The 56585-nt window shown below is 63.5% G+C and carries 52 protein-coding genes (1 of these 52 running past the window's edge); 19 read left to right on the top strand and 33 right to left on the bottom strand.

The annotated features are described in order from the left end of the window. Positions 1–10 carry the start of an OsmC family protein gene (locus G542_RS0111075; protein WP_012697836.1) on the bottom strand. 395 nt of this gene lie to the left of the window's left edge, so only the first 10 of its 405 coding nucleotides appear in the window; it begins with the start codon at positions 8–10; its stop codon lies off the left edge, out of view. Between the two features lie 181 nt (positions 11–191). On the opposite strand from G542_RS0111075, the gene tsaD reads away from it, so the two are divergent. The 3 genes from tsaD (at position 192) to G542_RS16690 (ending at position 4428) form a co-directional block, all read left to right on the top strand. After that, a complete protein-coding gene (tsaD, locus tag G542_RS0111070; RefSeq protein ID WP_012697837.1) occupies positions 192–1229 on the top strand; it encodes a tRNA (adenosine(37)-N6)-threonylcarbamoyltransferase complex transferase subunit TsaD in 1038 nt (345 codons plus the stop codon). After that, on the top strand, positions 1230–2558 hold the full coding sequence (locus G542_RS0111065) for a replication-associated recombination protein A (protein WP_027824140.1): 1329 nt from the start codon (positions 1230–1232) through the stop codon (positions 2556–2558). 715 nt (positions 2559–3273) lie between these two features. Then, a complete protein-coding gene (locus G542_RS16690) occupies positions 3274–4428 on the top strand; it encodes an acyltransferase family protein (RefSeq protein ID WP_051190028.1) in 1155 nt (384 codons plus the stop codon). On the opposite strand, the gene G542_RS0111050 is transcribed toward G542_RS16690, so the two are convergent. The 3 genes from G542_RS0111050 to G542_RS0111040 are packed head-to-tail and all read right to left on the bottom strand — an operon-like array spanning position 4388 to position 6942. Further along, a complete protein-coding gene (locus G542_RS0111050; RefSeq protein WP_027824139.1) occupies positions 4388–5077 on the bottom strand; it encodes a hypothetical protein in 690 nt (229 codons plus the stop codon). The two genes, G542_RS16690 and G542_RS0111050, sit on opposite strands and share 41 nt — an antisense overlap. Before the next feature lie 22 nt (positions 5078–5099). Continuing rightward, on the bottom strand, positions 5100–5798 hold the full coding sequence (locus G542_RS0111045) for a C39 family peptidase (RefSeq protein WP_012697843.1): 699 nt from the start codon (positions 5796–5798) through the stop codon (positions 5100–5102). A 58-nt stretch (positions 5799–5856) separates the two neighbouring features. Continuing rightward, a complete protein-coding gene (locus tag G542_RS0111040; RefSeq protein ID WP_027824138.1) occupies positions 5857–6942 on the bottom strand; it encodes a FapB/FapC family functional amyloid domain-containing protein in 1086 nt (361 codons plus the stop codon). Positions 6943–7468: 526 nt separating this feature from the next. Here G542_RS0111040 and G542_RS0111035 point away from each other — a divergent pair. After that, positions 7469–8584, top strand: coding sequence for an S-(hydroxymethyl)glutathione dehydrogenase/class III alcohol dehydrogenase (locus G542_RS0111035; RefSeq protein ID WP_027824137.1), 1116 nt, complete (start codon positions 7469–7471; stop codon positions 8582–8584). Between the two features lie 48 nt (positions 8585–8632). Continuing rightward, positions 8633–9484 (top strand): S-formylglutathione hydrolase, encoded by an 852-nt coding sequence (gene fghA / locus G542_RS0111030; protein ID WP_012697848.1) that lies wholly within the window; start codon positions 8633–8635, stop codon positions 9482–9484. Positions 9485–9947: 463 nt separating this feature from the next. Here fghA and hemG read toward each other — a convergent pair whose 3' ends face one another. The 9 genes from hemG to G542_RS0110975 form a co-directional block, all read right to left on the bottom strand. Further along, positions 9948–11270, bottom strand: coding sequence for a protoporphyrinogen oxidase (gene hemG / locus G542_RS0111020; protein ID WP_034985665.1), 1323 nt, complete (start codon positions 11268–11270; stop codon positions 9948–9950). Between the two features lie 157 nt (positions 11271–11427). Next, on the bottom strand, positions 11428–11688 hold the full coding sequence (locus G542_RS0111015) for an acyl-CoA-binding protein (RefSeq protein WP_012697852.1): 261 nt from the start codon (positions 11686–11688) through the stop codon (positions 11428–11430). Between the two features lie 328 nt (positions 11689–12016). Next, complete coding sequence (locus tag G542_RS0111005; RefSeq protein WP_027824134.1) at positions 12017–12526, bottom strand: phosphatidylglycerophosphatase A family protein; 510 nt, start codon at positions 12524–12526, stop codon at positions 12017–12019. Beyond that, positions 12510–13457, bottom strand: a complete 948-nt coding sequence (gene thiL / locus G542_RS0111000) for a thiamine-phosphate kinase (protein ID WP_027824133.1) — start codon at positions 13455–13457, stop codon at positions 12510–12512. The genes G542_RS0111005 and thiL overlap by 17 nt, the downstream gene beginning before the upstream one ends. 397 nt (positions 13458–13854) lie before the next feature. Further along, positions 13855–14352 (bottom strand): transcription antitermination factor NusB, encoded by a 498-nt coding sequence (nusB, locus tag G542_RS0110995; protein ID WP_012697856.1) that lies wholly within the window; start codon positions 14350–14352, stop codon positions 13855–13857. Then, positions 14352–14825 (bottom strand): 6,7-dimethyl-8-ribityllumazine synthase, encoded by a 474-nt coding sequence (ribH, locus tag G542_RS0110990; protein ID WP_012697857.1) that lies wholly within the window; start codon positions 14823–14825, stop codon positions 14352–14354. The genes nusB and ribH overlap by 1 nt, the downstream gene beginning before the upstream one ends. A 138-nt stretch (positions 14826–14963) precedes the next feature. Further along, positions 14964–16067 carry a bifunctional 3,4-dihydroxy-2-butanone-4-phosphate synthase/GTP cyclohydrolase II gene (gene ribBA, locus G542_RS0110985; protein WP_027824132.1) on the bottom strand — a complete coding sequence of 368 codons (1104 nt, stop codon included), beginning with the start codon at positions 16065–16067 and terminating at the stop codon, positions 14964–14966. A 5-nt stretch (positions 16068–16072) separates the two neighbouring features. Next, entirely contained in the window at positions 16073–16726 is a 654-nt protein-coding gene (locus G542_RS0110980) for a Dph6-related ATP pyrophosphatase (RefSeq protein WP_012697859.1), read from the bottom strand. Next, positions 16723–17340, bottom strand: coding sequence for a riboflavin synthase (locus G542_RS0110975; RefSeq protein ID WP_012697860.1), 618 nt, complete (start codon positions 17338–17340; stop codon positions 16723–16725). Before G542_RS0110975 ends, G542_RS0110980 begins: the two co-directional genes overlap by 4 nt. A gap of 155 nt (positions 17341–17495) precedes the next feature. Between G542_RS0110975 and G542_RS0110970 the strand changes: the two genes are divergently transcribed. From G542_RS0110970 to bluB, 4 genes are read left to right on the top strand one after another with little or no spacing between them, the layout of a single operon-like run. Next, entirely contained in the window at positions 17496–19094 is a 1599-nt protein-coding gene (locus G542_RS0110970) for a peptide chain release factor 3 (RefSeq protein ID WP_012697861.1), read from the top strand. A 2-nt stretch (positions 19095–19096) separates the two neighbouring features. Further along, positions 19097–19957, top strand: a complete 861-nt coding sequence (locus G542_RS0110965; RefSeq protein ID WP_012697862.1) for a mechanosensitive ion channel family protein — start codon at positions 19097–19099, stop codon at positions 19955–19957. An 18-nt stretch (positions 19958–19975) separates the two neighbouring features. Beyond that, positions 19976–20617, top strand: coding sequence for a TetR/AcrR family transcriptional regulator (locus G542_RS0110960; protein ID WP_012697863.1), 642 nt, complete (start codon positions 19976–19978; stop codon positions 20615–20617). Further along, the gene (gene bluB, locus G542_RS16685; protein WP_051190027.1) at positions 20614–21285 is read left to right on the top strand and encodes a 5,6-dimethylbenzimidazole synthase; all 672 of its coding nucleotides are present in this window, start codon (positions 20614–20616) and stop codon (positions 21283–21285) included. Before G542_RS0110960 ends, bluB begins: the two co-directional genes overlap by 4 nt. Positions 21286–21300: 15 nt before the next feature. Here the strand turns inward: bluB and recJ are convergent, their stop codons facing one another. From recJ to G542_RS0110940, 3 genes are read right to left on the bottom strand one after another with little or no spacing between them, the layout of a single operon-like run. Continuing rightward, positions 21301–22992 carry a single-stranded-DNA-specific exonuclease RecJ gene (gene recJ, locus G542_RS0110950; protein WP_027824131.1) on the bottom strand — a complete coding sequence of 564 codons (1692 nt, stop codon included), beginning with the start codon at positions 22990–22992 and terminating at the stop codon, positions 21301–21303. Positions 22993–23021: 29 nt separating this feature from the next. Next, positions 23022–24029 carry a hypothetical protein gene (locus G542_RS0110945; protein ID WP_027824130.1) on the bottom strand — a complete coding sequence of 336 codons (1008 nt, stop codon included), beginning with the start codon at positions 24027–24029 and terminating at the stop codon, positions 23022–23024. Next, the gene (locus G542_RS0110940) at positions 24026–24433 is read right to left on the bottom strand and encodes a vWA domain-containing protein (protein WP_027824129.1); all 408 of its coding nucleotides are present in this window, start codon (positions 24431–24433) and stop codon (positions 24026–24028) included. Before G542_RS0110940 ends, G542_RS0110945 begins: the two co-directional genes overlap by 4 nt. A 222-nt stretch (positions 24434–24655) precedes the next feature. On the opposite strand from G542_RS0110940, the gene G542_RS0110935 reads away from it, so the two are divergent. From G542_RS0110935 to hemH, 4 genes are all read left to right on the top strand, one after another. After that, positions 24656–25990 carry a peptidoglycan DD-metalloendopeptidase family protein gene (locus G542_RS0110935; RefSeq protein WP_027824128.1) on the top strand — a complete coding sequence of 445 codons (1335 nt, stop codon included), beginning with the start codon at positions 24656–24658 and terminating at the stop codon, positions 25988–25990. 54 nt (positions 25991–26044) lie between these two features. Continuing rightward, positions 26045–27163, top strand: coding sequence for an anhydro-N-acetylmuramic acid kinase (locus G542_RS0110930; RefSeq protein ID WP_051190026.1), 1119 nt, complete (start codon positions 26045–26047; stop codon positions 27161–27163). Positions 27164–27272: 109 nt separating this feature from the next. Then, entirely contained in the window at positions 27273–29654 is a 2382-nt protein-coding gene (locus tag G542_RS0110925) for a DNA translocase FtsK (RefSeq protein ID WP_027824126.1), read from the top strand. A 13-nt stretch (positions 29655–29667) separates the two neighbouring features. Next, the gene (gene hemH / locus G542_RS0110920; protein ID WP_027824125.1) at positions 29668–30783 is read left to right on the top strand and encodes a ferrochelatase; all 1116 of its coding nucleotides are present in this window, start codon (positions 29668–29670) and stop codon (positions 30781–30783) included. Between the two features lie 265 nt (positions 30784–31048). Here hemH and G542_RS0110915 read toward each other — a convergent pair whose 3' ends face one another. Then, entirely contained in the window at positions 31049–31309 is a 261-nt protein-coding gene (locus G542_RS0110915; protein WP_034985656.1) for a hypothetical protein, read from the bottom strand. 329 nt (positions 31310–31638) lie between these two features. Here G542_RS0110915 and pepN point away from each other — a divergent pair, with 329 nt between their 5' ends. Beyond that, the gene (gene pepN, locus G542_RS0110910) at positions 31639–34269 is read left to right on the top strand and encodes an aminopeptidase N (RefSeq protein WP_027824123.1); all 2631 of its coding nucleotides are present in this window, start codon (positions 31639–31641) and stop codon (positions 34267–34269) included. Positions 34270–34345: 76 nt separating this feature from the next. On the opposite strand, the gene G542_RS0110905 is transcribed toward pepN, so the two are convergent. Further along, on the bottom strand, positions 34346–34681 hold the full coding sequence (locus tag G542_RS0110905) for an SCP2 sterol-binding domain-containing protein (protein ID WP_012697874.1): 336 nt from the start codon (positions 34679–34681) through the stop codon (positions 34346–34348). Between the two features lie 178 nt (positions 34682–34859). Here G542_RS0110905 and G542_RS0110900 point away from each other — a divergent pair, with 178 nt between their 5' ends. Further along, positions 34860–35510 (top strand): GntR family transcriptional regulator, encoded by a 651-nt coding sequence (locus G542_RS0110900; RefSeq protein WP_027824121.1) that lies wholly within the window; start codon positions 34860–34862, stop codon positions 35508–35510. A 63-nt stretch (positions 35511–35573) separates the two neighbouring features. Continuing rightward, positions 35574–36236, top strand: a complete 663-nt coding sequence (locus G542_RS0110895; protein WP_027824120.1) for a Crp/Fnr family transcriptional regulator — start codon at positions 35574–35576, stop codon at positions 36234–36236. 54 nt (positions 36237–36290) lie between these two features. Here the strand turns inward: G542_RS0110895 and rlmM are convergent, their stop codons facing one another. From rlmM to G542_RS0110820, 15 genes are all read right to left on the bottom strand, one after another. After that, a complete protein-coding gene (rlmM, locus tag G542_RS0110890; protein ID WP_027824119.1) occupies positions 36291–37352 on the bottom strand; it encodes a 23S rRNA (cytidine(2498)-2'-O)-methyltransferase RlmM in 1062 nt (353 codons plus the stop codon). Between the two features lie 58 nt (positions 37353–37410). Next, positions 37411–37962, bottom strand: a complete 552-nt coding sequence (locus tag G542_RS0110885) for a type II secretion system protein (protein ID WP_012697878.1) — start codon at positions 37960–37962, stop codon at positions 37411–37413. A gap of 133 nt (positions 37963–38095) precedes the next feature. Further along, positions 38096–38980: a succinate--CoA ligase subunit alpha gene (gene sucD / locus G542_RS0110880; RefSeq protein WP_012697879.1), complete on the bottom strand. Its 885-nt coding sequence runs from the start codon at positions 38978–38980 to the stop codon at positions 38096–38098. A 27-nt stretch (positions 38981–39007) separates the two neighbouring features. Further along, positions 39008–40174, bottom strand: a complete 1167-nt coding sequence (gene sucC, locus G542_RS0110875) for an ADP-forming succinate--CoA ligase subunit beta (protein ID WP_012697880.1) — start codon at positions 40172–40174, stop codon at positions 39008–39010. An 89-nt stretch (positions 40175–40263) separates the two neighbouring features. Next, positions 40264–41697, bottom strand: coding sequence for a dihydrolipoyl dehydrogenase (lpdA, locus tag G542_RS0110870; protein WP_012697881.1), 1434 nt, complete (start codon positions 41695–41697; stop codon positions 40264–40266). A 20-nt stretch (positions 41698–41717) separates the two neighbouring features. Then, complete coding sequence (locus tag G542_RS0110865) at positions 41718–41903, bottom strand: hypothetical protein (RefSeq protein ID WP_012697882.1); 186 nt, start codon at positions 41901–41903, stop codon at positions 41718–41720. A gap of 62 nt (positions 41904–41965) precedes the next feature. Beyond that, the gene (gene odhB, locus G542_RS0110860; protein WP_027824118.1) at positions 41966–43174 is read right to left on the bottom strand and encodes a 2-oxoglutarate dehydrogenase complex dihydrolipoyllysine-residue succinyltransferase; all 1209 of its coding nucleotides are present in this window, start codon (positions 43172–43174) and stop codon (positions 41966–41968) included. A gap of 96 nt (positions 43175–43270) precedes the next feature. Then, positions 43271–46090, bottom strand: coding sequence for a 2-oxoglutarate dehydrogenase E1 component (locus G542_RS0110855; protein ID WP_027824117.1), 2820 nt, complete (start codon positions 46088–46090; stop codon positions 43271–43273). Between the two features lie 150 nt (positions 46091–46240). Continuing rightward, complete coding sequence (gene gltA, locus G542_RS0110850) at positions 46241–47530, bottom strand: citrate synthase (RefSeq protein ID WP_012697885.1); 1290 nt, start codon at positions 47528–47530, stop codon at positions 46241–46243. A gap of 67 nt (positions 47531–47597) precedes the next feature. Next, a complete protein-coding gene (locus tag G542_RS0110845; protein ID WP_027824116.1) occupies positions 47598–47852 on the bottom strand; it encodes an FAD assembly factor SdhE in 255 nt (84 codons plus the stop codon). Continuing rightward, positions 47852–48556, bottom strand: a complete 705-nt coding sequence (locus G542_RS0110840; RefSeq protein WP_027824115.1) for a succinate dehydrogenase iron-sulfur subunit — start codon at positions 48554–48556, stop codon at positions 47852–47854. Before G542_RS0110840 ends, G542_RS0110845 begins: the two co-directional genes overlap by 1 nt. Before the next feature lie 11 nt (positions 48557–48567). Further along, complete coding sequence (gene sdhA, locus G542_RS0110835) at positions 48568–50334, bottom strand: succinate dehydrogenase flavoprotein subunit (RefSeq protein ID WP_012697887.1); 1767 nt, start codon at positions 50332–50334, stop codon at positions 48568–48570. Further along, on the bottom strand, positions 50334–50684 hold the full coding sequence (gene sdhD / locus G542_RS0110830) for a succinate dehydrogenase, hydrophobic membrane anchor protein (RefSeq protein ID WP_012697888.1): 351 nt from the start codon (positions 50682–50684) through the stop codon (positions 50334–50336). The genes sdhA and sdhD overlap by 1 nt, the downstream gene beginning before the upstream one ends. Beyond that, the gene (gene sdhC, locus G542_RS0110825) at positions 50681–51055 is read right to left on the bottom strand and encodes a succinate dehydrogenase, cytochrome b556 subunit (RefSeq protein ID WP_012697889.1); all 375 of its coding nucleotides are present in this window, start codon (positions 51053–51055) and stop codon (positions 50681–50683) included. Before sdhC ends, sdhD begins: the two co-directional genes overlap by 4 nt. Before the next feature lie 204 nt (positions 51056–51259). Next, positions 51260–51991 (bottom strand): GntR family transcriptional regulator, encoded by a 732-nt coding sequence (locus tag G542_RS0110820; RefSeq protein ID WP_012697890.1) that lies wholly within the window; start codon positions 51989–51991, stop codon positions 51260–51262. A 225-nt stretch (positions 51992–52216) separates the two neighbouring features. On the opposite strand from G542_RS0110820, the gene G542_RS0110815 reads away from it, so the two are divergent. The 3 genes from G542_RS0110815 (at position 52217) to lysS (ending at position 56097) form a co-directional block, all read left to right on the top strand. Next, positions 52217–53206 carry a malate dehydrogenase gene (locus G542_RS0110815; protein WP_012697891.1) on the top strand — a complete coding sequence of 330 codons (990 nt, stop codon included), beginning with the start codon at positions 52217–52219 and terminating at the stop codon, positions 53204–53206. A 158-nt stretch (positions 53207–53364) separates the two neighbouring features. Further along, on the top strand, positions 53365–54471 hold the full coding sequence (gene prfB, locus G542_RS0110810; RefSeq protein WP_012697892.1) for a peptide chain release factor 2: 1107 nt from the start codon (positions 53365–53367) through the stop codon (positions 54469–54471). Between the two features lie 114 nt (positions 54472–54585). Beyond that, a complete protein-coding gene (gene lysS, locus G542_RS0110805) occupies positions 54586–56097 on the top strand; it encodes a lysine--tRNA ligase (protein ID WP_012697893.1) in 1512 nt (503 codons plus the stop codon). The last annotated feature ends 488 nt before the right edge of the window (positions 56098–56585 follow it).

Below are 56585 nucleotides of genomic sequence, written 5' to 3'. Positions count from 1 at the left end.
TTGCCTTCATGGCGCCATTCACCTCGTGTCAGGATCTAAAGCACACAGAATACCCCAAGCCACCGCCCGTCACCCTGCCACCCGGCACTATGCTTATGCAGGTGCCGGCGACCGGCCCCGTCGTCCCGCAACGGCGAGGGGACGGGTAGAATGGCCGTTTTCCGAACGGTGCCCGGCTTGCGGGCTTTGTCATGCTTGTTCTTGGTTTTGAATCCTCCTGCGACGAAACCGGCGTCGCACTGTACGACACCGAACGCGGCCTGGTTGCACACGCCCTGCACACCCAGATGGCCATGCACGCCGAATACGGCGGTGTCGTGCCGGAACTGGCGAGCCGCGACCATATCCGCCGCATCATTCCGCTGACCCAGGCCTGTCTTGCCGAAGGCGGCAAAACCCTGGCCGACCTGGATGCCATCGCCTTTACCCAGGGCCCCGGACTGGGCGGCGCCCTGCTGGTCGGCGCCTCGGTCGCCAACGCCCTGGCGTTCGGACTGGACATTCCGGTCATCGACGTGCATCACCTTGAAGGCCATCTGCTGTCGCCCATGCTGGCCGATCCGGCTCCGGCCTTTCCGTTTGTCGCCCTGCTGGTCTCCGGCGGACACACGCAGCTGATGGCCGTGCATGGCGTGGGGCAGTACGAAACCCTGGGCGAAACGCTGGACGACGCTGCCGGCGAAGCCTTCGACAAGACTGCCAAACTGCTGGGCCTGCCCTACCCCGGTGGTCCGCTGCTGTCCCGGCTGGCCGAATCCGGTGATCCGGCCCGCTTCACCCTGCCGCGCCCCATGCTCAATTCCGCCGACCTCGACATGAGCTTTTCCGGGCTGAAAACCGCCGTGCTGACGCTCAAGACCCGCGTCGAAGCCGATCTTGGCCCCATCGACGAACAGACCCGCGCCGACATCTGCCGCGCCTTCCAGGAGTCGATCGTCGAAGTGCTGGTCAAAAAATCGCTGGGCGCGCTCAAGCGCACCGGCCTCAAGCGGCTGGTGGTCGCCGGTGGCGTGGGTGCCAACCGCCAGCTGCGCGCGGCACTGGATGCCGCCTGCGCCAGACGCCGGGTAGAGGTGTTCTATCCGCCACTGTCGCTCTGCACCGACAACGGCGCCATGATTGCGCTGGCCGGCGCCATGCGCCTGAAGCAGGCCCATGCAGCCGGCAGCTTTTCCATCAAGCCGCGCTGGGATCTTTCCAGCCTGCCGCCGGTCAACGGGGCCGCCTGAATGGCCGACCTGTTTGGCGATACGGGCAACCGGACGGTCCCGCTGGCAGAAACCCTGCGCCCCACCACGCTGGATGACGTGGTGGGCCAGCAGCACCTCATCGGCACCGGCAAGCCCCTGCGGCTGGCGATCGAATCGCGCACGCCGCACTCGATGATCCTCTGGGGGCCGCCCGGCGTGGGCAAGACCACGCTGGCGCGCATCCTGGCCCATGCCTTTGATGCCGAATTCACCCCGTTGTCGGCGGTGTTTTCCGGGGTCAAGGACATCCGCGAGGCAGTCGAGCGCGCCCAGATGGCGGCTGCCCGCGGCCGCCATACCATCCTGTTCGTTGACGAGGTGCATCGCTTCAACAAAAGCCAGCAGGACGCCTTCCTGCCTTTTGTCGAAGCTGGCCTGTTCACCTTCATCGGCGCCACGACCGAAAACCCGTCTTTCGAGGTCAATGCCGCCCTGCTGTCGCGCGCTCAGGTGTACGTGCTCAAGCCACTGACAGATGCAGACCTGGAAGCCCTGTTTGTCCGGGCCCACGCAGCCGGCGTACTGGAAGGGCTGGAACTGGATGCCGCTGCCCGCGCCGTACTGGCCGGCTACGCCGACGGCGACGCCCGGCGTTTCCTCAACCTGCTGGAGCAGACCCGCACCGCCGCCCGCGCCCAGCAGGTACAGCGTGTCGACACCGCCTTCCTCGAAAACGTGCTGACGCTCAACGCCCGCCGCTTCGACAAAGGGGGCGATGCCTTCTATGACCAGATTTCCGCCCTGCACAAATCGGTGCGGGGTTCGCACCCGGACGCCGCGCTGTACTGGCTGACCCGCATGCTGGACGGTGGCGCCGACCCGCATTACCTCGCCCGCCGCCTCGTGCGCATGGCGTGGGAAGACATCGGTCTGGCCGACCCGCGTGCAGCCGAGGTGGCACTGAATGCCGCCCGGACCTATGACATGCTCGGCAGTCCCGAGGGCGAACTGGCGCTGGCGCAGGCGGTCATCTATCTGGCAGTCGCCGCCAAAAGCAATGCCGGTTACAACGCCTACAACCAGGCCCGTGCCTTCGTCAAGCAGGGCAAAAGCCGCGAAGTGCCGGTACACCTGCGCAATGCCCCGACCAGGCTGATGAAAGAACTGGGCTACGGTCACGCCTACCGCTACGCCCACGACGAGCCGCATGCCTACGCCGCCGGGGAAACCTACCTGCCCGAAGGCATGGATGAACCCGGCTGGTACCAGCCGGTGCCGCGCGGTCTGGAGCAGAAAATCAGAGACAAGCTGGCATTCCTGCGCCAGCTGGACGCCGGTGCACGCCCGGTCGGGCAGAAAAAGCCCTAGCAACGGCATTGCCGGAGCTGCGTACCTGCCGCGGACCAGGTTTCTGGCAGCCATGCGTCATGCAGCCCATCCTGCGCCAGCGGAAAACCCTTGTGCCGGCCCATACCCGACACTGCATCTGGTCACACGTCCCCGCAATCCGGATGCAGAGGTATCAATCGCTTCGGCGCCAGACCGGCCGGACAATCCGTTGCCGGCAGGCCCAACGGAGACCCGGACAGCAAACCGGCCGGGCCCGGCTTGTTGAAGGGCCGTCGCCGGCTATCCGCCACCAACCGGACATGACGGCAGCAACACCAGCCGCGGCGCCATCCGGCAAATTTCCCCCGCACACCGCATCAGCGCTGGCTGCCGGCAGCCACTCCCGCCAGGCGATCCCGGAACCGGCCGGCAGAAGCGGCCAGCCAGACATCCGTCTCGATCGGCCGTCTTCCGGGACAACACCCCGGATTCCTCCCGCCATGCCAGCCGGTGACAAGTCCCCGTACCCGGATCATGCAGCCCCGGCCGGCATCTGTTCCAGGACCGCCAGACGGGTAATATCCCCCCCTTTTGTCCGTGCTACATGACCATGACTGCATTCGGGCCGCGTCCCCCGTACCGGTGACGACCCTGCCGCCGTCACAATTCGTAAAGTACCGACGATTGACCTGTTTCCAATTTGGTCATAAACATTGCCCTGTTTTGTGTTCTGCGTTCCGAGGCGCGTCCGCGCATGGCTACCTCGCCCTCATCCCCGCACTGGCCGGCCGTTGACCTGCTCAAGGCTGCGGCCTGCCAGCTTATCGTGCTGCATCACCTGTGCTTTTACGGGCCGATGGCCGACCACGCCCGCCCGCTGGCACCGGCGCTGATCGACTGGCTGGCAGACCCGGCCCGCATGGCAGTCCAGGTCTTCCTTGTCGTGGCAGGCTTTCTGGCGGCGCAAAGCCTCAGCCGCCCGCAGGCACTGGCGCACCCGGTAGAGCGGCTGTTCAACCGTTACCTGCGTCTGGTGGTGCCATATGCGGCTGCCCTGCTGTTTGCCGTACTGGCCAATGCACTGGCCGGCCAATGGATGACGCATGATTCGCTGTCGGCCCCTCCCACGCTCGGACAAGGACTGGCGCACCTGCTGCTGGTGCAGGACGTGCTGGGTGTGGATGCCTTGTCCGCCGGTGTCTGGTACGTCGCCATCGACCTCCAGCTGTACGCCCTGGTGATGCTGTGCCTGTGGCTGCCGCATACGCCTGATCCGCAACGACGGCAGCAGCTGGGCATCATCCTGTTGGTTGCCGTGGGTCTGGCATCGCTGCTGGTATTCAACCGCATGCCGCAGTGGGACAGCTGGGCGGTCTATTTTGCCGGCAGCTACGTCACGGGCATGGCGGTATGGTGGCTGGTACAGCCGGGGCAGCCGCGCTGGGGCATCGCCGTGCTGGCAGCCATCGTGGCGCTGGCCCTGTGGATGGAATTCCGCCACCGCATTGCGCTGGCCGGCGGCGTGGCCCTGCTGCTGTGGATTGCGGCCCGCCATCCGTCACCGTGGCGCTGGCTGGATCGTGCGCCGGTCCGCTGGCTGGCGGAGATTTCCTACAGCGTGTTCCTGATCCATTTCCCGGTCACGCTGCTGGTCAATGCCGGTTTTGAACGCTGGTTTGCCAGAGAAGCCCTGCCCAGTCTCGCAGGCATGCTGCTGGCGTGGGGGCTCAGCCTGCTGGCAGGCTGGGCACTGCACTGCATTCTGGAAGTACGGGTACGCCCGGTTCATCTGCCGCAATGGCAGCATGCGCTGCCGGCCATCCGTCAGACCTGGCTGAAATCCCGCCGGCAGCCGGCTTCGCCCGCCGTCAGGCCGGCCGGCGCAGGTCAAGCCCCAGTGCGCGGCTGATGGCCGGCATGAGTGCGGGTGCCGTACCGGCCGGATTGATGCTGATCTGCAACTGCAAGGCATTCTGGGCGGTATAGCCGTTGCCGTTGATCTGCGTCTGTTGCAGCAGTTGTCCGCCGCCGATCTGCTGGGTCAGCCTGGCGGCATTGCCAAGACTCAGGTTCAGGCTCAGGGCACCGTTGCTGACGGCCGAACCTCCGGTCGTGGCGACACTCCAGCCACTGCCGGGCGTCGTGCCTGCCGTACTGCCGTCGACACTGATCTGCACGCTGGCCTGGTTACCGACCGCATTCGCCTGTCCGGCCACCTGGTTGACCTGTGCCACGCCCTGGATGCTGCTGATGCCTCCGGTGGTACTGGCTCCGGTCGTGCCGGCATTGCCGCTGCTGTTGTCGAGCGTATAGCGCGTCACCGTGGGCAGATTGCCCGGTACGCCTTGCAGGACCACGGCCGAACCGACCGAATTGCCGGTGCTGTCACGCAGGATCGACACCAGCTGCACGCCAAAATGGGTGATCTGCCCGGCATCGATATAGCGGCCACGCAGTGAATCCAGTGCCTGGTCAGACACCAGCATCAGCGGATCAGCCGCTGCCAGAGGTCCGCCCAGTGCGGCAGTCAGGCCAAGGACGGCAAAGAACGGTTTCATGGCCGTACTCCTTCCTGCAGAATCAGAAAAAGTCGCTGTGCTGGAACCCGAACTCTAGGAGTTCGGCGATCGGCACAGGCTGGCTGTTGTTGATTGATGTGCGGGCCGAAAACACCCGTCGCGGTTGCAGCAAGGGGGTATCGCGCAGGTAGCCGGGACCGGCCACGGCCAGCAGGACACCGTTCCACTGGCGGGCAAAATCCTCCAGCGGCATCGAACGGTTGCCCATGGCCGGATCAGCCAGATGCACCTCGTCATTCTGTACCCGCCGGATCACCACGAAATGCTTGTAACCACCCGAATCGATCAGGGTGATCACCGGAATCCGCAACTGTGCCAGCCGGGTCTTGTCGGCCAGGAAACCACTGGCCCGCAGTCCCTGGTTTTGCACGAAGCGCTTCATGTCGAGCATGGAAAAGCCGTATTGCTGCACGGTTGCCGGATCGGCTCCCACCAGCATGCCTTTCATCACGTCCAGCTCGCCTAGCGGCCGGCCAAAGGCATAGCGCAGGACGGTTGCCAGCGCCGCAGCGCCGCAGCTGTAGTCGGTTTTCTGCTCGATGACCGAGTCGAACCGGGCCTCGCGCAGGCTGGTGACATGCTTGGTCAGCCCTTCGTTGAGACCGGTATAGGCCGGCACCGGCAGCGAGTTTTCGGCCAGTGCCGAAAACGACACCACCAGCGACAGGCCCAGCGGCAGAAGACGTGACAGGATCGGCATGATGGTTACCCGGCACCTTGCGATGCCGGGCCTTGTTCCGTTTCAGGCCAGCCGCGGATCAGCGGACTGCCAGCGACACGTTGTTGACTTGCTGGTTGCCGATACCGGCGCTCAGGTTGACGCCCACGTTGCCGACGTTGCCCTTCACCGAATCGGTCAGAGTGGAGCTGTTGACCAGCGGCAGGAAGGTGCTGACGGTTTCGTTGCTGTGGACCTGCATGCCGCCGGCCGAAGCCACCACCAGCGTGGCGTTGTCAGCCTTGGCGATCGCCAGACCGTTGGCCTGCTGGTTGCCGATGCCGGCCGACACGTTGAGCGCGGTGTTGCCGACGTTGTCCTTCACCGAGTCATTGATGCTGGCGGTGTTGCTCAGGGGCACGTTGCCGGCGCTGACGTTGTAGGTGTTGAACTGTCCCACCTGTGCGCCGCCTGCATCGGCATAAGCCAGCCGGGCGTTGCTGTCGATGGCCATCGCCAGGTCGTTCTTCTGCTGGTTGCCGATACCGGAAGTGGCGTTCACACCCACGTTGCCGACGTTGTTCTTGACCGAATCATTCACGCTGACGGTGGTGGCACTGGTATCGGACGGATACGGCGTACCCAGGTTGACGCTCAGGTGATCAACCAGCTGTTCGTAACCGGTGACCGCAGCGGCAGCGGTATCGCCGCGATGATCGTCGCCTCCCGATTCTCGCTTGTCGGAGGAATGTCCGCTCTGGTTGACAGCCATCGCCACATCGTTGGCCTGCTGGTTGAAGATGCCGGTAGCGGCGTTCACGCCGACGTTGCCGACGTTGCCTTTGACGCTGTTGCCGAGGGTGGTGGTGGACGGATCCGGCACGTTCACGTTCAGGTTCAGCAGTTTTTGCGTGTCATGGGCCGAAGCCAGCGTGCCCTTGCTGACATTCGGATCGAACACGAAGTTGACGTCAATGTCCTGCTTGATGTTGTCGTCGTTGGTGTAGCTGCTGGTATCGGTATTGTTGTACTGGGTGGTGTTGCTGATCGACAGCTTGTTCTGGCCGGTCAGGGTGGTGGTCAGCGAGGTGGGGGACGGCGGCGGGTTGTTCGGCCCGTCGGCCAGGGCAACGCCGGCAGCGGCAAAGAGAGCGGTAAAGACCAGGGTGTGCTTGATGGCTTTCATGATGAATCTCCTGTGTGTCATGTGCTGAAACATCCGGTTCAGTTCCGGTATGGGATTTGCCGGCCTTGTATGTTCCGCGCCGAAGTGCCGGTTATCTGCGCGGTTTCTGCTGGTCCAGACCCCGTTGCTTCTAGGCTGGAAATCGCGTTTCTGCCAGCGATGCCCTGTTATTGCACCGACCGTGCCACACTCATAACAACATGATTTTTATCGTTATTTTTTCAGCCATCGAAGATTGGCCGGCGGTTTGTTTCAGCCACGAGACAAGAGCACCGCCCTGCCTGCCCGGGTTACCGGCAAAACAGCTCCTTGTCCGGCCTTTGTCGGACACAGCGCCACGGCAAATTCCGTCCGGGTTTAACCGTTTTTGCGACAGGGGTTAGCTTGCCGCTCAGGCAGGACTCCAAATCTGAGACACCACCGTTCAGGGAACCGTCCGTACCGGAGAATCCCTGGTAACGAGTCAATTTTTCTGTCTTTTCAAACCGCTATACTGGGGCGTTTATCAAGACAAGGAGTGGGCACCATGACGATCAAATCACGCGCAGCCGTCGCCTTTGCTGCCGGCCAGCCGCTGGAAATTGTCGAAGTTGACGTCGCACCGCCGCAAAAAGGCGAAGTGCTGGTACGCATTGTGGCGACCGGCGTCTGTCACACCGATGCCTTCACCCTGTCCGGCGACGACCCGGAAGGCGTGTTCCCGGCGATTCTCGGCCATGAAGGCGGCGGCATCGTCGAAGCTGTCGGCGAAGGCGTGACGTCGCTGGCTGTGGGCGACCACGTGATCCCGCTCTACACCGCCGAATGCCGCGAGTGCAAATTCTGCAAGTCCGGCAAGACCAACCTGTGCCAGGCGGTACGCGCCACCCAGGGCAAGGGCCTGATGCCGGACGGCACCACCCGCTTTTCTTACAAAGGGCAGCCGATCTACCACTACATGGGCACCTCAACCTTCTCCGAGTACACCGTGGTGCCGGAGATCTCGCTGGCCAAGATTCCCAAGGACGCGCCGCTGGAGAAGGTGTGCCTGCTCGGCTGCGGCGTCACCACCGGCATCGGCGCGGTGCTCAACACCGCCAAAGTGACGGCCGGTTCGACCGTGGCCGTGTTCGGTCTGGGCGGCATTGGCCTCGCGGCCATCATCGGCGCCAGCATGGCCAAGGCCGGGCGCATCATCGCGATCGACATCAACCCGGACAAGTTCGCCAAGGCGCGCGAGCTGGGCGCTACCGACTGCATCAACCCGAACGACTACGACAAGCCGATCCAGGACGTGATCGTCGAACTGACCGATGGCGGGGTGGACTACTCGTTCGAGTGCGTCGGCAACGTCAAGCTGATGCGCGCAGCGCTTGAGTGCTGCCACAAGGGCTGGGGCGAATCCACCATCATCGGCGTGGCCGGTGCCGGGCAGGAAATCAGCACCCGCCCGTTCCAGCTGGTGACCGGCCGTGTCTGGCGCGGCAGCGCCTTTGGCGGCGTACGCGGGCGCACCGAACTGCCGGCTTACGTGGAAAAGGCGCAAAAGGGCGAGATCCCGCTCGACACCTTCATCACCCACACGCTGCCGCTGGAAGAGATCAACCAGGCGTTCGAGCTGATGCACGAAGGCAAGAGCATCCGCACCGTCATCCACTTCTAACGCACGCAAGCCGGGCCGCCCATCGCGCGGCCCGCGCAAGGGGGCTTCATGAATCCGGAAAAACTGGCCGACAGCCTGTGTTTTGGCGGGCGGCAGCAGCGCTGGCGTCATCGCTCGGCCACGCTCGGCTGCGAGATGACCTTCAGCGTCTACCTGCCGCCGCAGGCCGCAACCGGCACGCCGCTGCCAGTGCTGTACTGGCTGTCGGGGCTGACCTGCACCGACGAGAACTTCGTGCAGAAAGCCGGCGCCCAGCGCACGGCAGCAGAACTCGGGCTGATCCTCGTCTGCCCGGACACCAGCCCGCGCGGAGCGGAGGTCGCCTGCGCACCGGACGGCGCGTGGGACCTTGGGCTGGGCGCCGGGTTTTACCTGAACGCCAGCGAAGCGCCGTGGGCGGCGCACTACCGCATGCACGACTACGTCGCCGACGAATTGCCAGCACTGGTCGAAGCGCATTTTCCGGCCAGCGACCGGCGCGCGATCAGCGGCCACTCGATGGGCGGCCACGGCGCACTCACTCTCGCCTTTCGCCACCCCGGACGCTACCGATCGGTGTCGGCATTTGCGCCGATCTGCCATCCCTGCGATTGCCCCTGGGGACAAAAGGCGTTCCGCCACTACCTGGGTGACGACGAAAGCCGCTGGCAGGAATGGGACGCCAGCGTGCTGATCGGTCAGGCGCAGGAGCGGCTGCCGCTGCTGATCGACCAGGGCGAGGCCGACACCTTCCTCGCCACCCAGTTGCGTCCGGAAGCACTGGAAGCCGCGGCCAGCGCGGCCGGCTACCCGCTGACGCTGCGCCGGCATGCCGGTTACGACCATAGCTACTTCTTCATCGCCAGCCTGATCGACGAGCACCTGCATCATCATGCGCAGGCGCTGTACCCAGGCGCCTGAACCAGGTCAGCCCCCGGCTGGTAACCGGAGGGCCAGGCTGCGTCTGCCACCGGCGACGCAGCCTCCTCACGGGCCGGAAACAGCCGGGACGGCATCAAGGGAAAATGGCCGCCACCGTCACAACCGGCCGGCGCCGGGGCTCCGGCCCAAAAAGCGCCCGGCTGGCGAGGCCGGGCCGGATGCCATTCCAGCGGCCGGCACACACATCCGTACGCACAGCGGGGTTACACCAGCCAACCTGGCCCCACCCCGCAAAATGCCGCCGTTACAGGTCAGACACCGGCGCGACAGGCGACCGGCCGGCATCCGGGATGCTGCGGTGCCTCATGCCGGCGAGCCCCGCCAGCCTGGCAACAGGTGGCTGAAACCGCGCAACCGCCAGGCCGGGCACCGCCCCGTGTGACAGGGCAAAGCCACCGGCCGGGCGATCCGCCGCAGCCCGCCCCATATGCCATCGTGCCCTTCAGCTGGCCGGCGGGTAGTCCAGCAAGCACTGGACAGCCACCTGCTGCCCCTTGTCGAGACAGTCGACGACCGATACCCCGCCATGCCAGTTGGCACACACGCGGATACCGTGTTCATGCAGGTCACTGACCGCGCTGGCCAGCGGCAGGGCATGGCTGTCGTACTGCGGAATGGCCTGCTCCTGACGGGTCAGCCGGCAAAGGGTCGGCTCGCCCTGGATGCGGTAGAGCCGCCGCAGTTCTTCCAGCGCCAGCGCCACCAGCGTGGCGTCATCGTGCCGGTAACGGTCAAGGAACTGCATGCCGCCGACAAAGGTGGTCAGCAGGGTTTCGCCTGCCGGCGTGCGGTCGGGAAACAGCGAGCCGGACCAGATGGAGCCGGCAGCAAACGGTTTTTCGACTTTGGGGTTCAGCCCGCCAAAACCGTCGAGGTCATGCCCGACCGTGCTGCGTGGCCAGGCCGTATGCAGGACGGCCACCGGGGCGTAGGTTACGTTGGCAAGGTTCGCTGCAATGGCCGGAAAATGGCTGGCCAGCAGTTGCCCGGCCACGTCGGCCGGCACGGCCAGCACCACTTCGTCGGCGTCCAGTTCACCTGCCGGGGTGCTGACCCGCCAGCCGGTTTCCAGCCGCTCCAGTGCCTGCACCGGCGTATCCAGCCGTACGTCCAGCCCCTGCGCCAGTGCTTCGGGCAGCTGCTGCAAACCCTCGTTCAGGGTGAAGGTGGCCTTGCGCCGGAAGGTTTTGCGGCGGGCAAACATGCCGCGCACGATGGAGCCTGACTGGCGCTCGGCTTCGTGGATGACCGGCAGCGTCAGTCCGGCCACCAGCTCTTCGGGATCACCGGCAAAAATGCCGCCGACAAACGGCGAAATGGCCCGCTCGACAAATTCGTCGCCCAGACGACGCCGGAAAAAGGCAGCCACGGTTTCCGGCTCACGCACCGGCCGGTTGCGCCGGAAAGGCTCGGTCAGCGCCAGCCATTTGCTCCGGGCACCGAACTGCGATCCGGTCAGGAACGACAGCGGTCCGGACGGCAGGGCCTCGTAGCGATCGCCGCGCAGCACGAAACGGTGCCGGACCACGGCCGCCGCCGGCCGGATGGCTGCCGTGAGGCCCAGCCGTTCCAGAAGGTCCAGATGCCCGGCATGGCCGTAAAGGGTATTGGGGCCGAGTTCCAGCCGGTAACCGTCGGCCGCTACCGTCCCGATCTTGCCGCCGACCCGGCTGCCGGCCTCCAGCACCACGACGGGGATGCCCCGCTGTTGCAGGTGCCAGGCACACGACAGGCCGGAAATGCCGGCACCGATCACCACCACCATGACATCAATCCATTAATTATAAGTAATTGATTATACGTGCAGATTAACCATCACACGCTTGATGGCGATCAATACCGCTCCGGTACTTCACCTGATTGCAGGCAAGAAAAAAGGACAGCCTGTGCACAGGCTGTCCGGTCAGGTACGGCGGCAGGGATCAGCCGGCGCGCAGGCGCTCCACCAGATCAATGTAGGCCTGCTGGGCCGCTTCCTGCTGCGTGCCGCGCAGCTTGTCCCAGGCATCGAACTTCATGCGGTTGACGAAATCCATCATGCCGGGGCGCTCGCCGGTGGCATCACCTTCGGCACCCTGCTTGTAGAGCGCATACAGCTCCAGCAACGTTGCGTTGTCCGGGCGTTCTGCCAGCGCCTGGACATCCTGGCGGGCAGCGGCAAAACGGGTGGCAATGTCGGACATGGCGGTTTCTCCTGATCATTCATTGTGCGGGTGGCATTTGCACGCCACTTTACCATGCCGGCACCACAAATAAAACGATCGTTTGAACCATGCTGCCGGGTGGCGGTTGCAGGCAAACCGCCCCGGTCGTCACCCCCGTCAGGATTGCCTGCAGGCCCGGCTTGACCCGGCTTTCGGGCATCTGCGGCCAGCCTGTCAGGATGAACCGGCCAACCAGGAAACCAGGCAGCGCTCCGCCCGTTCGCCGGTCGAATCCGTCAGGCATCATCCCTGCGCGGCCATGCTTCGAGGCCCGGCCGGTCTCGCCGGCAAAGCCGGTTGCCAGCCGTCAGTCCGCCAGGGTCAGCACCCCGAGCCAGGCAAAAAACCAGAGTCCGACAATGGCAAAGCCGGCCGCCCACAGATCGTCCAGCATCACGCCCAGCCCGCCTTCCACGCGCCGGTCGAACCAGCGGATCGGCCACGGCTTGAGGATGTCGAAAAACCGGAACAGCACAAAGCCCATCACCCAACCCGCCAGCGTCATCGGCGCCACGGCCAGCACCAGCAGCATGGCCACGATTTCGTCCCAGACCACCCCGCCAAAATCCGGCACTCCCAGATCACGGCAGGTCAGTCCGCAGGCATGGCAGCCATAGAGGAACAACGGCACGCACAGCAGCGCCACCATCAGGGGCGACAGGCCCAGCCAGTACAGCAGGCCGTACAGCGGCAACGCCACCAGCGATCCCCAGGTACCGGGTGCCGGGCGGATCAGTCCGCTGCCAAAACCAAAAGCCACCACGCGATAGACGCGGGCGAACACAAACCGGGCATTCGCCTCAGGCAAAGTGGTCAAAACCGTTCCTTTCCAGCACAACCGGCTCTCCGTTCTCTCCCAGCACCGACAGGCCGTGCCCTGAGCGGATCATGCCGATCCGGGTCACGTCCACACCGGCGGCTGCGGCCCGGCCGGCCACTTCGGCCCGTACGGCCTGCGGGGCCGTAAAGCACAGTTCATAATCGTCACCACCGGCCAGCAGGCAGTCACGCATTTCGTTCCGTCGCCCGGCCAGCCAGGCATCCGTGGGGATCGCCGCCAGCCAGAGTTCGGCCGCCACGCCGGAGCGCTCCAGAATGTGCCCCAGATCGCCCGCCAGTCCGTCCGACACATCCAGCATGGCCGAGGCCAACCCGCGCAGGGCCTGTCCCAGTCCGGTGCGCGGCTCCGGCCACTCCAGCCGGAGCAGACAGGCATCCGCCACGTCTGCCGGTAGCACCAGCCTGCCCAGCCGGGCCTGCAAGGCCGCAGCAGCCAGTCCCAGCTGGCCGCTCACCCAGATGTCGTCGCCCGGACGGGCGCCGTCCCGACGGATGGCAGTGCCGGCCGGCACTTCCCCCATGACGGTCACCGACAGGGTCAGCGGGCCGCGGGTGGTATCCCCGCCCAGCAACTCCACCCCCGTCCGCTCCGCCAGTGCGTAAAAACCTTCGGCAAATCCCGCCACCCATGCCGGATCAATCTGCGGCAGGGCCGCGCCCAGCCATGTCCAGCGCGGCACGCCCCCCATGGCCGCGATGTCGGACAGGTTGACCGCCAGCGTCTTGTGCCCCAGCGCCACCGGATCGACATCGGCAAAGAAATGGCGGTGCTCGACCAGGAGGTCCTTGCTGACCAGCAATTCGCAGCCGGGTGTCGGCGCCAGGATGGCACAATCGTCACCGACGCCCAGCGGGGCCGTACGCACCGGACGGCTGAAGTAACGGGCAATCAGGTCAAATTCGTTCATGCGGCAACGGTTCCCGGAAACAAAAAGCGGCACAGGTGGCGGCCAGGCCAGCTGATGACACGACGGCAGACACCCTCCGCCACGGCGATGCTGACACGGAACCCGGCACCAGGCCAGCCGGTGCTGCCTGGCCGGCAGCCAGTCCCGCGCGGCCGGGTGTGACGCAACACGCAGGCACACCTGACTGCCTTCATCACCTCGCCAGCCGGCCATTCCCGGCCATCCCCTGTGACCTGCGGGGCGAGGGGCGCCGTGTTTTTCCTGACCATGCGGCAACGGCTGCCGGGCCAGCACCGGCCTCCGGCACTAGACAGAGGCACTTGCGGATACGCCGGTACCGCAGCCGGACAAACAAAAACACCCGCGCCGGGCGGGTGTCGGATCTGACCGCAGGCGCTTATTCGGCAGCAGCCGGCTTGTCGGTAGCAACCGGCTTGTCGGCAGCCGGACGCTTGTTGCGGCGGTGTGAACGCACGGCTTCGAATTCTTCCGGGCGCACTTCGGCGGCGTACTTGTCGAGCACGCCGTTGACGAAGCGGTGCCCTTCGGCGCCGCCGAAGGTCTTGGCGATCTCAATGGCTTCGTTGATGATCACGGCCAGCGGAGTTTCCGCCTGCTGGGTCAGCTCGAAAGCCGCCATCAGCAGCACGGCACGTTCGACCGGGCTGACATCTTCCGGAGCACGCTCGAAGTGGCTGGCAATCGCGGACTCGATCCGGACCGGGTCGTTGAGCACGCCGTACAGCAGCGTGCGGAACAGGGCTTCGTCAGCCTTGGCGAACTGCTCGTTGTCGCGCAGGTTCTTTTCGATGGTAGCGGGCGTCAGGGCATTGAGCTGCCACTGGTAGATGCCCTGCACCGCGAATTCGCGGGCGCGTCGTCTCGGGGTCTTCATCAGTCGTAAAACGCTTTCTGCAGATTGGCCATCTCGACCGCGCAACGGGCGCAGTCGCGGCCCTTTTCGGCCATGCGGGCTTCGGCCTGCTCGTCGGTATCGCACGTCAGCACGCCGTTGGCCACGGGAATGTCAAAGTCCAGCCCGACCCGGGTCAGCGCTGCGCCGGCTTCGTTGGAAACCAGTTCGAAATGGTAGGTTTCCCCGCGGATCACGGCTCCCAGCGCCACCAGCGCGTCGTAGCTGTCGTCCTCGTTCTGGGCCATGGCCTGCAAGGCCAGCGGGATCTCCAGCGCGCCGGGCACGGTCACGAAGGTGATGTCGGTCGGCTCGACGCCCAGCGCCAGGAGTTCGTCAAGGCAGGCGTCGCGCAGCCCTTCGCAAACAGGCAGGTTGAAGCGGGCCATCACCACGCCAATGCGCAGTCCTTCACCGTTGAGGTTGGATTCGAGATTGACGATGTCAGGGTTCATGGCGGCTCCTGGAGCGAAGGGAATGGGTCGGAGATGTCCTGAAAAAGGGCGGCATTTTAGAGCGTGTTGGCCCGGCTTGGCGAGAACAAATCTCTGATCGGCCAGACAAAGACGGATTCCCGCCGCCAGGCATGCGGCTCAGGACTGGCGCGAGGCTGCCTCGAGGTAACCGCAGACCTCCAGCGAAAAACCGGTCATGCTGGGAATCTTCAGCGGCTTGGACATCAGCCGCATGCGGCCCACGCCAAGGCGCTTGAGGATCTGTGCCCCGATGCCGTAGATCTTCGGGTCCCATTTGCGTGCCGGTTCGCTGACCACACCGGGGAAGGCCCGCGCCAGCAGGGCATCGGCGGTTTCATCGCGGTGCAGCAGGATCAGCACGCCGCTGCCGGCGCGCTCGAATTCGGCCATCACTTTCGGCACCGACCAGCTGTGGCCGGTGTCGCGGGTATCCAGCCAGTCCATCACCGACAGCGGCTCGTGCACGCGCACCAGCGTTTCGGCGGCCGCATCGATGCGGCCCTTGACCAGCGCCAGGTGGGCGGCTCCGGTAGTGGTGTCGCGGAAGGCATGCAGGCGCAGCAGGCCGTACGGCGTATCGACGTCACGCTCGGCGACATGCTCGATCAGGCTTTCGGTCTGGCTGCGGTAGGCGATCAGGTCGGCAATGGTGCCGACCTTGAGGCCGTGCTGCTCGGCAAACACCAGAAGCTCCGGCAGGCGGGCCATGGTGCCGTCGTCATTCATGATTTCGCAGATCACGGCCGACGGGGTCAGGCCGGCAAGGCCGGTGAGGTCGCAGCCGGCTTCGGTATGGCCGGCACGCACCAGCACGCCGCCAGGCTGGGCCATCAGCGGAAAAATGTGTCCCGGCTGCACGATGTCTTCAGGCCGGGCATGCCGGGACACGGCGGCCTGCACCGTGCGGGCACGGTCGGCAGCGGAAATGCCGGTCGACACGCCTTCGGCGGCTTCGATCGACAGGGTGAAATTGGTGCCGTGCGACGAGCCGTTGTGCTGCACCATCAAGGGCAGGTTGAGCTGGCGGCAGCGGTCTTCGGTCAGCGTCAGGCAGATCAGGCCACGGCCGTGCTTGGCCATGAAGTTGATGTGCTCGGGAGAAACGAAATCGGCGGCCAGGATCAGGTCGCCTTCGTTTTCGCGGTCTTCGTCATCGATCAGGATGACCTGCTTGCCGGCGCGGATGTCGGCCAGAATGTCTTGGATCGGGGAAATGCTCATGATGCTCAGGCCAGTGAAAAATCGATAAAAGTACAGCCGCCGTGTGAATGGGTATGACCAGTGCGTAATTCAAGCGGCGCGGCAAATCCGGGACCGTCCACCACCAGCGTGTGGAATTCTCCGGCCTCGCCGCAGGGATCAACCCCCAGTGCCTCCAGCTCGCGCACGCAACCGTCGTCCAGCACCCGCCCGAGGAATGCGGCCGGCAGCACGCCGTCGCGCACGGTGCAGATGCGCGCGACGAAACCGGCGGCAATCATCTCGTCCACCAGCGCCCGGCGCGGCTGCTGCCACAGCGGCAGCACGGCTTCCAGACCAGCGGCATGACAGACCTTTTCCTCCCACTCCCGGTGCGCGTCAAGGTCAATGTCGCCAAACACCACCGCTTCTGCCCGGCGGGATTCGTCACGCAGGGTGGCGATGAACACGGCTTCGTAGTCGGACCAGTCGGCCCGGGCCGTCACCAGCGGCAGCCCCAGTGCCTGCGCCTGCGCGGCCAGCACGGCCGGCGCCAGCCCGTGCGAGCGGCTGCGCTCTTCCCGGGCCGCCAGCATGTTGAACAGCGCCACCGGCTCCCAGCCCTGCCGGCGCGCGCGCCACATGGCCAGAGCCGAATCCTTGCCGCCACTCCATGAAACCAGTGCCGGACGGGCACTCACCGGCCGTCACCCCGGCCGGCCAGCACCCGTTCGACCGTCTCGACGATCACCTGCGTCTGCGGATCGATTTCGATGTTGACGCGCTCGCCGGCCTGCCGCCAGCCGAGGTTGGTACGGGCCAGCGTTTCCGGAATCAGGTGCACGCAGAATCCGGCATGCTCGACCGCACCGATGGTCAGGCTGCAACCATCGATGCCGATGTAGCCCTTGGTGAACACGAACTTCGCCAGTTCGTCGGGCAGGCGGAACCATACGGTCCGGTTGTCCGGCGTATCGATGACGCGGGTGATGACGGCAGTGGCCATCACGTGGCCGCTCATGGCATGGCCGCCGATATCGTCGCCGAAGCGGGCGGCCCGCTCCACGTTCACCCGGTCACCCACCTGCAACTCGCCCAGGTTGGTCACGCGCAGGGTTTCCTGCATCAGGTCAAAGCTGACGAGATCGCCATCAACGGACGTCACCGTCAGGCACACGCCGTTGTGCGCCACCGACGCCCCGGTGGCCAGTCCGGGCAGCAGGCCGGCCGGCAAGCGGACGACATGGGTGCGGAAAGCAGTCTTCTCAGTCAGGGCAACCACCTCGGCCGTGCCCGCAACGATGCCGGTAAACATGACGCCTATCCTCTGGATTCTTTAACGCGCAAGGCGGCCATTCTACGCTGAACGCATGGCGGTGCGAGACCACAGCTGACCGGGCGCTTCGCCCGACCGGCAAAATCCGCTAGAATCCGCTGTTTTTTCAGCCGTTTTCCACCGCCGAACCTGCCATGTCCGAATTCATTGCCCGCGAAGCACAGCGCCGCCGTACCTTCGCCATCATCTCCCACCCTGACGCGGGTAAAACCACCCTGACCGAAAAGCTCCTGCTGTTCTCGGGTGCCATTCAGGAAGCCGGCACCGTCAAGGGCAAAAAGGGCGGCAAGTTCGCCACCTCGGACTGGATGGAAATCGAAAAGCAGCGCGGCATCTCGGTCGCCAGCTCGGTGATGCAGTTCGACTACTACGACAACGTGGTCAACCTGCTCGACACCCCGGGGCACCAGGACTTCTCCGAAGACACCTACCGCGTGCTGACCGCCGTCGACAGCGCCCTGATGGTGATCGACGCCGCCAAGGGCGTGGAAGCACAGACCATCAAGCTGCTGAACGTCTGCCGCCTGCGCGACACCCCGATCGTCACCTTCATGAACAAGTACGACCGGGAAGTGCGCGACTCGCTGGAGCTGCTCGACGAAGTCGAAAACATCCTCGAGATCCGCTGCGCGCCGGTCACGTGGCCGATCGGCATGGGCAAGACCTTCCGTGGCGTCTACCACCTGCTCAACGACCAGGTGCTGCTGTTCGATGCCGGCGGCGAACGCCTGCCACACGAATTCGATGTCATCGACGGCATCGACAACCCGCGGCTGGACGAACTCTTCCCGCTGGAAATCGGGCAGCTGCGCAACGAGATCGAACTCGTGAAAGCGGCCAGCAACGAATTCGACCTTGAGGATTTCCTCGCCGGCAAGCTCACCCCGGTGTTCTTCGGCTCGGCCATCAACAACTTCGGCGTCAAGGAAATCCTCGACGCCCTGATCGGCTGGGCTCCGCCGCCGCGTCCGCGTGACGCCACCGTGCGCGTGGTCAGCCCGGACGAAGAGCGCTTCTCCGGTTTCGTGTTCAAGATCCAGGCCAACATGGACCCGAAGCACCGCGACCGCATCGCCTTCCTGCGCGTGTGCTCGGGCAAGTTCGAGCGCGGCATGAAGATGAAGCACCTGCGCCTGAACCGTGACGTGGCCGCCAGCTCGGTGGTGACATTCATGGCGCACAGCCGCGAAATCGTCGAAGAGGCCTTTGCCGGTGACATCATCGGTATCCCCAACCACGGCAACATCCAGATCGGCGACAGCTTCAGCGAAGGCGAACAGCTGGCCTTTACCGGCATCCCGTTCTTTGCGCCGGAAATCTTCAAGGCCGTGCGCATCCGCAACCCGCTCAAGATCAAGCAGTTGCAGAAAGGCCTGCAACAGCTGGGCGAAGAAGGTGCCGTGCAGGTGTTCAAACCGGAAAACGGCGCCGACCTGATCCTGGGCGCGGTGGGCGTGCTCCAGTTCGAAGTGGTGGCTCACCGGTTGCAGACCGAGTACGGCGTCGAGGCGGTGTTCGAATCCTGCCCGATCTGGACCGCCCGCTGGGTCAGCTGCGAAGACCGGACCAAGCTCGCCGAATTCCAGCGCGCCGCCATCAACAACCTCGCCGTCGACGCGGCCGGCAGCCTCGCCTACCTGGCGCCGAACCGGGTCAACCTCGAGTTGGCCAGCGAGCGTCATCCGGCGATTGTCTTCCACGCCACCCGCGAACACGCGGTCAAGCTGTCGTAACCATGGAAAGCCTCGGCGAACTCTGGCGTGCGCTGCCGGCCAACGACCTGCTGCGCACCGGCATCCTGCTGGCGTGCCTGGTGGCCGTGCGCGTGCTGGCAGTCCGCGCGCTGGCGCGCCAGCCGCAGATTTCGATCGAGATGCGCCGGCGCTGGTCGGTCAACCTGCGCAATGCGCTGCTGATCGCCGGCCTGATCGGCATCGTGGCCATCTGGTCACGCGAGCTGCAAACGGTAGCGGTATCGCTGGTGGTGATCGCTTCGGCGATCGCCATTGCCTTCAAGGAGGTGATCCTGTGCCTGTCGGGCAGCTTCTACCGCACCATGAGCAAGGCCTACAACATCGGTGACCGCATCGAGCTTGGCGAACTGCGCGGACGGGTGGTGGACATCAGCGTGCTGACCACCACCATCGTCGAGATCGGCCCGCAGCACGACGCACACCAGCAGACCGGCCGCCTGATCACCTTCCCCAACAGCCTGCTGCTGGGACACGCGCTGGCCCGCGAGGACTACACCGGCAACTTCATCGTCCACGTCATCACCGTGCCGGTCAGCCTTGAAGCCGACGTGCTGGAAGCCGAGCACATCCTGATCAATGCGGCACGCGAAGTCTGTGCACCGTTCCTTGAAGAGGCGCAGGCCCACATGAAGGCACTGGAATCCATGCACCTCATCGACACGCCCTCGGTTGCGCCACGCGTGTCACTGAAGATCGTCGATGATGAAATCGTCCGCCTCAACCTGCGCATCGCCGTGCCGCGCATCCGCAAGCAGACGGTCGAGCAGGACATCCTGCACCGCTTCCTGGCAGCGTTCCATCCTGCCCGGCCCCCGTCTGCCGACCAGACCGACCCGTCCTGACCGAACTGCCGCCTCCGCATGAAAAAGCCGCGCCTCAAAACCTACGACCGCATCATTGCCGAGAGCCTGGTCCTGTTCAACGAACAGGGCGAGCGGTCGACCACCACCAACCACATTGCCGCACACCTGGGCATCAGCCCCGGTAACCTGTACTACCACTTCCGCAACAAGGAAGAGATCGTTTACCAGATCTTCCTGCGCTACAAAGCCTTCCTGTCCGAACGGCTGGCCGCGCCGACCGACCGCGACATCTCGGTGGCCGACCTCGAGCCGTACCTCGACACGGTGTTCCAGGCCATGTGGCAGTTCCGCTTCATGTTCTACGACCTGCCGGGCCTGCTGGCCCGCAATCCGCAAATGCAGTCGGAATACCACCAGTTCATCCACACCGACCTCGAAGAACGCCTGATCGGCCTGTTCCGCGAATTCACCCGCATCGGGCTCGTGCACATCGACGAGGAAGACATCGAACCACTGGTCACCAACATCTGGCTGGTGGCGAAATTCTGGTTTGCCTTCGAAGAAACCGCCCGCCCCAGGGAGCCGATCACCGAAGCGGCCGGCCGGCGGGGAGCCGTCCAGGTACTGGCGCTGTTCAAGCCCTATATTGCAGAAAGCTACCTGCCCACTTTCCGCAGCCTGATTGCCCGCTACCAATGAACTCCGCAGCCTTTGACCCGGCCGAACAGCAAGGCCTGTGGCGCGCCATCCGCGAACGGCGCGACATGCGCCACTTCAACGGCACCCCGCTTGAGGCCGGCCAGCTCGAACGCCTGCTCGAAGCCGCCCGGCTCGCGCCGTCGGTCGGCTACATGCAGCCGTGGCGCTTCATCCGCATCACCGACCCGGCCCTGCGGCTGGCCATCCATGCCGAAGTGGAGGTCGAACGCCAGCAGACTGCGGCCACGCTGCCCAGCCGGCAGGCCGAATTCCTGCGCCTCAAGATCGAGGGCATCCGCGAATGCTCGGAACTGCTGGTCTCGGTGCTGATGCCGGACGACGGCCGCCACATCATCGGCCGCCGCACCATGCCGGACATGGCGCTGGCCTCGGCCGCCTGCGCCATCCAGAACCTGTGGCTGGCAGCCCGTGCCGAAGGCATCGGCATGGGCTGGGTGTCGTTTTTCGAGCCGGCGCGGCTCGCGGCACGGCTGGCACTGCCCACCGGCGCCCGGCCGATTGCCGTCCTGTGCCTCGGGCCGGTGGATGCCTTTTACCCGCGCCCGCAGTTCGAGGATGCCGGCTTCGGCGCCCGGCTGCCGCTGGACGACATCCTGTTCGAAAACGGCTGGCCCGACGGCGCCGGCCCCACCCCCAGCGCCTACTGACCTCCCGCCGGCGGCTCAGGCCGCCGCGCGCCAGTGGTCGATGTAGAGCTGCATCAGCTCGACCCCGCGCCATTCGTTGACATTGAGGCGGAACACCGCGTCGATGCGCTCGGGCAGGAATTCGCTGTGGTTGAACAGCATGGCCTCGAATTCACCGCCGTCCTTGCCCAGCGTCAGCTTCAGGTGCTTGCCGCCGACAATGCGCTGCTCCAGCACCCGGAACACGTCGCTAAAACTCGGCGGCGGAAAGCCCTGCCCCCACACGGTCAGCGCCAGCTCGCGCGCAGTGTCGAGCGCCAGTTCGGTCACGGCCAGCGCACCGTCGGTTTCGATGCGCCGGGTCAGGGCCGCTTCGTCCAGCCACTCGCGCGCCACCTGCTCGAATGCCGCCGAAAATCGCGGCAGGTCGGCTTCCAGCACCGTCAGGCCGGCGGCCATGGCGTGCCCGCCGAACTTGCGGATCAGGCCCGGCTCGCGCTTGCTGACCAAGTCCAGCGCATCGCGCAGGTGAAAACCGGCGATCGAGCGCCCCGAGCCCTTGATCTCGCCGGCATCGCCCGGTGCAAACACGATGGCCGGCCGGTGAAAGCGGTCCTTGAGGCGCGAGGCGACAATCCCGACCACGCCCTGGTGCCAGTCATCGCGGTAAAGCGACAGGGTAAAGCGCTCGGCCGGATCAAAGCCGGCCAGTTGCAGCGTGGCCTCGTCCTGCATGCCGTGCTCGATCTCGCGCCGGGTACGGTTCATGCGGTCCAGCTCGCGCGCCATCTCCAGGGCGCTGTCCTCGCGCTCGGCCAGCAGCATTTCGATGCCGAAGGTCATGTCGTCCAGCCGGCCGGCAGCATTCAGGCGCGGCCCGAGCATGAAGCCAAGGTCAAAGCTTGAGGCCTTGGCGATCGGGCGGCCGCTGGCGGCAAACAGTGCCGCGATGCCCGGAGATGCCCGTCCGCCGCGCATGCGCCGCAGCCCCTGCTCGACCAGGATGCGGTTGTTGTCGTCCAGCCGCACCACGTCGGCCACCGTCCCCAGTGCCACCAGGTCCAGCCATTGCGCCAGGTTCGGCTCGCCTCCGGCCGCAAAGGCACCGCGGGCGCGCAGCTCGGCACGCAGGGCCATCAGCACGTAGAACATCACGCCGCAGCCGGCCAGATGCTTGGAAGGAAAGTCGCAGCCGGGCTGGTTGGGGTTGACGATCAGCGCCTCGGGCAACTCGTCGCCCGGCAGGTGGTGGTCGGTCACCAGCACTTCCATGCCGAGCGCGCGCGCGGCGTTGACGCCGGCCACGCTGGCAATGCCGTTGTCGACCGTCAGCAGGATGTCAGGGGCACGTTCGGCCGCCAGCCCGACAATCTCCGGCGTCAGGCCGTAGCCGTACTCGAAGCGGTTGGGAACGATGAAATCCACCGTGGCGCCAAAGGCCCGCAGGCCCTTGACCGCCAGGGCGCAGGCAGTGGCGCCGTCGGCATCGTAGTCAGCCACCACCAGCAGGCGCTCGCGCCGGGCGATGGCGTCGGCCAGTCGCCGGGCCATGGCCTCGGCATTGCGGAGCCGGGAAAACGGGATCAGCCGGGCCAGCCCGGCATCCAGCTGGCTGGCGTGTTCGATGCCACGGGCGGCAAACAGGCGCGCCATCAGGGGCGACACGCCGTCGCCGGTCAGGGCGGCAACCACGCCGTCAGGGGCACTGCGGGAAACAATCAGAGTCATGGACAACCATCTGCGGCCACAGGGCCGGACTACAACAAGGTGGACAGCGCGGGCCGGCCGCGCCAGAAACGCCAGTACGCCGAAGGCCGCACGGTGGCGGCAAAGCCGCGGCGTCCCGGCGCCAGCAGGGTCAGCTCTTCGAGACCATCGGCGGTCAGCATCAGCCGCAGCGGGGCAAACCAGTCGGTCTCCAGTGCCTCGAGGTGCTCGCGCCAGCCAAAGGCATCGCGGTATTGCGATGCACCGACCAGACGGTCAAGCTGGACCAGCACCCGCCGGCCGGGCACGTCGCGCATGCCGTCAAAGGCATGCGGCGCCGCCTCCAGCCGGGCACCGGACAGCCGGGCCAGACCGCAGGCAAAAGCATCGTCGGCCAGCACGGTGTCAAAGCGGTGAGCCAGCTTGTTGGGCCAGTCGCCGTCACCCCACGGCCAGACGCTGTTGATCGGCAGCTCACCGGCGCCTTCGCGCTCGGCATTGACTGCCTGCGAAAACAGCAGCATTTGCAGCTCGTTGAGCCAGCGGTGCCACAGCAGGGCGGTTTCGCCACGCGGCAGGTGGGTATCGACATTTTCGCCGATCACGGCTTCCAGCCGGGTGAATTCGGCCCGCCATGGCTGGCGGCCTTCGAGATACCAGCGGTCCGGCACCGGCGCATGAAAGCGCAGGCCGTCTTCGGCAAAAAACCGGTTGAGCGAATCCACCAGCCGGTCGGCCTCCTGCTGCGAGATGCTCATCACCCCGCTGTCGGCCAGCACCAGCGCCTCGCGCTCGGCACGCAGGTAGACCGGGTCGATGCGCAGCCAGTAGCCCTGACGGGTTTCCAGCCCATCGGCCAGCCCGGCCACCCGTGCAACCGGCGTGTAGCCCAGTCCGAACTGCTGGGCCAGAACCTGGTCGGCGTCCTGTTCCAGTGGCGTGCGCGCGGCCCGCGCCAGGAGCCACGACAGCTCGGGCAGGACCAGACCGTCGGTAGCCGCCTCCAGCGTGTCGGCATCCGGCCAGGCCAGGCCCGGCAGCAGGACGGTCAGTTTCAACGCTCGGCTCCCATGTCGGCATGCGGCGCGATGGCGCTGAAGTGGAACACCACGCCCAGCGCGGCCAGAGGCGCATCGGTGCGCTGCCAGCGCAATACGTAACGCGGCACGCCACCGGCGTACTGCGGCGGAACCTGTTCGACTTCAGGCGGCGCCACCGGCGACTTCTTGCCGTCGGGCGCCGGCACGAAGCGGGCCTGCAAGGCCGGCAGGTCGGCGCCGGCCACCACGGCCTGCTCGAACGCCTGGCGCATGTCACGCGCCTCGTCGTAGTGCGGTTTGACATAGGTGAAGTACATCCAGCCCAGTCCGAACAGCAGTACCCAGCCCGATACCATCACGAAGATCCAGACGATCCGGCCCAGAAACAGCAAGAGTTCCCGCATGTTTTTGCGCTCTTCCACCTTGTTTTTCCTCTCTTCCACCTGCCGGATAAGCTCCGGTTAAGCGACTGATTTACTGGCAATAGTGTGACAAATGCGGGTTTCCGCCCCAAGGCGATTTCGCTACAATTGCCGCCGTCTATTGCCTCCATTGCCAGTGTGGCTGCCTTGCCAGGACAGCCACATTTGTCTGTTAAGCCCCGCCGGCACTGCCTTTGCGCTGCCGGCGCACTTCGCAAAAAAATGAATTATCGCAAACTGCTTGACCTCCCGCAAAAAGCCCTTGCCAGCCTGCATGTATCCCATGCCGGATGGTTTGCCCTGGCGGCCCTGTTGCCGCTGACCGGCGCGGCTACCGCTTTTGCCGTTTCCACCGATGCCTCGACCCCCCTGCCCCCGGTGGAAACCCTGACCGAAACACTGGCCCTGCCGGCGTTTACCATCCCGGCACCAAGCGGCGCGCGCTACTGGCGGGCCGACACCATCCAGCGCGGCGACACGCTCTCCAGCGTCATGCAGCGTCAGGGTGTCAGTGTCGGCGAAACCATGCGCTTTCTGGCCAAGGGCAAGATCGGCCGCGAGCTCCTGAGCCTGCCGGCCGGCGCCACCCTGCACATCGAAACCAACGACAGCGGCGAGCTTTTTGCCATCCGCTACCTGCGCGACGACCGCAACGGCGAACAGAACCTCGTCAGCATCCGCAAGAACGGCCAGGGCGACTGGGGCATCAGCGCCGACGCCGTGGAAACCGCCGCCATCGAAACCCCGCGCGCCATCCGCATCAGCGACAGCTTTGCCGCTTCCAGCCGTCGCGCCGGCCTGCCCGGCGACGTGCGTACCCAGTTGCAGGAAATCTTCGGCGACCAGGTGAACCTCAACACGCTCAAGTCCGGCGACAGCGTGGACGTGGTGTACGAGACCCTGTATTTCGACGGGGAAGACATGGGCGCCGGCCGGGTGCTCGGCGCCGAAGTCCGCCGTGGCGACCAGCGCTGGAGCGCCTTTTACTTTGCGCATGACGCTGAATCCGGCAGCTACTACGATGCCGCCGGCAAGGCGCTGAAAAAGGGCTTTGACGCCCGCCCGGTCGACGGGGCCCGCGTCAGCTCCGGCTTCGGCTTCCGCCGCCATCCGATCCTGCGCAGCATCCGCAAGCACGCCGGCATTGATTACGCTGCCAGCAGCGGCACGCCGATCCGCGCCGCCGCCGACGGCAAGGTGCTGGACGTGCGCCGTGACGGTGGCTACGGCAACGTGATCACCCTGCGCCACGCCAACCGCTACGACACCGTGTATGCGCACATGAGCCGTTTCGGCAAGTTCAAGGCCGGCCAGACCGTCAAGGCCGGCGACATCATCGGCTACGTCGGTTCCACCGGCCGTTCCACCGGTCCGCACCTGCACTTCGAACTGCGCGTGGCCGGCACGCCGGTCGATCCGACCGTGCACGCCCTGCCGACGCCGTCGCTGTCGGTGGCGCAGCTGGGCAAGTTCCGCACGCAGAACGTCGCCTTCCAGCGGCAGATGAATGTCGTGGCCAAGCTGCCCGAAGGCAGCGTGCTGGCACGCATCGACTGACCCGGCCAGCGGCTCCCGCTACAATCGCCCCGTCTTGACCCACGGGGCGTTTGCATGTCCAGCGTTATCGAGTCCGCAGCCAGCGGCTATTACATCGGCCTGATGTCCGGCACCAGCATGGATGGTGTGGACGCCGTGCTGGCCGGTTTCTCCGGAGCCACGCCACAGGCACTGGCGCATGCCGCCTGCCCTTACCCGGCGACCTTGCGGACCGCCCTGCTGGCCCTGCAAACACCGGGACACGACGAAATCACCCGCAGCCAGCTGCTGGCACTCGAACTGGCACAGCTGTACGCCGAAGCGGTGGAGGCGGTCCTGCGCAAGGCCGGCCTGGCCGCCGGGCAGATTGCCGCGGTCGGCTGCCACGGCCAGACCGTCCGCCATGCCCCGCATGCCGGCTATACCGTGCAGCTCAATGCGCCGGCGCGGCTGGCCGAGCTGTGCGGCATCGACGTGGTGGCCGATTTCCGCAGCCGCGACATCGCCGCCGGCGGCCAGGGCGCACCATTGGTGCCCGCATTCCATCAGGCGGTGTTTGCCAGCGCCACCGAAGCCCGGGTGGTGCTGAACATCGGCGGCATCGCCAACCTGACGCGCCTTGTACCCGGTCAGCCGGTGTGCGGATTCGACACCGGCCCCGGCAACATGCTGCTGGACGCCTGGTGCCAGCACCACCTGCATCGCCCGTTTGATGAAAACGGTGCCTGGGCGGCGCAAGGACAGCCGTTGCCGGCCCTGCTCGAACGCCTGCTGGCCGAGCCTTACCTGGCCCTGCCGGCACCCAAAAGCACCGGACGCGACCTGTTTTCCCTCGACTGGCTGGCGCAGCATCTCGATGGCAGCGAGCGGCCGGCCGACGTGGCACGCACGCTGACGCTGCTGACAGCCCGCAGTGCCGCCGACGCCATTCTCGCCTGCACGCCTGGCGTGGCCGCCGTGTACGTCTGCGGTGGCGGTGCGTTCAACCCGCTGCTGCTGGCCGATCTGGCCCAGGCACTGGGACCGGCCGTGCGTCTTGCCGGTACCGATGAACTGGGAGTGCCGGCGCAGTGGGTGGAGGGGCTGGCGTTTGCGTGGCTGGCACGCGCCTGCCTGTGCCGCGAGGCCGGCAACCTGCCCGCCGTCACCGGCGCAGCCGGCCTGCGGGTGCTGGGCGCCGTTCATCCCCGTTGATGCGTTTGCCATGCCGATACCACCCAATCCGGGTAAAGTCGCCCCGGCAAACTGATTTACCCGGATTCCCGCTTATATAATCGTCGCATCAAGGCTAACCACGAACACAATGCGCCTGTTCAAACGCAAACCGGTCGTCAAGAATTCGTCCACCCCGCTGCCGCCCCGGCTCGCCAACCTGCTGCAAGAAGCCTGGTGGCTGGTCATGGTGGCCGCGGCGGTATACTTCGTCCTGATCCTGGCCAGCTACTCGCCCGCCGATCCGTCGTGGTCGCACAGCATCGGCGGCCACCCGGCCATCGGCAACTGGGGCGGCACCCTCGGTGCCTACCTGTCAGACATGCTGCTTTACCTGTTCGGCCTGTCGGCCTGGTGGCTGGTGGTGTTCTGCGGTGCGATCGTGCTCTGGGGCTACCGCAACATCCGCCGGGTGTCCCCGGCACTCGACAAGGTCACGGCCATTGCCTCGACCGGCTTTGTCATGATCCTCGTTGCTTCCAGCGGTTTCGAAGCCATCCGCTTTTACAGCCTCGACATCAACCTGCCGCTGGCTCCCGGCGGGCTGCTCGGACGCTTTGTCGGGCTGGGACTACAGCAGTTCATCGGCTTTGCCGGCGCCACCATGCTGTTGCTGCTGGTCTGGGCCATCGGCATTTCCCTGTTTACCGGCCTGTCGTGGCTGGACCTGATGGAAAAGATCGGCACCCGTATCGAAGAAGGGCTGCTGTGGGCCAAGAACAGCTGGGAAGCCCGCGAAGACCGCAAGATCGGCCGCCAGCAGGCACGCGAGCGCGATGCCAGCGTCAAGGAAGAAAAGCGCAAGCAGGATGACAAGCCGCCGGTCCGCATCGAGCCGCCGTTGCTGGAAATCCCGTTGTCACCCAAGGTGGCGAAGCAGGAAGAAAAGCGCCGCGAGCCGCAACAGCACACATTGTTCGAGCCGGCACCCAAACCGGTTGCCTGCGCCAGCAATACGGCCGCCGAAGCCGAGCTGCCGACCCTGTCGCTGCTGACCGCTCCGCCGGCTTCGCAGGAAGGCGTCAGTGCCGACACCATCGAATACACCTCGCGCCTGATCGAGCGCAAGCTGGCCGATTTTGGCGTGGAAGTGAAGGTGATTGCCGCCTATCCGGGGCCGGTGATCACCCGCTACGAAATCGAGCCGGCCGTGGGCGTGAAAGGCGCGCAGATCGTCAACCTGATGAAGGACCTGGCCCGTGCGCTGGGCCTGGTCAGCATCCGGGTGGTGGAAACCATCCCCGGCAAGACCTACATGGGACTGGAGCTGCCCAATGCCAAACGCCAGATCGTGCGCCTGTCGGAAATCATCGGTGCCGACACCTACCAGAATGCGGCCAGCAAGCTGACCGTGGTGCTGGGCAAGGACATTGCCGGCAAGCCGGTGGTGGCGGATCTGGCCAAGATGCCGCATGTACTGGTGGCCGGTACCACCGGTTCGGGCAAGTCGGTGGCGATCAACGCCATGATCCTGTCACTGCTCTACCGTGCCACACCCGAAGAAGTGCGCCTGATCATGGTCGACCCGAAGATGCTGGAAATGTCGGTCTACGAGGACATTCCGCACCTGCTGGCACCGGTGGTGACCGACATGAAACAGGCCGCCAACGCGCTCAACTGGTGCGTGGCGGAAATGGAAAAGCGCTATCGCCAGATGTCCAAGCTCGGCGTGCGCAACCTCGCGGGCTACAACCAGAAAATCCGCGACGCGGCCAAAAAGGGCGAAAAACTGCCCAATCCGTTCAGCCTGACCCCGGATGCTCCCGAGCCGCTCGACACCCTGCCGGTGATCGTGGTGCTGATCGACGAGCTGGCCGACCTGATGATGGTGGCCGGCAAGAAGATCGAAGAGCTGATCGCCCGGCTGGCGCAAAAGGCCCGCGCAGCCGGCATCCACCTGATCCTCGCCACCCAGCGTCCGTCGGTGGACGTGATCACCGGCCTGATCAAGGCCAACATTCCGACCCGCATTGCCTTCCAGGTGTCCAGCAAGGTCGACAGCCGCACCATCCTTGACCAGATGGGTGCGGAAACCCTGCTGGGCCAAGGCGACATGCTCTACCTGCCGCCGGGCTCCGGCTACCCGCTGCGGGCCCACGGCGCCTTTGTCGCCGACGACGAAGTACACCGGGTGGTGGAATACCTCAAGACCACGGGCGAGCCGGACTACGTCGAAGGCATCCTGACCGGCGAAGCCGCCAGCGAAACTGCCCAGAGCGTGGGCGGCGACATTCCCGGCTTTGGCAGCGGAGAAGGCGGCAGCGAGGACAGCGAGAGCGACCCGCTGTACGACCAGGCCGTCGCCATTGTCATCAAGACCCGCAAGGCCAGCATTTCGTCGGTGCAACGCCATCTGCGCATCGGCTACAACCGTGCCGCCCGCCTGATCGAGCAGATGGAAACTGCCGGGCTGGTGTCACCAGCCGAGCACAACGGTAACCGCAGCGTGCTGGCGCCGGCGCAACCCGACTAACCCAGGTAACAACATGCCCCGCTATCGCCCCGAACCTGTCCACCGGCACGGCAGCGCCCCAAAAACTGCCGTCCTGCTGGTCAACCTCGGCACGCCCGCTGCCCCGACCGCTGCCGCGCTCAGGCCGTATCTGACCGAATTCCTGTCTGATCCGCGCGTGATCGAATTGCCACGCTGGCTGTGGTGGCCGATCCTGCACGGCATCATCCTGCGGACCCGGCCCCGTGCCAGCGCCGAAAAATACGCCGCCATCTGGCTGCCGGAAGGCTCACCGCTGGCGGTCTACACCCGCCGGCAGGCCGAAGGCGTGGTCAGCCGGCTGGAACAGCATGCCCTGGCGGGCGAACTGGTGGTCGACTGGGCCATGCGCTATGGCAGTCCCTCGGTGGCCAGCCGGCTGGATGCCCTGCGCGAACAGGGCGTCGACCGCATCGTGCTGCTGCCGATGTATCCGCAGTATTCCGCCGCCACGGTGGCTTCAACCTGGGACGCCGCCGCCGACTGGATGCGCACCCGCCGCAACCCGCCGGAAATGCGTCTGGTCCGGCACTTCCACGCCCATCCGGCCTATGTCCGGGCACTGGCTGCACGCGTGCGCAGCCACTGGCAGGAACACGGCCGCCCGGACCGGCTGCTGATGAGTTTTCACGGCATGCCGGAAGCCACCCTGGCACAGGGAGATCCGTACTTCTGCGAATGCCATGCCACCGCCCGCCTGCTGGCCGAGGAGCTGGAACTGGCTCCGGCCGAGTGGGAAATCGCCTTCCAGTCGCGGTTCGGTCGTGCAGCCTGGCTCAAGCCCTATGCTGCCGGACGGTTTGCTGCCTTGCCTGGAGAAGGCGTGCAGCGGCTGGACGTCATCTGTCCGGGCTTTGTGGCTGACTGTGTCGAGACACTGGAAGAAATCGCCCTGGAAGGCCGGCAGACCTTCATCGGAGCCGGTGGCCGCGAGTTCCACGCCATCGCCTGCCTGAATGACGACCCGGTCTGGCTGGATGCACTGGCCGGATTGGTGGACGAGCAGCTGGCCGGCTGGACCCCGCGCGATGCATCGCCGGACAGCCACCAGCGAGCCTGTCAGATAGCAGCCGGTGCGCCCGCTGCAGCACCGGCGCTGGAGGTCGGCTGAACCACCCGCCGGATGCCGGAGCAGTCACTCCGGTGCCGGCCATCTGCCAGGCAAAACCGCCCGGACAGGTGGCGCCCCTGGAGCAGAGATACCCAAGGGCAGGCTGGTGCCTGCCCTTGGTCTTGCATCCCGGACAAGGGAAACCCTTCAGGTCAGGATTGACGCCCCGCAGCATCCTGCCGGGCCTGTCACCCTATCCGCTCCACGACATGCCCGGTTGCCAGTGTGCCATGACGGATCTTGCCGCTGCTGCGGCCAGAGCCTGTCAGCACAGGCAGCAGTCATCCCGTTCCCGTGTCCGCGACACGCGGGGGGGAGCCGGAATGTGGACAGGGCAGCAGGGAACATGCCCGATGGGTTGCGCAGCACACACCAGCGTGGCCATCGCACCCAGCCTTGGCCGTATCGTGGCCGGTTCGTCATCGTCCATCGGCAAGGCATCCAGTTCGAGCAGCGCAGCCAGCAAACCACGGGCATTGGCATGCGTGGCTGCATCAAGACCGCTTTCGTTGCTCCAGTCCGACATTTCATTCTCCTCGGTCAAAGGTCAGGAAAGCGCTAACCTAGCAAGCGCTCAAGAAAACGAACAATACGTAGTTTTACCTGTTCTTACGTCAAAAACAGCCATTTAGCATACTGAACAGGCTTTCAATTGCCCGTCCTTGCGTGATTTTGCCGCTGGTCGGACCATTTGCCGTTGGTCGCCTGTCATCCTGGCATGCTGACAGGTGTCGCATTTGTGTGCCTGTCCCAGCCCTTGGTCAGCGCACCGACAGAATGTCGGTTGCAGCAGGAAACGCGTAAGGTGGCCGGCGTATAATCCGCTGGTTTTCGAACCACGGACCGTCACGGATCATGAGCCAACCGCGCATCCATTACCGCAGCGATTACCGCCCCTCCCCTTTCCTGATCAACGCTGTTGATCTGGTTTTCGACCTGCGCGATGACGATGTGCGGGTGGAGTCGCGGCTGATGGTCTGTCGCAATCCGGCAGCCGACCCCGGCCAGCCCTTGGTGCTCGACGGCAGTTCCGAGCTGCTGTCGGTGGCACTGGATGGCGAACCGCTGCCGGTGACGGCCTACGCCCTGGATGACGAAACCCTGACCATCCGTGACGTACCCGACAGTTTCACGCTGGAAGTGGTGACCCGTGTCGATCCGTACGCCAACACTTCGCTGATGGGGCTGTACGCCAGCCGGGGCAACCTGTTTACCCAGTGCGAACCGGAAGGTTTCCGCAAGATCACCTATTACCTTGACCGTCCGGACGTGATGGCCAAGTTCTCCACCACCATCGTGGCCGACCGCCAGCGCTTTCCGGTGTTGCTCTCCAACGGCAACCGTGTCGGCGAAGGACAGACTGACCGCCGCCGCCACTGGGTCAAGTGGGTCGACCCCTATCGCAAGCCGTCCTACCTGTTTGCCCTGGTAGCGGCCAAGCTGACCTGCCTGAGCGACAGCTTCACCACCCGTAGCGGGCGCCAGGTGGCACTGGAAATCTGGGTCGAGCCGCAGGACATCGACAAGTCGCAGCACGCCATGACATCGCTCAAGAAGGCCATGGCATGGGATGAAACCCGCTTCGGGCTGGAGTACGACCTCGACACCTTCATGGTGGTGGCTGTCAGCGACTTCAACATGGGCGCGATGGAGAACAAGGGCCTCAACATCTTCAACACCAGATACGTGCTGGCCAGCCGCGCCACGGCCACCGATGCCGATTTCGACGCCATCGAATCGGTCATCGGCCACGAATACTTCCACAACTGGACCGGCAACCGCGTCACCTGCCGCGACTGGTTCCAGCTCAGCCTCAAGGAAGGGCTGACGGTGTTCCGGGACCAGGAATTCTCTGCCGACATGGGCAGCCGCGCGGTCAAGCGCATCGAGGACGTCAAGGCCCTGCGCGCCATGCAGTTCCCCGAAGACGCCGGCCCGATGGCGCATCCGATACGGCCCGAGTCGTATATCGAGATGAACAATTTCTACACCATGACGGTGTATGAAAAAGGCGCCGAAGTCGTCCGCATGTACCACACCTTGCTGGGCGAGGAAGGCTTCCAGAAAGGCATGCGCCTGTACGTCAAGCGCCATGATGGCCAGGCTGCCACCTGTGACGATTTCCGGGCAGCCATGGCCGATGCCAACGGCGTCGACCTGACCCGGTTCGGCCGCTGGTACACCCAGGCCGGCACGCCGCATCTGGCAGTCAGCGCCCAGTATTCCGAGCTTGGCCAGACCCTGACGCTGACCGTCCGGCAGACCACGCCGCCGACTCCCGGCCAGCCTGACAAGCAGCCGCTGCACATCCCGCTGGCCATCGGCCTGCTGGCACCGGACGGTCGCGAGCTGCCACTGACACTGGCGCACGACAACGAGCCGGGTCCGACCCGCCGGGTGCTGTCACTCACGGAAGCCGAGCAGCATTTCACCTTCGTCGGCATCGAAGCCCGGCCAGTGCCCTCCCTGCTGCGCGGTTTTTCCGCACCGGTGCGTCTTGACTATCCCTACACGGATGCCGAACTGGCGTTCCTGCTGGCAAACGACCCGGACGATTTTGCCCGCTGGGAAGCCGGCCAGACGCTGGCCGGCCGTGTGCTGCGTACGCTGTACGCCGCCGATGCTGCCGGGGAAGCACTTGAGGTACCGGACGAATTCATCGCTGCCTGGTCTGCGGTACTGGGGGATCACTCGCTGGACCCGGCCTTTGTCGCCCTGGCGCTGACCCTGCCCGGCGAAACCGAATTGCTGGAAACGCTGGAAGAAGTCGATCCGGTCCGCCTCGTGCGGGTTCGGGAACTCGTGCGGCGCGAGCTGGGCCGCCGCCTGCGTTCGGACTGGCTGGCCGTGTACGAAGCCTGCTCCCGGACGGAGTTCAGCCATCAGGACAAGGGCTGGCGCGCGTTGAAGCAGCTCAGTCTTGCCTGTCTGGTTGCGGCCGGTGAAGCTACCGCTGTCGCACTGGCCCGCCAGCAAGTAGCCGGCGCGGACAACATGACCGACCAGATCGGCGCCCTGGTAGCCCTGCGGGACCTGGCTGCGCCAGAGCGCGAAGCGGCCTTCTCGGAATTCGGCCTGCGCTGGCAGGATGACGCGCTGGTGATGGACAAGTGGTTTGCCCTGCAAGCGGCCGCCAGCCGGGAAGACACGCTGGAGGTGGTACAGGGGCTGATGCAGCACCCGGCCTTTGCCTTGTCCAACCCCAACAAGGTGCGGGCCCTGCTGGGCAGCTTCGGACGCAATCTGGCGGTTTTCCACCGTGCCGACGGTGCCGGTTATGCCTTGATGGCCGATCAGGTTCTGGCCGTGGATGCCATCAATCCGCAAGTGGCGGCCCGGCTGGTGACGGCATTCAACCGCTGGCGCAAGGTTGATCCCGCCCGGCGGGAGCTGATGCAGGCGGCCTTGCAGCGCATTGCCGCCGCGCCGGACCTGTCGAAGGACGTATACGAAATCGTGTCAAAAAGCCTGGCGCTGGATGACTGATCGTTCCGGCATGCGCGCCATGGAAAAGGCCCGGGAATCCCGGGCCTTTGCAGTCGTGCCGGTACGGCCGGAAGGCTTATTCGGCCGGGCGTTCGAACACCTGCATCAGGGTCAGCATTTCCGGCAGGTTGGAGAGCTTGATCTTGCCCTGCATGAAGGCCATTTCCGGGCGGACTTCGTTGCGTTCAATGGCGAGATAATCGCTGCCGGTGGCTTCAACCAGGCATTTGGCTTCGCCGACCAGCCCGGTGGATACCGTGCACTGGCCGTTTTCAATCACTACGGTCCACTCACCGCCGGGTTCACCCGACAGCTTGAAATGAAAACAGCTCGACAGGCCAGCGGCACGATCGGCTTTCAGGCGGGCCGGCATCCCGGCAAACAGTTCTTCGAGGGTCGCGGGCAAGGCCATGGACATCTCCAGGGAGTCAGTATCAAACGAGTGTTTGATACTAGCGAGTTAATGCGGCCCTAGCAAGCCATCGGCATATGTCGCGTCTGCCGCTTGGCCTGCATGTCCAACAGCAGGACAATACCGCGCACAAACACGAGCCCCACACAAAACCAATGATTCATCACGGGATTACACAATGACATTCAAGGCGAACGACTCGCTGACCGAGCAAATCGCCCGCTTTCTGGGCAAACGCATCATCCTGGGAGAAATGACCGCCGGAGAGCGCATCCAGGAACTGCGCATTGCGGCCGAACTCGACGTCAGCCGCGGTTCGGTCCGCGAGGCCCTGCTGATTCTGGAGCGTCGGCACCTAGTCACGATCTATCCGCGCCGGGGGGCCGTGGTATCGGCCCTGGATGCCGATGCCGCCGATGAGTTCTTCGAACTCTGGTTTGCACTGGTCGAGCAGGTACTGGTGGCCTTCTGCCACAGCTGGCACAGCGAGGAACTGGCCCCGTTCTTCGACATCGGCACCCGTCTGGCACAGGCCCAGCAGCAAGAAGACCTGCCGGCTTACTACGACAGCGCCATCGAGCTACTGGAAAAGCTCTACCCGCTGGGACGCAACCGCTACCTGCAGCAAACGCTGGACGATCTGCTGCCCCTGACCCAGCGCTGCTTCTATGCCGTCCTCCACAGCGGGAAAACCCAGATGGCCAAGACCAGCGAGCTGGTCGAGGCCACGCTGCAGGCCATTACGGCCCGGGACGAAAACCGGGTGCGCTCGGCAATTGCCGACTTTGCATCGACCTACCGGCGCATCCTGCGCGAGGCACTCAGTTAATTTCGTTTTACCGGCTATCCTTTAGCCATGGTGTTTGATGGCCCTGACCGTTGTGCTTGATTAATGGACAATATCCTTTCGCAGTTTGCCCTGTTCCAGAACTGGTCGCCGACCGACCTTGATGAACTGTTGCGCCAGGGAGAACTGGTTACTTTCGAACCGGACGAACTGGTGTGCGAACAGAATACCGTACACAGTGACGTATTTTTCCTGATCCAGGGACTGATGAATGCCACCATGCAGACCGGAGAAGGCACACGGCCGTTTGCCTTTGGCTACATCAAGGCCGGCAGCTGCATCGGACTGCCTGCCCTTGCAGGCCAGACCTTGCTGAATGCCACGGTACATGCCGTCTATCCTTCGCAGTGCTGGAAAATCTCCACGGACCTGCTGGAGGCCGCCATGGACCGGCATCCCCAGGCCTGGAAAACCTGCGCCCAGCAGATCGCCCTCGGAGTAGCCCACCTGCTGGACTACATCGAAATGCTGGCGCAGCCGGACGGCTATACCAAGCTGCGCCGGTTGCTGGAAAAAATGGACGAGATGGCCCGCGAATGTCCGGCCTTTCCGCCGGCCCCCATTACCCAGCGCGATCTCGGAGAGCGCATCGGCCTGTCACGTGAGATGGTCAACCGCATGATGCGGGCACTGCGGCAGGGGGGATACATAGAGGTGGATGAGTTCGGCCGCATCCGGGTGACCAAACCCCTTCCCAGGCGCTTCTAGCCCGGACAAAAAACCCCGCCTTCAACCACAGCGGGGTTTTCTACAGATGCATGACTAGCGCCGGCGCCGGCCAGTCGCCGCGGGACGCGCCAGATAGACCGTGACTTCCTCGCGATCATGGTAGAGCTGCTTGACCTGCAAGGTGTACGCCAGACCTGCCGCCAGCATGCGTGCGTCAATGCGCTCCAGCGCATCCGACAGCGCCTCGGCACGCTTCTTCATCGGCAGCTTCAGGTTGAACACGGCCTGCCGCGCCGAACCCTCGGCCAGCCAGTCAGCCATGAGTTCGGCCACACGCCCCGGACGTTCCACCATGTCGCAAACCAGCCAGTCGACCGGATGGGGCGGGCGAAAGCGAAAACCGTCCTGCCGCAGATGCTTGACCAACGGATGACCGTCACACGATCCCTTCATCGGCCCGTTGTCCACGGCATAGACCTTGATGCCGCGCCGCAGCAGCTGCCATGTCCAGCCACCCGGTGCCGCACCCAAGTCCACGGCCGTCATGCCGGGCTTGAGCTTGTCCTGCTGGCCCTGCTCACCCAGGAACACCTCGAACGCTTCGGCAAGCTTGAGCGTGGAGCGGCTGGGCGCATCGGTAGGCATGCGCAGGCGCAGGATTCCCAGTGGCCACGGCGCTCCCCACTGCGGTTCGCTGACCGATACCAGTACCCGGGATTTTGACGGAAAAAACAGTTGCAGCCGGGTGGAGGCATCCTGGCCCAGCCTGCCGGCAGCGGCCAGCTTCTCTTCCAGAAGCGGCTGGAACTTGCGGGCAAAGCCTGACATGGCCTTGCCGTCATTGGTATCCGGCCACTCCAGCCAGACCGAGGTAAAGGTCATGGCCTTCTGGCCCACGACGTCCAGGATGGGAGTCAGACGATCCCGGTCTCCCAGCGGAATGTCCGCGATGACCCGCGACAGGGTGCGTGAAAAGGCCAGGTCACGCCAGCCAAACGGGGTCAGTGGCGCATCGGACTGCAAAAGCACGAAGCCTTCGCCGGTTTCGACAGGTTTGAGCTCCAGACCGCGACGCTCCAGCGCCACGGTCCGGGCCTCTTGCTGTGCATCGCGCTCGAAGCCAGGCCGGGTTTGCAGAAGAAAAACGACAGACATGAAAAAGCCTCATTCAACAATGAGGCTTTGTATGGGCAAACCGGAAAGCTGTCAATCGTCAGGGCAGCAGCTGGACCCAGAGATCGCTCTGTTTGCCGGCAACGGCGCTGGAGTAGCAGTCACTGTCGACGGTATAAAGGTTTCCGTTATTGACCCCAGCCTGCACCGTACCCGTGCCGGGCACGCCATCGTCCATCAGCCTGTCCAGCTGGCAGACATATTTGGCATCCGTGTTGGCACCGTCCAGATCCAGCATCAGCTTGCCATTGACGGCATAAACACCCCACGTTGCGCCCAACGGGCTTTTCAGTTCTTGCGGCGACAAAATGCCTGAGCCGGTCAGGTCAGCCCGAAACTGCGTGGTGTTGTAATTGGCCGGATTATCGCCAGCCAAACGGGCGTTACCATTCAGGCCCAGTCCGGGATAAAACCCGTTGCGCTCATAATAAATATTGAACGCTGTCTGGATTTTCATGATCTGCGTTTGCAGGCTCTTGGTCTTGGCACTGTCGATCAGGTCCTTGCCCTTGAACCCCATCCCGATGATCAGGCCAATCACTACCAGCACGATGGACAGTTCGATCAAGGTAAAGCCCGACTGGTTTTTCATGACACGCCCCCCATTTGAAAATGACAAATGATTATCCATCATTCCATGGGCCGGACATGAAAAAAGCCACCCGGAGGTGGCTTGCTGTGGCTGGCGGACAACGTCCACCGGCATCTTTACAAGGATGCCGGGATCAGGCCATGCCCTTTTCCTTCAGCAGCGCCAGCATGGTAGTGCCGATTTCAGCCGGGCTGCGGGTGTAGCGGATGCCAGCCTTTTCAAAGGCAGCAAACTTTTCTTCGGCCGTACCCTTGCCACCGGAAATGATGGCACCGGCGTGGCCCATGCGCTTGCCTTTCGGCGCAGTTACGCCAGCGATGTAGCCCACGATCGGCTTGGTGACGTAGGACTTGGCAAACTCGGCTGCTTCTTCTTCGGCAGTACCACCGATTTCACCGATCATCACGATGGCGTCGGTGTCCGGATCGTCCTGGAACAGCTTCAGGGCATCAATGTGGCTGGTGCCCGGGATCGGGTCGCCGCCAATGCCGATGCAGGTGGACTGGCCCAGACCCAGCACGGTGGTCTGCGCCACGGCTTCGTAGGTCAGGGTACCGGAACGCGACACGATGCCGATGCGGCCCGGCTTGTGGATGTGTCCCGGCATGATGCCGATCTTGCACTCGCCCGGGGTGATGATGCCGGGGCAGTTCGGGCCGATCAGGCGGGCACCGGACTCCTCGACATAACGCTTCACCTTCAGCATGTCGAGGGTCGGCACGCCTTCGGTAATGGTGACGATCAGCTTCACGCCGGCATCGACGGCTTCGATGACCGAATCCAGCACGAACGGTGCCGGCACGTAGATCACCGAGGCGTCGGCGCGGGTTTCGCGCACGGCATCCTTCATGGTATTGAACACCGGCAGGCCGAGGTGTTCGCTGCCACCCTTGCCCGGGGTCACGCCACCGACAACCTTGGTGCCGTAGGCCAGTGCCTGTTCAGAGTGGAAAGTGCCGTTCTTGCCGGTAAAGCCCTGCACCAGCACACGGGTGTCTTTGTTGACCAAAACGCTCATGGTTGACTCCTGTATTCGGTACGTGGATCAGGCGCCAACAGCGGCGACGATCTTTTCGGCGGCATCGTTCAGGCCCTGGGCCGAAGTCAGCTTGAGGCCGGATTCTTCCAGCAGCCTGGCACCCAGTTCGGCATTGTTGCCTTCCAGACGCACCACCACCGGCACGGTGACATTCACTTCCTTGACGGCAGCAATGATGGCCTCGGCGATCATGTCGCAGCGCACGATGCCGCCGAAGATGTTGATCAGCACGCCCTTGACCGACGGGTCAGCCAGGATCAGCTTGAACGCTTCAACCACGCGCTCCTTGGTGGCACCACCGCCTACGTCAAGGAAGTTGGCCGGTTGACCACCCTTGAGCTTGATGATGTCCATGGTGGCCATCGCCAGACCGGCACCGTTCACCATGCAGCCGATGTTGCCTTCCAGCGCCACGTAGTTGAGGTCGAATTCGGAAGCCTTCAGCTCGCGCTCGTTTTCCTGCGACTTGTCACGCAGGGCAGCCACGGCCGGCAGGCGGTAGAGGGCATTGGAGTCGATGCCGACCTTGGCATCCACGCAGGCCAGTGCACCGTTGGCACGTACGGCCAGCGGGTTGATTTCGAAGAGGGCGAAATCGTTTTCGACGAAGGCGCGATAAGCGCCAGTCATCAGCTTGACGAATTCGTTGACCTGCTTGTCCTTGAGGCCCAGCGCGAAAGCGACTTCACGGGCCTGGAACGGCAGCAGGCCGACCAGCGGATCGACGGTTACCTTGAGGATTTTTTCCGGCGTGTTGTGCGCCACTTCCTCGATTTCCACACCGCCTTCGGTCGAAGCCATGAAAGTCACGCGGCGGGTGGAGCGGTCCACGACAGCACCGAGGTACAGTTCGCGTTCGACCGGGTACATGTCCTCGCACACCAGGACGCTGTTGACCGGCTGGCCGTTGGCATCGGTCTGGTAGGTCACCAGGTTCTTGCCGATCAGGGTCGCGGCGACATCAGCGGCTTCTTCGCGGCTCTTGACAACTTTGACGCCACCGGCCTTGCCACGGCCGCCGGCATGCACCTGGGCCTTGACAACAGCAAACTTGCCGCCGAGCTGGTCGAATGCCGCTGCTGCCTCGTCGGCGTTGGAGGCCAGAATGCCCTGTTGCACCGGCAGGCCGTATTTGGCCAGCAGCTCCTTGGCTTGGTATTCGTGCAGGTTCATGGTTTCTCTCTCTTTTTGGGAGGGGGTGGTGCGGAATCTGCCGGCCAGGAACAGCCTTGGATTCCGCTATCGGTATTGTCTTGGTCAGGTCAGCCGTGCAGGGCGCGCTTGTCAGCCGCCAGACAGGCTTCGTGCAGCACTTCGGACAGCGACGGATGCGCATGCACGATGCGGGCAATGTCTTCGCTCGATGCGGCAAACTCCATCGCCACCACGGCTTCGGCAATCAGCTCGGACGCAAACGGGCCGATGATGTGCACCCCGAGAATGCGGTCGGTTTTGGCGCAGGCCAGCACCTTGACGGTTCCTTGGGCCATGCCCAGTCCCAGCGCCCGGCCGTTGGCGGCAAAACCCGACGTGCCTTTCTTGTACTCGATGCCTTCGGCCTTGAGCTGCTCTTCGGTCTTGCCGACCCAGGCGATTTCCGGACTGGTGTAGATCACCCACGGGATCATGCCGAAGTCGATATGCGGCTTTTGTCCGGCAATGCGCTCGGCCACGGCCACGCCTTCTTCGCTGGCCTTGTGCGCCAGCATCGGGCCACGCACCACGTCACCGATGGCCCAGACGTTCGGCAGGTTGGCATGGCAGTTGTCGTCCACCACCACAAAACCACGCTCGTCAACTTGCAGTCCGACGTTTTCGGCACCCAGACCGTCGGTGTTCGGCACGCGGCCGATCGACACGATCAGGCGGTCGAATTCGGCCACTTTCTGCTCGCCGCCGACCTCATAGGCCACCGACACGCTGTCGTCAGCCACCTTGATGTCACCGATCTTCACACCCAGCTGGATGTCCAGCCCGGTCTGCTTGGTCAGGTACTTGAATGCCTCTTTGGCGATCTGCTGGTCGGCAGCAGCCAGGAAGGCCGGCATGGCCTCCAGCACGGTGACCTCGGCTCCCAGCCGCTTCCACACACTGCCCATTTCCAGACCGATGACGCCGGAACCAATGACGCCCAGACGCTGCGGTACACCGGTCATGGCCAGCGCGCCGGCGTTGTCGAGCACCACGCGGTTGTCAATGGCGACACCCGGCAGCGGACGCGGACGGGAACCGGTGGCGATGATGACGTGGGTGGCTTCCAGCGTATCGACCACGGCACCGTTGTCGGTCACTTCAATGACCCATTTTTCGTTCTGGCGCGCCTTGAGCGTTGCCAGGCCGTGGATGTTGGCCACCTTGTTTTTCTTGAACAGGAAGGCGATGCCGGCGGCGTTCTTGCCGATGATGCCTTCCTTGCGCTTGAGCATCGTGCCTACATCCATGCTGGCACCATTCACGCTGATGCCGTGGGCAGCAAAGTCATGCTGCACGGCATGGAGGTTTTCACTCGACTGCAACAGCGCCTTGGACGGAATGCAGCCGACGTTCAGGCATGTGCCCCCGAGGCTCGGCTGGCCTTCGGGGTTTTTGAAACTGTCCACGCAAGCGGTATTGAAACCCAGCTGGGCAGCACGAATGGCAGCTACATAACCGCCGGGACCGCCACCGATCACGACGACGTCGAATTGTTGACTCATGGTTTCCCCTTGAGTAACGGTCACACCCGCATGGACAGCGCAACCAGCATTACCCCGAATCCGGCGAACAGCAGGGCAACGACGATGGCGCCAAAATTGACGAACCAGTCACTCTTGCGGCCGCGCTTCCAGCCAATGACGCGCAGGGCGATGATGACGATGCCGGCCAGGACAAAGGCCAGACCGTAGAGCAGGTTTTCGTTCATGTGCGGGGCTTTCCGTAGGCAGGCGGGACGACAGTGCGCCCCGCCTCTAAAAAGCTCGCAGTTTACAGGTCCAGCAGCAGGCGTGCCGGGTCTTCGATGGCTTCCTTGATTGCCACCAGGCTCAGTACGGCTTCACGGCCGTCGATGATGCGGTGGTCGTAGGACTGGGCCAGATACATCATCGGACGCACCACCACCTGGCCGTTTTCGACCACGGCACGTTCCTTGGTGGCATGCATGCCGAGGATGGCCGACTGCGGCGGGTTGATGATCGGGGTCGACATCATCGAGCCGAAAGTACCGCCGTTGGAAATGGTGTAGGTGCCGCCGGTGAGCTCTTCCATGCCGAGCTTGCCTTCCTGGGCGCGCTTGCCGAAGTCGGCAATCTGGCGCTCGATCTCGGCCAGCGACAGCTGGTCGGCATTGCGGATGATCGGCACAACCAGACCACGCGGGCTGCCCACGGCCACACCGATGTCAAAGTAACCGTGGTAGACGATGTCATTGCCGTCCACCGAGGCATTCACCACCGGGTACTTCTTCAAGGCATGCACCACGGCCTTGACGAAGAAGCCCATGAAGCCGAGCTTGACGCCGTGGGCCTTCTCGAAGCGGTCCTTGTACTGGTTGCGCAGTTCCATCACCGGCTTCATGTTGACTTCGTTGAAGGTGGTGAGGATGGCATTCTGGGCCTGGCTTTGCAGCAGGCGTTCGGCCACGCGCTGACGCAGGCGGCTCATCGGTACGCGCTGTTCCGGACGCTCCCCCAGCAGCGACGACACATCCACCGGGCCCGGCATGGCAGCCGGACGGGCCGGTGCCGGGGCAGCAGCCTTGGGCTGGCTGGCAGCCTTGAGGATGTCTTCCTTCAGGATGCGGCCGTCACGACCGGAACCGGCTACCGAACCGGCATCCACGCCGGTTTCGGCTGCCAGCTTCCTGGCGGCAGGCATCACGGCAGCGGCAGACTGGGCTGCCACAGCCACTTCGGCCACCGGCTGGGCAGCAGCCGGAGCACTGGCACCGGCCACGGCAGCCGTATCGATAAGGGCAATCAGCTGGCCGCTGACCACGGTGGCACCATCCTGTTCCACCAGTTCGACCAGCACGCCGGCCTGCGGAGCCGGCAGCTCCAGCACCACCTTGTCGGTTTCCAGGTCAATCAGGTTTTCGTCACGGCTCACGGATTCGCCGGGTTTCTTGTGCCAGTTCACCAGCGTCGCTTCGGACACCGATTCCGGCAGTTGCGGGACTTTGACTTCGATCAGCATAGTGTGGACTCCATTGCGCGGGCGGGGCCCCGCCTCGTTGTTCTGCATCCTGCCCGCGCCTTGCACGGGCAGGTGTCTCCCCATCAGATGAACTGGTTAACCAAGGGTCATGGCTTCTTCGAGGAAAGCCTTGAGCTGGGCGACATGCTTGCTCATGTAACCGACTGCCGGCGAGGCCGACGACGGACGGCCGGCAAACAGCAGCGTCTGCTTCGGTGCCAGCTGGCGCTCGAGGCGGTGACGGATCTGGTACCACGCGCCCTGGTTCTTCGGCTCTTCCTGCACCCACATCAGCTCGCGGGCATTGGTGTACTGCGCCAGTTCGGCGGCCAGCTGCTCGGTCGGGAACGGATACAGCTGCTCGACACGCACGATGGCGATGTCCTGGATGTCACGTTCGCGACGGGCATTGAGGAGATCGTAATACACCTGACCGGCACACAGAACGACGCGCTTGACCTTTTTGGCATCCAGCGCCTCGATTTCACCAATGACCGGCTTGAAACCGCCCGAGGTGAAGTCGGCCAGCGGGCTCATCGATTCCTTGTAGCGCAGCAGGCGCTTGCTCATCGGGATGATCAGCGGTTTGCGGTACGGACGCAGCATCTGGCGGCGCAGCACATGGAACATCTGCGCGGCCGTCGACGGCATCACGACCTGGACGTTGTGTTCGGCACACAGTTGCAGGTAACGCTCGACCCGGGCCGAGGAGTGCTCCGGTCCCTGGCCGTCGTAGCCGTGCGGCAGGATCATGGTCAGGCCGCACAGGCGACCCCACTTGGTTTCACCCGAGACGATGAACTGGTCGATGGCAACCTGGGCACCGTTGGCGAAGTCACCGAACTGGGCTTCCCAGATGGTGAGTTCCTTCGGCGACGAGCAGGCATAGCCGTATTCGTAGGCCAGCACGGCTTCCTCGTTCAGGATCGAGTCGATCACGAGGAATTCGGCCTGGTTGTCCGACAGGTTGCGCAGCGGCACGTAGGCACCGGCATCCCAGCGTTCGCGGTTCTGGTCATGCAATACCGAGTGGCGATGGCTGAAGGTGCCACGACCGGAGTCTTCACCGGAAAGGCGCACGCCGTAGCCGGATTCGACCAGCGAGGCATAGGCCAGCGTTTCGGCCATGCCCCAGTCGACAGCCTGGTTGCCGGCCGCCATTTCGCGGCGGGCCGCCAGGAGCTTCGATACCGTCGGGTGCAGCTTGAAGCCTTCGGGCACCGTGGTCAGCTTGTCGGCCAGACGCTGGAGGTCGGCCGTCGGCAGCGTGGTATCGGTCGGATGCGCCCAGTGGGTGCCGATGTACGGGGTCCAGTCGAGCTTGAATTCGCGGGTGTAGTTGGACAGCACGGTCTGCTCGACATGCTCGCCCTTGTCGAGGGCGGCGCGATAGGCCGAAATCAGGCTGTCGGCTTCGCTGGCATCAATGCTGCCTTCCTGCACCAGACGTTCGACGTAGCGGGCGCGCACGCCGGGATGCTGGACAATCTTCTTGTACATCATCGGCTGCGTCAGCATCGGATCGTCGCCTTCGTTGTGCCCCAGCTTGCGGAAGCACACCATGTCGACCACGACGTCTTTCTTGAACTGCATGCGGAATTCCAGTGCCGCCTGCATGACAAAGCACACGGCCTCCGGATCGTCACCGTTGACGTGGAAAATCGGCGCATCGACCATCTTGGCGATGTCGGTGGCGTACATGCTCGAGCGCATGTCGCGGGTGTCCGAGGTGGTAAAGCCGATCTGGTTGTTGACCACGAAGTGGAGGGTACCGCCGGTGCCGTAGCCACGGGTGCCAGACAGGTTGAAGGTGCCCTGGTTGACGCCCAAGCCGCCGAAGGCGGCATCGCCGTGGATCAGCACCGGCACCACTTCTCGGCGCTCGGTGTCGCGGCGGCGCTGCTGGCGCGCACGCACCGAGCCTTCCACCACCGGATTGACGATTTCAAGGTGCGACGGGTTGAACGCCAGCGACACGTGCATCGGACCGTTCTGGGTCGGAATGTCGCTGGAGTAACCCATGTGGTACTTCACGTCGCCGGACGGCAGCTCGACGGCCGGACGGCCTTCGAATTCGGAGAACAGGTCGCGCGGCAGCTTGCCCAGGGTGTTGACCAGTACGTTGAGGCGGCCGCGGTGGGCCATGCCGACGATCAGTTCCTTGACGCCGAAGCCGGTGGCGTTCTGGATCAGGTGATCCAGCGCGGCAATCATCGATTCGCCGCCTTCCAGCGAGAAACGCTTCTGGCCGACGTATTTGGTATGCAGGTAGCGTTCCAGCGTTTCGGCAGCAGTGACCTGCTTGAGGATGCTGCGTTTTTTCGCTGCGTCATAACACGGGGTCGAACGGCTGCCTTCGAAATAGTTCTGCACCCAGCGCTTTTGCTTGCTGTCGATGATGTGCATGTACTCAAGGCCGATGTTGCCGCAGTAGGTCTGCTTGAGCGTGCCGAGGATTTCGGACAGGGAGCCGGAAGCCAGACCGACGAAGGAACCGGTATTGAAGACCTGGGCCATGTCGGTATCGGTCAGGCCATGATAGGCCGGGTCCAGTTCGGGTACCGGCTGGGTATCCATGCGCTTGAGCGGGTCCAGCGTGGCCCAGCGGCTGCCAAGCACGCGATAGGCGCTGATCAGCTTGAGCACGGCCACCTGCTTCTGCATGGCTTCCCAGGTAGCTTCGGACGGCTTGTTGACGAACACGCGCGGCGTCTTGGCCAGCTGGATGAACGATTCCTGGATCGGCTGGTGCGGCACGTCGCGGGTGGCACCGCCGGTCTGTTGCAGTTTGTCGAAATATTCGCGCCACTCGGCAGAAACCGTCGCCGGATCGTCGAGGTATTGCTCGTACAGCTCTTCGATGAACGGCGCATTTCCGCCGAACAGATAGGAATGGCTGATAGCAGCTTGCATCATGATGTAGCAACCCTTCTTGGTGTTGTCTGTGTGCGGCTAAGTGTTGAGGACTGGACTCCTGCCCGGCAGGACTGCCCACACCACAGCACTCTTGGCGGTGCTTGCCGGAAAAACCCGGCGGACTGCCGCCGGGTTTCACAAAGCGCCGGATCAGGTCCGGTCGCTGATCTGCACGTAGTCGCGGCGCGGCGATCCGGTGTAAAGCTGGCGCGGGCGACCGATCTTCATGGCCGGATCGGAGATCATTTCGGCCCAGTGGCTGATCCAGCCCACGGTGCGCGACAGGGCGAAGATCGGCGTGAACATCGACACCGGGATGCCGATGGCCGACAGCACGATGCCGGAATAGAAGTCGACGTTCGGGTACAGCTTGCGCTCGATGAAGTACGGGTCTTCCAGGGCGATCTTTTCCAGCGCCATGGCCAGCTTGAACTTCGGATCGTTGTGCAGGCCCAGTTCGTTCAGCACTTCGTCGCAGGTCTGCTTCATGATCGCAGCACGCGGGTCCATGTTCTTGTAGACACGGTGGCCGAAGCCCATCAGCTTGTGGGTCTTGTCCTTGACGCCCTGCATGAAGGCCGGCACGTTTTCAACCGAACCGATTTCGTCGAGCATTTTCAGCACGGCTTCGTTGGCGCCGCCGTGCGACGGGCCCCACAGGCAGGCGATGCCGGCGGCGATGCAGGCAAACGGGTTGGCACCGGAGGAACCGGCCAGACGCACGGTCGAGGTCGAAGCGTTCTGCTCGTGGTCGGCGTGCAGGATGAAGATGCGGTCCAGCGCACGGGCCAGCACCGGGTTGACCTTGTACTCTTCGCACGGGGTCGAGAACATCATGTGCAGGAAGTTCTCGGCATAGGTCAGACCGTTTTTCGGGTAGCTGAACGGCAGGCCCTTGTTGTAGCGGTAAGCCTGGGCTGCAATGTTGGCGATCTTGGCGATCAGGCGGTGTGCCGACACTTCGCGGTGGTGCGGATCGGTGATGTCGAGCGAATCGTGATAGAAGGCCGACAGGGCGCCCACGACACCGACCATCACTGCCATCGGGTGCGCGTCACGGCGGAAACCCTTGAAGATGGTGAACATCTGGTCGTTGATCATGTTGTGACGCAGGATCTTGCGGTCGAATTCACGCTTTTGCTCGGCTGTCGGCAGTTCGCCGTTCAGGAGCAGGTAGCAGGATTCCAGATAGTCGGAATGCTCGGCCAGCTGTTCGATCGGATAGCCGCGATAGTAGAGCTTGCCTTCGTCGCCATCGATGAAGGTGATCCTGGATTCGCAGCTGGCAGTCGCCAGGAAACCCGGGTCAAAGGTGAACATGCCGGTCTTGGCAAACGGGCGGATGTCGACCACGTCCGGGCCGAGGGTGCCGGACATCACCGGCAGCTCGACACTCTGGCTGTCGCTGATACTCAGGGTTACTTTGCGGTTGTTTTCCATAGTACTCATCCCTCTGTATGAACTTTATTGTCACCGGTACGCCAGCCCTGTCGTACCGGCTCTCCTTTTACACTGCGCGCAGCATGTCGACGAGCGGCTGCAGGGCCGGATCGTCGACATCACGCTTGCCGTTGACGATTTCGAGAAACTCGGTGTCGATCAGTTCAAGAAGCCGGACATAGGCATCCATCTCCTCGTCACCCAGCGTATCGAAATGCCGGTCCAGGAACCGGGTCAGGACCAGGTCCATCTCCAGCAGGCCCCGGCGCGAATGCCAGCGGATGCGCTGACGTGCGGCCCGATCGTAACGGCTGTCCATCATCAGATCGCCCGGATGGCCATCATGCCCTTGATGCTGTCGATCGCCTTGGCCGGATTCAGGCCCTTCGGACAGACGTCGGTGCAGTTCATGATGGTGTGGCAACGGAACAGGCGATACGGATCGTTGAGGTTGTCCAGACGCTCGCTGGTGGCTTCGTCACGACTGTCGATGATGAAGCGGTAGGCAGCCAGCAGGCCGGCCGGACCGACATACTTGTCCGGATTCCACCAGAACGACGGGCAGGAAGTCGAGCAGCAGGCGCACAGGATGCACTCGTACAGGCCGTCAAGCTTTTCACGGTCTTCCGGCGACTGGTAACGCTCACGGTCAGGTGCTGGCGTGTCGTTGATCAGGTACGGCTTGATCGAGTGGTACTGCTTGAAGAACTGGGTCATGTCCACGATCAGGTCGCGGATGACCGGCAGGCCCGGCAACGGACGCAGGGTGATCGGCTGCTTGAGGCTGCGCAGGTCGGTGATGCATGCCAGACCGTTGCGGCCGTTGATGTTCATCGCGTCGGAGCCGCAGATGCCTTCACGGCAGGAGCGGCGGAACGACAGGCTGTCGTCGACGGCCTTGAGCTTGACCAGTGCATCCAGCAGTTTCACGTCGGTCGAATCGACTTCGACTTCGATGTCCTGCATGTACGGCTTGTCGTCTTTTTCCGGGTTGTAGCGGTAGAGCGAGAAACGCATTTTTTCCATGACTCGTCTCCTTAGTAAACGCGTTTCTGCGGCTTGATGTAGTCAACGGACAAGGGCTGGGTATGCACAGCCTTGTAGGTGAGCTGGCGACCTTCACGGTGGAACAGGGTATGTTTCATCCAGTGTTCGTCGTCGCGGTCCGGGTAATCATCACGGGCATGGGCACCGCGCGATTCCTTGCGGGCTTCGGCCGAGATCAGGGTTGCCAGGGCCACTTCGATCAGGTTGTCGAGTTCCAGCGCTTCGGTACGGGCAGTGTTCCAGGTCTTGGACTTGTCCTTGATCTGGGTACGCTTGGCTTTTTCTGCCACGTCCTGGATCTGCTTGACGCCTTCGGCCAGCACGTCCTGGGTACGGAACACGCCGGCGTGGCGCTGCACTACCTGCTGCATTTCGCGACGGACATCATCGACCTCGACACCACCGGTCTGGGTTTCGATGCGGTTGACGCGGGCCAGGGAATAGTCGGCGGCGTTGGCCGGCAGCGGCTTGAGCTCCGGACGTTCGTTCTTGATGAACTCGATCATGCTCACGCCGGCCGACTTGCCGAATACCACGAGGTCAAGCAGCGAGTTGGTGCCGAGGCGGTTGGCACCGTGCACCGAGGCACAGGCACATTCGCCGGCTGCATAGAAACCGTTGACGCGGGCCTCATCGTTGCCGTCCTTCGGTGCCACGACTTCGCCCTTGTAGTTGGTCGGAATGCCGCCCATCTGGTAGTGGCAGGTCGGCACGACCGGAATCGGTTCCTTGACCGGGTCGACGCCGGCGAACTTGATGGCGATTTCGCGGATGCCGGGCAGGCGCTTGTTGATGACCTCCGGCCCGAGATGATGCAGGTCAAGGAGCACGTGATCCTTGTTCTTGCCACAGCCACGGCCTTCGTAGATTTCCACGGCCATGGCACGAGACACCACGTCACGCGACGCCAGATCCTTGGCGTTCGGGGCATAGCGCTCCATGAAGCGCTCGCCGTTGCAGTTGAGCAGGATGCCGCCCTCACCACGCACGCCTTCGGTGATCAGCACGCCGGCACCGGCCACGCCGGTCGGGTGGAACTGCCAGAATTCCATGTCCTCCAGCGGGATGCCGGCACGGGCCGTCATGCCCAGGCCGTCGCCGGTATTGATGAAGGCATTGGTCGAAGCGGCAAAGATGCGGCCGGCACCACCGGTGGCAAACAGCACGGCCTTGGCGTGGAACACGACGATGTCGCCGGTTTCCATTTCCAGCGCCGTCACGCCGACCACGTCACCGTCTTCGTCACGGATCAGGTCCAGTGCCATCCATTCGACAAAGAACTGGGTCTTGGCACGGACGTTGCGCTGGTACAGGGTATGCAGCATGGCGTGACCGGTACGGTCAGCCACGGCACAGGCACGTTGCACCGGCGTCTTGCCGAAGTCGGCCATGTGGCCACCAAACGGACGCTGGTAAATCTTGCCGTCTTCCAGACGGTCAAACGGCATGCCGAAGTGTTCAAGCTCGATCACGGCTTCGGGCGCCTTGCGGCACATGAATTCGATGGCGTCCTGATCACCCAGCCAGTCCGACCCCTTCACGGTGTCGTACATGTGCCAGTCCCAGCGGTCTTCCTGCACGTTGCCAAGGCTGGCAGAAATGCCCCCCTGGGCGGCAACGGTGTGCGAACGGGTCGGGAACACCTTGGACAGGACGGCAGTCTTCAGACCGGCCTCGGAGAGTTGCAGCGCGGCACGCAGGCCCGCACCACCGGCGCCTACGATTACGGCGTCAAAACGACGGACAGGTACGGACATTACTTGATACCCCACACGACGACGAACGAGTAAACCAGACAGCCCACCAGCCACACGGCCGTCAGCGCATGCAAGGCAAGGCGCAGGCCGTCGGGCTTGATGTAATCCATCCACAGGTCACGGATGCCCACCCACAGGTGCCAGACAACGGCAATGAACGTGATCTGCGTGATGACCTGGACCCAGGTCAGGGAAAAGAGGGCTTGCCAGCCTTCATAACTGGACGGCATGGCCAGCAGCATCAGCACTATCAGCACGGTGTAGACCAGCATGACGGCAGCGGTCATGCGCTGGACGATCCAGTCCTTGACGCCATAGCCGGCGCCGACAACGATTCGCTTGTTGCTCACCACAGTATCCCTCCGATGACAACGGTCAGGGCGATGCTGACCACGAGCACGGCCTTGGCCGAAGCACGGGCGGCTTCGAGCGACTGGCCCTTGTGCATATCAAACATGAGGAAGCGGATGCCTGCACAGAAGTGGTGCAGGAAAGCCCACAAGAGACCCAGCAGGATCAACTTCATGAGCGGGAAAGCCACCACGGCGCGATACGCCTCGAAATCCGCCTCGGAACTCAAAGACCCCTGAAGGAGGTAAATGAGCAAAGGCAGGGCAAGGAACAGGGCAACACCACTGATCCGGTGCAAAATCGACACCTTGGCCATAATGGGCAGGGAGATTTTGCCAAGATCAAGGTGCTTGGGTCGTTTCTTCTGCATTAGGAGCTTCCTTGTGAAACAAGACACCTTCGACACAAAACCAACGGACAATCCGTTTTTGGCTGCAACGCATCCCACAAACCTCATGGGTCAGTCGGACGATTCGAACCCATCGCGGCGATAAACCGGCAATCGGCAACTCAATAGTCTATCAAAATCGACATATGCATAGGACATCGGAAAGATAAAGCTTTTCTATTGCCCTTATCGCTTAAGGTCAAACTGCCAGGCCCAATGCCGGCTGCGCACCAGACGCTGCCGCCACTCGACCACTTCACCATCGACGGTCACACCCAGACGCACGACCGACAACAGCTCCTCATCCGGTTCCACACCCAGCAAGACCGCCTCTTCACGCCCGCAGCGCACCGCGCGGAACTGCCAGCCCGTCGCACGGACACGGACGGCATACTGCCGTTCCAGCAACACGTACACCCCGCCGCCGGCCAGCCGCACCCGGCGGGCATCCAGCTCGGCAAACCGCTCGACCGGCAACAACACGTCGTCCAGTGCAACCGCCTCGCCACGCACGCGCCACAACAGCCGCAGGTGATGCAACGGCATGCCGCGGCGCCCCCCCAGGGCCTGCGCCACATCATCCGGCGCCGTCATCCGGCTGACCGCAAGCAGCTCGGGTCTGGGCACATCCGGCAACTCGGCAAACTGGCCGGGACTCACCAGATGCGCCCGCCCCCATTCGCTTTCACCCGGTGCCACAAACGTGCCACGCCCCTGCTGCCGGTACAGCCAGCCCAGGGCAGTCAGCTCGCTGACCGCCTTGCGGACCGTTCCCTGACTCACGCCAAACTCGTCTGCCAGGTCCCACTCCGACGGCAAAACCGCATCCGTCGGCCATTCACCCGAGGCGATGCGCGCGATCAGCTTGCTTTTGATCTGCTCGTAAAGCGGCAGGTAATGGGGTTTTTTCGAGGACATTGGCAAGCGTTATACCGCCCCCGGCCCGATCCGTCCATGCATGTCTTATATAAGATATAAAAATTATTTTTCATCCGGCAAAGCAGCAGAGCCGGCCAGTGCAAAAGCATAAATGACCGTGATACACTGCCCGGCGCACACATTTGCTGCATCGCAAACCCGGCACATGCCTCGACCGGGTTGCAGCGGGATTCCCCGCCCCTCTAACAAAGGAGAGCCTCATCCATGAACGCCCCCGTACGTGTCGCCGTGACCGGTGCTGCCGGCCAGATCGGTTACAGCCTGTTGTTCCGCATTGCCTCGGGTGAAATGCTGGGCCAGAACCAGCCGGTCATCCTGCAACTCCTCGATCTGCCGCAGGCCCAGAACGCCGTCAAGGGCGTGATGATGGAACTGGAAGACTGCGCGTTCCCGCTGCTGGCGGGCATGGTGGCAACAGACGACCCGAACGTGGCCTTCAAGGATGCCGACATCTGCCTGCTGGTGGGTGCCCGTCCGCGCAGCAAGGGCATGGAGCGCGCCGACCTGCTGGAAGCCAATGGCGCCATCTTCACCGTCCAGGGCAAGGCCATCGCCGAAAACGCCAAGGAAGACGTCAAGGTACTGGTCGTGGGCAACCCGGCCAACACCAACGCCTACATCGCCCGCAAGGCAGCTGAAAAGGTCGGTCGCACCAACCCGGCCAACTACACCGCCATGCTGCGCCTTGACCACAACCGCGCCCTGTCCCAGCTCGCTGCCAAGACCGGCAAGGCTGTCGCGTCCATCGAAAACATGGCCGTGTGGGGCAACCACAGCCCGACCATGTACGCCGATTATCGCTTCGCCACCGTCAACGGCGAATCGGTCAAGTCCATGATCAATGACGAAGCCTGGAACCGCGACGTGTTCCTGCCTACCGTCGGCAAGCGCGGCGCTGCCATCATCGAAGCCCGCGGCCTGTCGTCCGCCGCTTCGGCTGCCAATGCCGCCATCGACCACATCCGTGACTGGGTGCTGGGTACCAACGGCAAGTGGGTGACCATGGGCATTCCGTCCGACGGCTCCTACGGCATCCCGGAAGGCGTGACCTACGGCTTCCCGGTAACCTGCAAGGACGGCAAGTACGAAATCGTCCAGGGTCTCGAAATCGACGAATTCAGCCGCGCCTGCATGAACAAGACGCTGGCCGAACTCGAAGAAGAGCGCCAGGGCGTCGCCCACCTGCTTGGCTGATTGCCTGTCATGTCTTTGCGCGCCGCCAATCGCGGCGCGCTTTGTTTTGACCCGTCCTTGCCTATATATAGGCATACGCTTATATTTGGCGTTTTCCGCAAACAGGCAGCCTTGGGTATACTCGCCCGTTTGCCGACCCAGACGTTCACACCTTCACCATGCTCGAAGCCGAAGTTCTCAACCAGATCGACAACCAGCTCGCCGACCTTGGCAGCCGCACCGCGGACATCCGTCAATACCTCGACTATGACGGCAAGAAGGATCGTCTGGAGGAAGTCAGCCGCCTGGTCGAAGACCCGACCATCTGGGAAGATCCCAAGCGCGCCCAGGAACTCGGCCGCGAAAAAAAGGCGCTGGAAGACGTCGTGCTGGTCATCGACAGCATCCTCTCCACCCTCGCCGACAGTCGTGAACTGTTCGACATGGGACGTGCCGAAGAGGACGACGATACCGTTCTGGCCGTCCGGGACGACCTTGCCGGTGTCGAAACCCGGCTCGAAATGCTGGAATTCCGCCGCATGTTCTCCAACCCGATGGACCCGAACAGCTGCTTCGTCGACATCCAGTCCGGAGCAGGCGGTACCGAAGCCCAGGACTGGGCCTCGATGCTGGAGCGCATGTACCTGCGCTACTGCGAACGCAAGAATTTCAAGGTCGAAGTCATCGAAGAATCCGAAGGTGAAGTCGCCGGCATCAAAAGCGCCACCCTCAAGGTCGAAGGCGAATACGCCTATGGCTTCCTGCGCACCGAAACCGGCGTGCACCGGCTCGTGCGCAACAGCCCGTTCGACAGCAACAACCGCCGCCAGACCTCGTTTGCCAGCGTGTTCGTCTACCCGGAAGTGGACGACAGCATCGAAATCGACATCAACCCGGCCGACCTGCGCATCGACACCTACCGTGCAAGCGGTGCCGGTGGCCAGCACATCAACAAGACCGACTCGGCCGTGCGCATCACCCACTTGCCGACCAACATCGTCGTGCAGTGCCAGAACGACCGCTCGCAGCACAAGAACCGTGCCGAAGCCATGTCCATGCTGAAAGCCCGCCTCTTCGAACTCGAGCTGCGCAAGCGCAACGAGGAAAAGCAGGCACTGGAAGACACCAAGACCGACGTGGGCTGGGGCCACCAGATCCGCTCCTATGTATTCGACCAGTCCCGCGTCAAGGACCTGCGCACACTGGTCGAAGTCGGCAACGTCAAGGGTGTCATGGATGGCGACCTCGACGGCTTCATCGAAGCCAGCCTTAAACAGGGCGTCTGACGGCGCCCCCGCACAGAATCACAATGTGGGCCGCGCTGACGCCAGACGTCGCGCGGCCGATTTTTTATACACCGGGTCAATGTCGTTCCCGGTCAGCCAGGAGAGAAACCCACCATGTCCGAACAAGACATCACGAGCCAGCCCGCGCAGGATGAAAACCAGATCATGGCCGAGCGTCGCCAGAAGCTCACCGAGATCCGGACCAGCAAAGGCATCGCCTTCCCCAACGATTTCCGCCGCCAGCACTTGGCTGCCCCGCTGCACGCACAGTACGATGCCACCGACAAGGAAGCGCTCGAAGCCCAGCCGGTCGAAGTCGTCGTCGCCGGCCGCATGATGCTCAAGCGTGTGATGGGCAAGGCCAGCTTTGCCACGGTGCAGGACAGCTCGGGCCGCATCCAGTTCTACATCAGCCGCGACAAGGTGGGTGAAGATGTCTACGCGGACTTCAAGACCTGGGACATGGGTGACATTCTCGGCGCCAAAGGCACCCTGATGAAGACCAAGACCGGCGAACTGTCGGTCGAAGTGAGCGAGCTGCGCCTGCTCTCCAAGTCGCTGCGCCCGCTGCCTGACAAATTCCACGGTCTGGCTGACCAGGAACAGAAATACCGCCAGCGTTACGTTGACCTGATCATCAACCAGGACAGCCGTGACACCTTCATCAAGCGCTCGAAAATCGTACAGACCGTACGCGAAGTCATGGTGGGCGAAGACTACCTCGAAGTCGAAACCCCGATGATGCACCCGATCCCGGGTGGCGCTGCTGCCAAACCGTTCGTCACCCACCACAATGCCCTCGACATGCCGCTCTACCTGCGCATCGCACCGGAGCTGTACCTCAAGCGGCTGGTCGTGGGCGGACTGGAGCGCGTGTTCGAAATCAACCGCAACTTCCGCAACGAGGGGATGAGCACCCGCCACAACCCCGAGTTCACCATGATCGAGTTTTACGAGGCCTACTGCGGCTACGAGCGCATGATGGAGATGACCGAAAAGATCATCCGTCGCTGCGCTGAAGCAGCCTGCGGCACCACCAAGGTGACCTACAACGGCAAGGAAGTCGATCTGGGCAAGCCGTTTGATCGCTTTACCATCGTCGGTGCCATCAAGCACTACAACCCGCAATACACCGACGAACAGCTGGCCGACGAAGCCTGGCTCAAGAGCGAAATCAAGGCGCTGGGCGGCAAGCTGCCCCCGGCTCCGGGCATCGGCAGCCTGCAACTGGCCCTCTTTGAAGAATGCGCCGAAGGCAAGCTGTGGAATCCGACCTTCATCATCGACTACCCGGTTGAAGTCTCGCCGCTGGCACGCGGCTCGGATGCCGATCCGTCAATCACCGAGCGCTTCGAGCTCTTCATCGTCGGCCGCGAACATGCCAACGGCTATTCGGAGCTTAACGATCCGGAAGACCAGGCTGCCCGCTTCCGCTCGCAAGTCGAGCAAAAGGATGCCGGCGACGATGAGGCCATGCACTACGACGCCGACTATATCCGTGCCATGGAATACGGTCTGCCCCCGACCGGCGGCTGCGGCATCGGTATTGACCGTCTGGTCATGCTGCTGACCGATGCCCCGTCGATCCGCGATGTCATCCTGTTCCCGCACATGAGGCCTGAATAATGATGCGCAGGAATAACCCCGCACATCAATAGCCTGTAATCACTTTCAAAAACCCCCGATTTTTATCGGGGATTTTTTATATTCTTCTCTAGCATTGAAAGCACTGCTTGATCGGCACATAAAATCTGCAACACAAAAATAAACAGGAAAATATTAATTTAAAGTACAGCGATCATGCAGCAGAAATCCACAGCAGGCAGTCAAGCAAACTCATCAAAATTCCAATCAACTAAAAATAGTCACATGCAAATTCAAAAAAATATCAACACAACCAAGCAAAACATTACAAAAATACTAAACACATAAAACATCATGTTTCTACCATGCAAATAAAGCCCAACCATCAACATATACAACAACTACACCAATTAAATTAATAACACCCTCTAAAAAACACACAAAAAATTGCATACAATCCCTTCAGGATCAGATAATTACACCAAAACCAAGCAATTAAATTAATGATAATGTTTTGATTATTACGTTGC

It is taken from the genome of Laribacter hongkongensis DSM 14985, from assembly GCF_000423285.1.
GTDB lineage: Bacteria > Pseudomonadota > Gammaproteobacteria > Burkholderiales > Aquaspirillaceae > Laribacter > Laribacter hongkongensis.
Note: the sequence above shows the minus strand (reverse complement) of the source record. Positions and strands in the feature narration are given on the sequence as shown.

Bases quoted from the DNA above. Each gene is read 5' to 3' on its own strand.
- tsaD (WP_012697837.1), top strand. From the start codon at position 192: ATGCTTGTTCTTGGTTTTGAATCCTCCTGCGACGAAACCGGCGTCGCA.
- G542_RS0111065 (WP_027824140.1), top strand. From the start codon at position 1,230: ATGGCCGACCTGTTTGGCGATACGGGCAACCGGACGGTCCCGCTGGCA.
- G542_RS16690 (WP_051190028.1), top strand. From the start codon at position 3,274: ATGGCTACCTCGCCCTCATCCCCGCACTGGCCGGCCGTTGACCTGCTC.
- G542_RS0111050 (WP_027824139.1), bottom strand. From the start codon at position 5,077: ATGAAACCGTTCTTTGCCGTCCTTGGCCTGACTGCCGCACTGGGCGGA.
- G542_RS0111045 (WP_012697843.1), bottom strand. From the start codon at position 5,798: ATGCCGATCCTGTCACGTCTTCTGCCGCTGGGCCTGTCGCTGGTGGTG.
- G542_RS0111040 (WP_027824138.1), bottom strand. From the start codon at position 6,942: ATGAAAGCCATCAAGCACACCCTGGTCTTTACCGCTCTCTTTGCCGCT.
- G542_RS0111035 (WP_027824137.1), top strand. From the start codon at position 7,469: ATGACGATCAAATCACGCGCAGCCGTCGCCTTTGCTGCCGGCCAGCCG.
- fghA (WP_012697848.1), top strand. From the start codon at position 8,633: ATGAATCCGGAAAAACTGGCCGACAGCCTGTGTTTTGGCGGGCGGCAG.
- hemG (WP_034985665.1), bottom strand. From the start codon at position 11,270: ATGGTGGTGGTGATCGGTGCCGGCATTTCCGGCCTGTCGTGTGCCTGG.
- G542_RS0111015 (WP_012697852.1), bottom strand. From the start codon at position 11,688: ATGTCCGACATTGCCACCCGTTTTGCCGCTGCCCGCCAGGATGTCCAG.
- thiL (WP_027824133.1), bottom strand. From the start codon at position 13,457: ATGAACGAATTTGACCTGATTGCCCGTTACTTCAGCCGTCCGGTGCGT.
- nusB (WP_012697856.1), bottom strand. From the start codon at position 14,352: ATGAAGACCCCGAGACGACGCGCCCGCGAATTCGCGGTGCAGGGCATC.
- ribH (WP_012697857.1), bottom strand. From the start codon at position 14,825: ATGAACCCTGACATCGTCAATCTCGAATCCAACCTCAACGGTGAAGGA.
- ribBA (WP_027824132.1), bottom strand. From the start codon at position 16,067: ATGAGCATTTCCCCGATCCAAGACATTCTGGCCGACATCCGCGCCGGC.
- G542_RS0110975 (WP_012697860.1), bottom strand. From the start codon at position 17,340: ATGTTTACCGGCATCGTTGCGGGCACGGCCGAGGTGGTTGCCCTGACT.
- G542_RS0110970 (WP_012697861.1), top strand. From the start codon at position 17,496: ATGTCCGAATTCATTGCCCGCGAAGCACAGCGCCGCCGTACCTTCGCC.
- G542_RS0110965 (WP_012697862.1), top strand. From the start codon at position 19,097: ATGGAAAGCCTCGGCGAACTCTGGCGTGCGCTGCCGGCCAACGACCTG.
- G542_RS0110960 (WP_012697863.1), top strand. From the start codon at position 19,976: ATGAAAAAGCCGCGCCTCAAAACCTACGACCGCATCATTGCCGAGAGC.
- bluB (WP_051190027.1), top strand. From the start codon at position 20,614: ATGAACTCCGCAGCCTTTGACCCGGCCGAACAGCAAGGCCTGTGGCGC.
- recJ (WP_027824131.1), bottom strand. From the start codon at position 22,992: ATGACTCTGATTGTTTCCCGCAGTGCCCCTGACGGCGTGGTTGCCGCC.
- G542_RS0110935 (WP_027824128.1), top strand. From the start codon at position 24,656: ATGAATTATCGCAAACTGCTTGACCTCCCGCAAAAAGCCCTTGCCAGC.
- G542_RS0110930 (WP_051190026.1), top strand. From the start codon at position 26,045: ATGTCCAGCGTTATCGAGTCCGCAGCCAGCGGCTATTACATCGGCCTG.
- G542_RS0110925 (WP_027824126.1), top strand. From the start codon at position 27,273: ATGCGCCTGTTCAAACGCAAACCGGTCGTCAAGAATTCGTCCACCCCG.
- hemH (WP_027824125.1), top strand. From the start codon at position 29,668: ATGCCCCGCTATCGCCCCGAACCTGTCCACCGGCACGGCAGCGCCCCA.
- G542_RS0110915 (WP_034985656.1), bottom strand. From the start codon at position 31,309: ATGTCGGACTGGAGCAACGAAAGCGGTCTTGATGCAGCCACGCATGCC.
- pepN (WP_027824123.1), top strand. From the start codon at position 31,639: ATGAGCCAACCGCGCATCCATTACCGCAGCGATTACCGCCCCTCCCCT.
- G542_RS0110905 (WP_012697874.1), bottom strand. From the start codon at position 34,681: ATGGCCTTGCCCGCGACCCTCGAAGAACTGTTTGCCGGGATGCCGGCC.
- G542_RS0110900 (WP_027824121.1), top strand. From the start codon at position 34,860: ATGACATTCAAGGCGAACGACTCGCTGACCGAGCAAATCGCCCGCTTT.
- G542_RS0110895 (WP_027824120.1), top strand. From the start codon at position 35,574: ATGGACAATATCCTTTCGCAGTTTGCCCTGTTCCAGAACTGGTCGCCG.
- rlmM (WP_027824119.1), bottom strand. From the start codon at position 37,352: ATGTCTGTCGTTTTTCTTCTGCAAACCCGGCCTGGCTTCGAGCGCGAT.
- G542_RS0110885 (WP_012697878.1), bottom strand. From the start codon at position 37,962: ATGAAAAACCAGTCGGGCTTTACCTTGATCGAACTGTCCATCGTGCTG.
- sucD (WP_012697879.1), bottom strand. From the start codon at position 38,980: ATGAGCGTTTTGGTCAACAAAGACACCCGTGTGCTGGTGCAGGGCTTT.
- sucC (WP_012697880.1), bottom strand. From the start codon at position 40,174: ATGAACCTGCACGAATACCAAGCCAAGGAGCTGCTGGCCAAATACGGC.
- lpdA (WP_012697881.1), bottom strand. From the start codon at position 41,697: ATGAGTCAACAATTCGACGTCGTCGTGATCGGTGGCGGTCCCGGCGGT.
- G542_RS0110865 (WP_012697882.1), bottom strand. From the start codon at position 41,903: ATGAACGAAAACCTGCTCTACGGTCTGGCCTTTGTCCTGGCCGGCATC.
- odhB (WP_027824118.1), bottom strand. From the start codon at position 43,174: ATGCTGATCGAAGTCAAAGTCCCGCAACTGCCGGAATCGGTGTCCGAA.
- G542_RS0110855 (WP_027824117.1), bottom strand. From the start codon at position 46,090: ATGATGCAAGCTGCTATCAGCCATTCCTATCTGTTCGGCGGAAATGCG.
- gltA (WP_012697885.1), bottom strand. From the start codon at position 47,530: ATGGAAAACAACCGCAAAGTAACCCTGAGTATCAGCGACAGCCAGAGT.
- G542_RS0110845 (WP_027824116.1), bottom strand. From the start codon at position 47,852: ATGATGGACAGCCGTTACGATCGGGCCGCACGTCAGCGCATCCGCTGG.
- G542_RS0110840 (WP_027824115.1), bottom strand. From the start codon at position 48,556: ATGGAAAAAATGCGTTTCTCGCTCTACCGCTACAACCCGGAAAAAGAC.
- sdhA (WP_012697887.1), bottom strand. From the start codon at position 50,334: ATGTCCGTACCTGTCCGTCGTTTTGACGCCGTAATCGTAGGCGCCGGT.
- sdhC (WP_012697889.1), bottom strand. From the start codon at position 51,055: ATGCAGAAGAAACGACCCAAGCACCTTGATCTTGGCAAAATCTCCCTG.
- G542_RS0110820 (WP_012697890.1), bottom strand. From the start codon at position 51,991: ATGTCCTCGAAAAAACCCCATTACCTGCCGCTTTACGAGCAGATCAAA.
- G542_RS0110815 (WP_012697891.1), top strand. From the start codon at position 52,217: ATGAACGCCCCCGTACGTGTCGCCGTGACCGGTGCTGCCGGCCAGATC.
- prfB (WP_012697892.1), top strand. From the start codon at position 53,365: ATGCTCGAAGCCGAAGTTCTCAACCAGATCGACAACCAGCTCGCCGAC.
- lysS (WP_012697893.1), top strand. From the start codon at position 54,586: ATGTCCGAACAAGACATCACGAGCCAGCCCGCGCAGGATGAAAACCAG.